Below are 54,055 nucleotides of genomic sequence, written 5' to 3'. Positions count from 1 at the left end.
CACTCAACTGGCTGCCGAACTGGGGCGCCGCTTGCAGGTGCTCAGTGCCCACGTCACCACTGCCGAGTCCTGTACCGGCGGCGGTATTGCCGAAGCCATCACGAGGATTCCGGGCAGTTCGGCCTGGTTCGAGGCGGGTTATGTCACCTATTCCAACCGGCAGAAGACCCGACAGTTGAATGTGCCGGAAAAACTGTTCGCCAAAGTCGGGGCCGTCAGCCAGGAAGTGGTGGAAGCGATGGCCCGCGGCGCCCAGGAAAAAAGCCTGGCCCGATTCGCCGTGGCAGTCAGCGGCGTGGCCGGGCCCGACGGCGGTTCGCCAGATAAACCGGTGGGTACAGTGTGGTTGGCCTTCGGCGTGGGCGACGAGGTCACGGCCGAGCTTGAGCACTTCCCCGGCAACCGCGATGAGGTCCGCCGACAAACGGTAAAGGCTGCGCTAGAGGGCTTGTTGCGACGAGCTGCAGCAGAAATAGAAAATCAGGGGTAGGCGATCTACGATCTTTGTGGAACAATACTGTCTACTTATACAGGTGTTGGCCGCCCCGGCCTTATTGATTACGTGAGGACTTTAATGGACGACAACAAGAAGAAAGCCTTGGCTGCGGCCCTGGGTCAGATCGAACGTCAATTCGGCAAGGGTGCCGTAATGCGTATGGGCGATCACGACCGTCAGGCGATCCCGGCTATTTCCACTGGCTCTCTGGGTCTGGACATCGCACTCGGCATTGGCGGCCTGCCAAAAGGCCGTATCGTTGAAATCTATGGTCCTGAATCTTCCGGTAAAACCACTCTGACGCTGTCGGTGATTGCCCAGGCGCAAAAAATGGGCGCCACCTGCGCGTTCGTCGATGCCGAGCACGCCCTGGACCCTGAATACGCCGGCAAGCTGGGCGTCAACGTTGACGACCTGCTGGTTTCCCAGCCGGACACCGGTGAGCAAGCCCTGGAAATCACCGACATGCTGGTGCGCTCCAACGCCATCGACGTGATCGTGGTCGACTCCGTGGCAGCCCTGGTACCCAAGGCTGAAATCGAAGGCGAAATGGGTGACATGCACGTGGGTCTGCAAGCCCGTCTGATGTCTCAGGCACTGCGTAAAATCACCGGTAACATCAAGAACGCCAACTGCCTGGTGATCTTCATCAACCAGATCCGTATGAAGATCGGCGTGATGTTCGGTAGCCCGGAAACCACCACCGGTGGTAACGCGCTGAAGTTCTACGCTTCGGTCCGTCTGGATATCCGCCGTACTGGCGCGGTGAAGGAAGGTGACGAGGTTGTTGGTAGCGAAACCCGCGTCAAGGTTGTGAAGAACAAAGTGGCGCCGCCATTCCGTCAGGCTGAGTTCCAGATTCTCTACGGTAAAGGTATTTACCTGAACGGCGAGATGATCGACCTGGGCGTGCTGCACGGGTTCGTCGAGAAGTCCGGTGCCTGGTATGCCTACAACGGCAGCAAGATCGGTCAGGGTAAGGCCAACTCGGCCAAGTTCCTGGCGGATAACCCGGATATCGCTGCCACGCTTGAGAAGCAGATCCGTGACAAGCTGCTGACTGCCGCCCCTGACGTGAAAGCTGCTGCCAACCGCGAGCCGGTTGCAGAAGTGGAAGAAGCCGATACTGACGTCTGAAGCAAAAGATGACTGTTGTACTGGATACACTCGTCGCCGTTAGGCGCACTGCGATGGACCTGCTCGCTCGCCGCGAGCATGGGCGAGTCGAGCTGACACGTAAGTTGCGTCAGCGTGGTGCAGAGCCTGAGATGATCGAAACAGCCCTCGACCGGTTGACGGAAGAAGGGCTGTTGTCGGAAGCCCGTTACCTTGAAAGTTTTGTGTCCTACCGCGCACGTTCCGGTTATGGCCCTGCGCGGATTCGCGAAGAGTTGAGCCAGCGTGGACTGCAACGTGCCGATATTGACCTCGCGCTACGTGAGTGCGGTATCAGTTGGCAGTCGCAGTTGGAGGAAACCTGGCGTCGCAAGTTTGCGGGCCACCTTCCGATTGATGCCAGGGAACGTGCGAAGCAAGGTCGCTTCTTGAGTTATCGCGGGTTTTCGATGGACATGATCAGCCGCTTGTTAAGTGGTCGGGATATGGACGACTGAACGCCAAAAAACAAAAGGCCCACTATGAAAATAGTGGGCCTTTTTTTTCGCCTGTAAAAAGTCACGCTGTCTCTGGCGTCATCCGTTGCTGCGCCTTGCCCTGAGCTTGCACCCAGTTCTCCGGCAAATTGATGTAATCCACCAATTCCCGCAAGCGCCCCTGGTCGCGACCATTAAAGTTAAACACCAGCCGCGTCAGATGGCTGAACCGTGCCTCATCATGCTCCTCACCGGTATAAGCGAGTTGCCGAAACTCACCGTTCAACCGCAGGCTGGCGAACTCACTCTGCAAATGGGCCAGCGCCCGATCGCTGAGCGGATGATTCATGCGCACCACAAACTCACGCTTCAACCAGCGAGTGGAGTGGAAGTTTGCATAAAACTGATTGATTTCTTCCACGGCCTCTTCAGCGCTATACACCAGTCGCACCAGCTTGAGGTCAGTTGGCAAGATATAGCGATTGGCTTCCAGCTGGCTGCGGATAAAGTCCAGCGCGCCTTGCCAGAACCCGCCACCCGGCGCATCCAGTAACACCACCGGTACCAGCGGGCTCTTGCCGGTCTGGATCAGCGTCAGCACTTCCAGCGCTTCATCCAGCGTGCCGAACCCGCCAGGGCATAACACCAGTCCATTGGCTTCCTTGACGAAGAACAGCTTGCGGGTAAAGAAGAAGTGAAAGGACAGCAGGTTGTCGGTGCCATCAATCGTCGGGTTGGCATGCTGTTCAAATGGCAGGGTGATATTAAACCCCAGGCTGTGCTCCAGGCCTGCGCCTTCGTGCGCCGCGGCCATGATGCCGCCACCACCACCGGTAATCACCATCAGGTCCGAGCGCGCCAGTGCTGCGCCCACTTCTCGGGCCAGCGCGTACAGCGGGCTTTCCACCGGCGTGCGGGCCGAGCCGAATACGGTGACTTTGCGCCGGTCCTTGAACTGTTCGAGCACACGGAAGGCGTTGTCCAGTTCACGGATGGCTTGCAGGGTGATCTTGGCATTCCAGCGGTTGCGGTCGTCCTGTGCCATGCGCAGCACGGTGAGGATCATGTCGCGGTACAGAGGGATATTCGGGCTATCGGGGGCGATCAGTTGGAGTTGGGCTTCGACCTGCTGCGTGAGGTCGGCCCCGTTTTTTTCAAAATGCTGGAGCAGGCTGTCATTCGGTTCGTAAGGCATTCAACTTCTCCTTCTTGCAGGGCCGGGTAGCCGACGAGAAGTTCGCCGGAGGCTACGACACTACATGTGTCGCTGCTTGCCGCAGGGGGCAACCTTCTTTTGCCCTGAAAATGTTACAGAACAGCATGAAAAGTGCTGTAAGTGAGCGGTTGGGATGGCTTGATCATGGGCCGAAAAACCGTTGGCTGGCAACCGCTTATTGGTTGCTCAATACGGAGTCTAGCTGTTTGAGGGGCGTTGGAGCGGGGGGGGGGCGCGCCACTGAGAGCAGCGCGCGAACGTCAGACAGAATCACTTTTTCTTTTTTGCCGGTGCCGGGCAATCCGCTTCCACGAACTTCACCGATGCCACAGGACGGTTAGTCTTGTTCTCGGTGATTTCGTAGCGCATCACGGCGCCTTTGGCCATCAGCTCGCGGTAGCCTTTGTTCAGGCAAACGCTTTGCCCCAGTTGGAAATACACAGCCTTGGGGTTGGCGCGCATTTGCTCGGCGCGGTCGGACATCACACTCAAGTGATCGATCAACTGCATGCCTTCAACGGTGTAGGCCACTTCCAGGGTTTTTTCGTCGATTTCCCGGGGCAGATCTTTGTTGCTCTCAGCCGCGACGCTTTGCAGTTTCCTGTTCATCTGGGCCTCCAGCAGCGAGGCCGCATGTGCGCCCACAGGCAACACCAGCGCAAGGGCGATGGATGGGGCGACAAAGCGCAGCATGGAACGCAGCATGAAACTCTCCTGATTCGGTTACTGGTGCATAGACCAGCCACTGCGCTGTGCGTTCAGTGGCGCGCGATTATAGGTGAGCCCTTGCCACTACAGCCAGGCGTATCGCTGGTAAACTGCGCCCACTTCAGCCTTTCACGAGTTCTATCCGTGTCGATTTACCCGTTCCAGCGGTGCATCCGATGAGTCACGCCGTTTCACGTCTGCGCACCCAGCGCCTGGCGCGTGCCATCAAGCCCTTCGTCAACCGCGGCTCCCGCGCCGAACGCTGCCCCGGCTGCCGGGTTATTCCAGAGTACTGCCTGTGCGCCTGGCGACCCAAGGTCGAGGCCCGGTCTGCGATGTGCTTGCTGATGCATGATGTTGAACCGATGAAACCCAGCAACACCGGCTGGCTGATCGCCGACGTCATCGCCGATACCACCGCGTTCCCCTGGGCGCGCACCGAAGTCGAGCCGGATTTGCTCACCTTGCTCGCAGACCCGCAATGGCAGCCTTATATCGTATTCCCTGGCGAATTCGTGGCGCCTGAACGGGTGGTCAGCGAAGTCATCGTGAAGGAGGGCAAGCGCCCGTTATTCATCCTGCTCGACGGCACCTGGAGTGAAGCGCGCAAGATGTTCCGCAAAAGCCCGTATCTGGAGCACTTGCCAGTCCTGAGCCTGGCACCTGAGCAACTCTCGCGCTACAAACTGCGCCGCTCCAAGCGTGATGATCATTTCTGCACCGCCGAAGTCGCGGCGCTGTGCCTGGAGTTGGCCGGGGATGAAGTTGCCAGCGAAGTGCTGGACGCCTACCTCGATGTGTTCAGCACCCATTATCTGGCCGCCAAGTTCCAGATGCCTTTGGACGCCTGCGATGTCGTCCATACGCGACTTGCGCCCTATATACCGGCGGTATAGCCAGACGACGTTTGCATGATGGCACTGTAAACCCGCAACCCGCTAAAATGCCCACGGGCGTAGTGCTTGACCCCCCAGGCTACGCTGGGCATGCTGGGCGCCGATTGGGGCGCAACCGTGAGTTTTCGACGTCGTTTTACGTGCATTTGACGTTGAATGTGCCCTATGGCGATGGCTGCCTGGCCATTGCCGTGTGTACTGGCGAACCTTGAACCCATCAAGGCTGCCATAAAAAACAGGATCATTTAATCAATGGCCACATACGAAATCCTGATAGCCGATGACCACCCGTTGTTTCGCAGTGCGCTGCACCAGGCTGTAACGCTGGGCCTCGGCCCGGATGTGCGTCTGGTTGAAGTGGCCAGCATTGCCGAGCTGGAAACCCGCCTCACCGAAAAATCCGACTGGGACCTGGTGCTGCTCGACCTGAACATGCCTGGCGCCTACGGTTTCTCGGGGTTGGTGCTGCTGCGTGGGCAATACCCGCAGATTCCCGTGGTGATGGTTTCGGCCCAGGAAGACGCTGACGTGGTGGTGCGCTCCAAGGAGTTTGGTGCCAGCGGTTTCATCCCCAAGTCCAGCGCCATGGAAGACATCCAGAACGCCGTACGCAAGGTGCTGGACGGTGATGTCTCATGGCCGCCGCAAGCGTTTGAAGAAATCAACGTCTCCGACGAAGCCAAGGCCGCCCGCGATGGCTTGGCCAGTCTGACGCCGCAGCAGTTCCGGGTGTTGACCATGGTCTGTGAAGGCCTGCTGAACAAGCAGATCGCCTATGAGCTGAACGTGTCCGAAGCGACCATCAAGGCCCACGTTACGGCGATTTTCCGTAAGCTGGGCGTGCGTACGCGCACCCAGGCGGCGCTGCTCTTGCAACAACTTGAGTCAATTTCGCAGCATTAAGCTGTTGCCGATTCACGCTTTTTTGACTTTGCGTGATCTAGTTTTCCCACTTCTTTGGTTCAGTTGCCTACGTCTATGTCGCCTTTCAAGGGTCAAACCGGTATCAAACGTATCTTCAATGCTGGGGGTTATTCCCTGGATGGCCTGCGTGCGGCGTTCACCGGCGAGGCTGCTTTCCGTCAGTTGGTGTTGCTCAACGTCATCTTGGTCCCGCTGAGCTTTTTCCTGAACGTCAGCCGGGTCGAACGGGCGTTACTGATTGCAGTGTGCCTGCTGGCCTTGATCGTCGAATTGCTCAATTCGGCCGTGGAAGCGGCCATTGACCGCATTTCCCTGGACCGTCACCCCCTGTCGAAAAATGCCAAGGACATGGGCAGCGCCGCGCAATTTGTGGCACTGACCATGATTACCCTGGTGTGGGCCGTGATCCTGATCTGACGATCAGGCGATGTTCGGCAGCACGATCTCGTCGCTGCGCTGAACCCCGGCGGTGAAGGCGCGGCACAGCTCCAGAAACTCGCGCATCGCCGAGGTCTGGTACTTCTGTTTATGCCAGATGAAGTAAAACTGACGCGCCAGGTCCAGGTCCGGGGTTTCCACCGGCACCAGGCTGCCTCGGCGGAACGCGTCGCGCAGCGCCAGGCGCGAGATGCAGCCAATCCCCAATCCCGATTCCACGGCGCGCTTGATTGCCTCGGTATGCTCAAGCTCCAGGCGGATGTTCAGCGTGCTGCGGTGGTGACGCATGGCCTGGTCGAAGGTCAGGCGCGTGCCTGAGCCTTGCTCGCGCAGGATCCACGCCTCATGGGTCAGCTCTTCCATGGTGGCCACGCCGCGCTTGGCCAGGTGATGCTGAGGCGCGCAGAACACCACCAGCTCATCCTCGACCCAGGTTTGCACCTCGATATCGGGGTGGCTGCAGTCGCCTTCGATTAGACCCAGGTCAATTTCGTAGTGCGCAACCTGGTGCACGATATTGGCAGTGTTCTGCACATGCAGTTTTACCTGGCTCTCGGGATGCTGCTGCATGAAGCTGCCGATCAGCAGGGTGGCCAGGTAATTGCCGATGGTCAGGGTGGCGCCGACGGCCAGGGAGCCGAAGCCCGACTTGCCGTTGAGCAGGTCCTCGATCTCCTTGGCCTGGTCCAGCAACGCTACCGCCTGAGGCAGCAGTTGATGGCCGAGGGCGTTCAGGCTCAGGCGTTTACCGGCGCGGTCGAATAATTGGCAGCTGGATTGACGCTCCAGCTCGGTGATCGAAGTGCTGGCGGCGGATTGAGATAAGGCCAGAAGGCCAGCAGCGCGCGAGACGCTTTCCTGCTGGGCGACGGCGACGAAGACTTGCAGTTGACGGAGAGTAAATCGCATATCGATATAACCGATAACCCTTATCTTAATAATCCAGTTAACAGATATTGTCGCCGCCATTAGAATGCTGTGCAATTGCGCACTTCATCTTTGGCGCAGACCCATTTCCAGGAGTCCCCCGTACATGAGCAACATGAACCACGAGCGTGTCCTCAGTGTTCATCACTGGAACGACACTCTGTTCAGCTTCAAGTGCACCCGTGACCCGGGCCTGCGCTTCGAGAACGGTCAGTTCGTGATGATCGGCCTGCAACAGCCCAACGGCCGCCCGCTCATGCGCGCTTACTCCATCGCCAGCCCAAACTGGGAAGAGCATCTGGAGTTCTTCAGCATCAAGGTGCCGGATGGTCCGCTGACTTCCCAATTGCAGCACTTGAAGGAAGGCGACGAGATCATCATCAGCAAAAAACCGACAGGCACCCTGGTGCTTGACGATTTGAAACCGGGCAAACACCTGTACCTGCTCAGCACCGGTACTGGCCTTGCTCCGTTCATGAGCGTGATCCAGGACCCGGAAACCTACGAGCGTTTCGAAAAAGTGATCCTGTGCCACGGCGTGCGTTACGTCAACGAAGTCGCCTACCGCGAGTTCATCACCGAGCACCTGCCGCAGAACGAATTCTTCGGCGAGGCCCTGCGTGACAAGTTGATCTACTACCCGACCGTGACCCGCGAGCCGTTCGAAAACGAAGGTCGCCTGACCGATCTGATGCGCAGCGGCAAGCTGTTCACGGACATCGGCCTGCCACCGATCAACCCCGAGGACGACCGCGCCATGCTGTGCGGCAGCCCAAGCATGTTGGACGAGACCAGCGAAGTGTTGAACAGCTTCGGCTTGAAGGTTTCGCCACGGATGCGTGAGCCGGGTGACTACCTGATCGAACGTGCGTTCGTCGAAAAGTAATACAGAGTCAGTAACACCAGCGATCCAAAAAATGTGGGAGCTGGCTTGCCTGCGATGCAGACACCTCAGTGGTTCAGTTGAACCGAGGTGATGCTATCGCAGGCAAGCCAGCTCCCACATTTGGTTTTCGTCCTATTTAGCCGGAACCACTTCCAGCACACAGATCATTCCCGGCTCCGGGTAGTGCCAGCGCACATCTACATCCCAGAACCGCACACCGTATTCACGCTCAGGGCCGGGCGTTTGGTAGGCCGGTCGCGGATCTTGCGCCAGGCACTGATCAATCAACTCTACCAACGGTTCACCAAGGCGCTGGGCATGGCCTTGCGCCTGGTGCAGTGCAGCCTTGAGCCATTGCACGCCGATCAGTTCGGGCGCATCGCTGGCGATGTGGTTGGTGGCCGCACCAACGCTATCGGCATACGGCACATACGGCTTGATATCCAACACCGGCGTGCCATCGAGCAAATCGATCCCGGAAATCCACAGCCGCCCCGGCTCCACCTTGTCCAGCTTCACTACCGACTGGCCGATGCCATTAGGTCGATGAGTCGCGCGGGTCGCAAATACGCCCATGGACGTATTGCCCCCCAGACGCGGCGGCCGCACTTTCAGGCGCGGCTTGTCTTCCAGGGCCTGGTGGAACAGGAATAACAGCCACACATGGCTGACCTGCTCCAAACCCTGCACCGCCTCACCCTGGTCGAACGGCGCCACCAACTCCAACACGCCCCGGGCGGCGGGCGCCAGTTGCGGTTGGCGAGGGATGGCGAACTTCTCCTTGAAGCAGGAGCGGACGAAGCCGACGGGCGAGACCTGGTAACTCATGGCTTATGCACGAACCCGCAGGGTCAGACCCTTGAGGAAGTTGCGCAGCAACTGGTCGCCACAGGTGCGGTAGTTGGTGTGGCCGAACTTGCGGAACAGCGCGCTCAGCTCCGGCTTGGAGACCGGGAACTCGGCAGCCTTGAGGATGGCGTGCATGTCGTCTTCTTTCAGCTCGAAGGCCACGCGCAGCTTTTTGAGGATGATGTTGTTGGTCACCGGGGTTTCGATCGGCTGCGGCGGACGGCTTTCGTCCTTGCCGCGCTTGAAGATCACCAGGCCGTCGAGGAAGTAAGCCATGACCTCGTCCGGGCAGAAGACGAAGCCTTCTTCCTCATCTTTCTTGAGGTAGGTCAGCAGGTCGTCCTTGGTGACGTCCATGCCGCCGAGCTTGATGATCTCGACCATCTTGTTGTCGCTGATGTCGAGCATGTAGCGCACGCTGCGCAGTACGTCGTTGTGAATCATGGTGGGCAATCCTGGTATTCAACTGAGGACACCGCCCATCAGGCGGTGTCGAGAAAAGGGGAGCGGCTTAGAACTTCTCTTTGCCGGACAGGTAACGCCATTGACCGACCGGCACCTTGCCGATCGATACACCGCCGATACGGATGCGACGGATCGCCACGACTTTCAGGCCAACGGCTTCGCAGAACAGCGCGATCACGCCTGGCTGCGGGTTTTTCATCGCGAAACGCAGGCGGTTTTCGTTCTGCCAGCTGGCTTTGACCGCCGGCAGTTCCTTGCCCTTGTAGGTCAGGCCGTGGTTCAGGCGGTTGAGGCCGTGGGCAACCATGTCGCCCTCGACTTCCACCACGTACTCCTGCTCGATCTTGGCGGCATCGGCGGTCAACTTGCGCAGAATCTTCCAATCCTGGGTAAACACCAACAGGCCGCTGGCCTTGGCTTGCAGGTCGGCGCTGGCGGTCAGGCGCAGGAAGTGACCTTTGAGCGGGCGCTTGCTGAAGCGGTGTTCTTCGGACAGGGTTTCGGCGCTGATCGAGGCCATGGCGGTCTCGGCATCCACGCCGGCGGGAGCGTGCAGCAGGATGGTCACCGGTTCCGGCACCGTCGCCTTGGCGTCGGGGTCAAGTTCGACTTTCTGCGTCGTGACCTTGAACTGCGGCTCGTCGATCACTTCACCGTCCACCGAGACCCAGCCGCCTTCGATAAACAGCTCAGCCTCCCGACGGGAGCAACCGACCAGTTCGATAAGGCGTTTGGAGAGGCGTATGGGGTCAGTCATGACAAGGGCCGTAACAAAAGGGGGCGGGTATTGTACCTGTGCGGGCGCGGTTAATCCCGGACCCATTTCATTTAGCCTTGGCGCTCCTGCTGATGCGCCTGGCGCAGACGCATATGCAGCAACGGATAAGGCTGGCCCAGGCCATCATGCTCCGTGCGTCCGATCACCTCGAACCCGAGCTTCAAATAAAACCCCAATGCCTGGGGATTCTGTTCGTTGACATCCAGCGCTTCGGCATTCAGGTGCTCGATCGCGTACCACAGCAGTTGTCGGCCAAGGCCCCGGCCACGGTGTTGCGGGTCGATAAACAGCATCTCCACCTTGCCCGCCGCGACCCCGGCAAACCCGGTGATGCGCTGGCGCGAGTCCTTGGTGCAGATCAGCATCACTGCGTCCAGGTAGCGGGTCAGCACCAGGTTTTTGAGCAGCACGATGTAACTGTCGGGTAAAAAGTCATGGGTGGCTCGCACAGAGGCTTCCCAGATCTGCGCCAACTGCGCGTAGTCGCTGGTATTGGGTGTATGGATAACCGAATGCTGACGCATGCCCGCTGCCCCTTGCTGAGATCCGTGCCGATGGGCAAAACGATAGACGTAAAAAAGCCCCGCATCTTGTCCAGAGGCAGGGCTTTTTCATGTTTTTACGCCATCAGTCGCGCTTTTCGGCCCACAGGTCGTACTCGTCGGCGTCGGTCACGGTGCACCAGACCTTGTCGCCCGGCTTCAAACCGCTGGCATCGTCGATAAAAACGTTACCGTCGATTTCCGGCGCGTCGAAGAAGCAGCGGCCTACCGCGCCTTGCTCGTCGACTTCGTCGATCAGCACTTCGATTTCCTTTCCGATGCGCAGTTGCAGGCGCGCCGAGCTGATCGCCTGCTGGTGCGCCATGAAACGCTCCCAGCGGTCTTGCTTGACGTCGTCCGGCACCACGGCCAGGTCCAGCAGGTTGGCCGGAGCACCTTCCACCGGCGAGTACTGGAAGCAGCCGACACGGTCCAGTTGGGCTTCGGTCAGCCAGTCCAGCAGGTACTGGAAGTCTTCTTCGGTTTCGCCAGGGAAGCCGACGATGAAGGTCGAACGGATGATCAGCTCCGGGCAGATCTCGCGCCAGTTCTTGATGCGCGCCAGGGTCTTGTCTTCGAAAGCCGGGCGTTTCATCGCCTTGAGCACTTTCGGGCTGGCGTGCTGGAACGGGATGTCCAGGTACGGCAGGATCTTGCCGGCGGCCATCAGCGGGATCAGTTCGTCCACGTGCGGGTACGGATAAACGTAGTGCAGGCGCACCCACACGCCGAGGCTGCTCAAGGCTTCGCAGAGTTCGGTCATGCGGGTTTTCACCGGCGCGCCGTTCCAGAAACCGGTTCGGTATTTCACGTCGACGCCATAGGCGCTGGTGTCCTGGGAGATCACCAACAGCTCTTTCACGCCGGATTTGACCAGGCGCTGGGCTTCGTCGAGCACATCACCGACCGGGCGGCTGACCAACTTGCCGCGCATCGACGGGATGATGCAGAAGCTGCAGCTGTGGTTGCAGCCTTCGGAAATCTTCAGGTACGCATAGTGGCGCGGGGTCAGCTTGATGCCTTGCGGCGGCACCAGGTCGATCAGCGGGTTGTGATCCTGACGCGGCGGCACCACTTGGTGCACGGCATTGACCACCTGCTCGTACTGCTGCGGACCGGTCACGGCCAGCACGCTTGGGTGCACGTTGCGGATATTGCCTTCTTCCACGCCCATGCAACCGGTCACGATGACCTTGCCGTTTTCCTTGATGGCTTCGCCGATCACTTCCAGGGACTCCGCCTTGGCCGAGTCGATAAAGCCACAGGTGTTGACCACCACCACGTCGGCGTCCTGGTACGTGGACACAACGTCATAGCCTTCCATACGCAGTTGCGTGAGGATGCGCTCGGAGTCGACCAGAGCCTTTGGGCACCCCAGCGATATAAACCCTACACGTGGATTATTACTCATATACTCACAGCCTGCAGGGTATACCCTGGTCAAAATTCGTGGCGCGCGATTCTAAACGCTGGTCAAAAAATGCGCAAAAACAATTGTCGCTATTGATTTTCATTATTGTTTGTGGGGAGGGGGAATGAACAGCAACTATGAGGTGAAGAGGGATAAAAGTGGAAAAATTACAGCTGTCCTACCAAGGACTAACGGTTCTAATGGTGCTATTTCGGCTCTGGGTATAGTTGTCACTTACCTTTCAGTATTGGCTTTTACTTACGGGATATTATCGTTTAATCGGCCAGATATTATAGAGAAGGCGTTCGCAAATAAAGATGCATTGATCGCTCTGCTATTTGGTGCGGGTGCGGTCTTGATTTCATTTACGGTTCAATTAGCGAGGCTGGGAAGTGCGACTTTTTCACGAGTGAGTAACCCAGAAAGCCGTATTATGACAGGGTCGGCTTTATTAGCGACTAGCAAGTGGTTTTGGGGGGCAGGAACTACCGATCCTGAATCCCTTAAGAGAGAAGGAGGCGGCGAGAAGGAAAGCGTTGTTGAGTCAAAAGAGGATTTTTTTAGTTACGGGGCCGTATCTAACAGCGAATCGTTTGAGTCGTACTGTTCAAGTATCCTCAAGTCATTATCTGCTTACGCCACTGCATCTGAGAATACGGCCAATAAGCTATTAGATAAAGGTGTAGCTTTCATGGCGGGTGGACTTATTTTCTATGTTCTCGTTATTGTGATTTGGCAGATCTTTGCAAATTTCACGCATCCTGATTCAAGTGTTATGTATGTAGGTATGGCCGCGTGCTCTACAACTTTTATCGTGGTTGAGTTTCTTGCTGCATGGTTCTTTAAGCAGTACCGTTACTATGTTGAAGTCTCAATGGCCTGTCTTCGTGTAAGGTCTGGGTATGATCGTTATTTGCTAGGCTATTATGCCTTGCGAGAATTCAAAGGGGAGAGTGACGAAAAGATTCGTGAGCAAATTACAGCTATTTTGAAAGAAGATGTGAAGTGGCCAACTTATAAGTCTGGTGCGGCTAACGACTTTAATTACATGGTTGAGTCGATGAGCACGGCCCACACGACTCTGGAGAAAATGAAAGATCTATTCCAGCCAAAAAAAGCTAAGCCTGAATCCAAAGAAGTATGAAGCTCGATAACGCGAAGGTATTCAGCTATCTCCGTTTCTCCGACCCCCGCCAGGCAACTGGCAGTAGCGCTGATCGCCAACTTGCTTACGCTGCCTCTTGGGCTCTCAAACGAGGCATGGCGCTTGATGCCACTCTGACTTTGAAAGACGAGGGCCTGTCTGCCTATCACCAGCGACATGTCACTCAGGGAGCATTGGGGGTTTTTCTTCGTGCGATCGAGGACGGCCGTATCGCTAGTGGGTCTGTTCTTGTTGTAGAAGGTTTGGATCGCTTAAGCCGAGCAGAGCCTATACAGGCCCAGGCTCAGTTAGCGCAGATCATCAATGCGGGCATTACTGTAGTTACCGCGAGTGATGGTCGTGAATACAACCGGGCGGGTTTGAAGGCTCAGCCTATGGACTTGGTTTATTCGCTCCTGGTGATGATAAGGGCGCACGAAGAGTCTGATACCAAAAGCAAGCGCGTTAAAGCCGCAATCCGTCGCCAGTGCGAAGGCTGGGTGGCTGGTTCATTCCGTGGGTTGATCCGCAATGGTAAAGATCCCCAGTGGGTGCGCCTGACCAATGACGGATGGGAATTAATCCCGGAGCGCGTCGCGGCAGTAAAACGGGCGCTTGAGCTTTATCGCCAAGGGCTAGGCGCCGGGCGTGCTGCAGCAGTCATGCATGAAGAAGGTTTCCAGTTAACCGACGGGGGAATTTCCGGGCTGCAAATATACCGAACGATCAAGCTACCCGCGCTACGAGGCGTTAAAAGGTTGAGCCTTGATGGTGAGGACTACGAGCTTGAGGAGTATTACCCGCGGATCCTGTCCGATGCGGAGTGGAGTGATTTACAGCACCTTGCAGGCCAGCGGTTGCGTCGGAGAGGGGCCGGCGAGATACCAGGCATCATCACCGGTGTGGGACTGGCTTACTGCGGCTACTGCGGCACGGCATTGGTCGCGCAAAACATCATGAAACGCCGGCGCTCTGATGGGAGCATCGCAGATGGTAATCGTCGTCTGCAGTGTACTTCTTACAGCAAGAACGGGGGTTGTTCCGCCGGTGGCAGCTGCAGTGTCGTACCCATTGAGCGCGCTTTGTTGAGCTTTTGTTCTGACCAGCTCAATTTGCAACGTCTCTTGCAAGTAGGCGACGACGGTAAAGGTGTTCGTCAAAAGCTGCTTGTTGCCCGTGCCGCATTAGACAAGATCACTACACAGCTAGGGAAGGTAACTGACGCCTTACTTGCGGACGAAAGTGGTGCCTCGCCAATTGCCTTCATTCGTAAGGCCAGAGAGCTGGAGGAGCAGCAAGGAGTGGCTGAACAAAATGTAAAAAGACTTGAGTTTGAGTTGGTCGCGATGTCTCGCGCAGTTCGGCCAGCGCAGGCCGATCGCTGGGAGGAACTGGCGGCCCAGGTGTTTGCAGGCGACTACGGAGCGCGCGAGAAGGTCCGGCAGCTGATCATGGATACGTTTGAGCGGATCGTGATCTATATGAGAGGCATGAGTGCCCAGGACCGTAAGGGGCAAGCGATCGACGTCCAGTTGCTCTCGCGAACTGGGCAGCACCGTTTGATTCAAATTGATCGTCGTACGGGTGAGTGGGTAGCGAGCGAGGACTGGGGGTAACCTTGTGGGGCAGCAAGTGGCTACCATATACTGTTCATATATACAGTGATGGCAAGGAGCATTTATGTTGCAAAGCGCCTGCATTCCGCAGAAGCCCCCTTCACCCTATGAGCTTCTCAGCTATCGCATTCACCGCCAAGTGAACAGTCCAGCAGCTCAGTACCGAAGGAGGACAGTGATCACACGGCAGTCGGGAGAGTTGGAAGCCGATTGGGACTGTCTGCTGGAGCAGTTGGTTGTGGAGGATAGCGTGCGTGTGCTGCCGTTGGAGGATGGGGGAGTTCAACTGAGCTGGACCAACCAGCATCCTAGTTGAGCCATGTAAATTTACCGGTGGTTAATTTAATTTACCGGCGGTATTGATTATTTTGGTTACCTGCGGTTAACCTATTCCGAATGTCCATTCCAGCGCATGGCGCTGTTCTGTCTATATCGGAGGTTCACCGCATGCATGCCCTTTACTTACCACCCTCTGCCCGGTGGAGGCTTTCACAACAGATCACCCAGAGCGGTGTTTTTCTTCATAACGTCTACGATGACAACGGCGTGAGTTGTGCGACGGCTACGATAGCCATTGAGCAGTGCGAGCGTGCCGTATCGATGCGCGTTGAGCTGGGTGACAGTATCAACAGCATCACGCTTGCCAAGCGTAACGACACAGGAGTCCGGGCTGTCAGGTTTCTTGAGGATTTGTTGAGTGGAGTAACCGTCAGTACGGTACCTGAAGTTGATGAATACCTACTGGTGAGCGATTTGGAGGTGACACTACGGGAGGCGTTGCGACTGCAGCGGGGCACATATGAGTTGCCTGTCGAGGGCATTGAAAGTCTATGGCTAATGCTCCGATCAAGTGCCAGTGAGTCAGCACGTACCGTCTTTCACTTTGAGTTGGATAGTGTCGGCATCACCTTGCCACTTAGGCTTCCAGCTGACCGAGTTCAAGCCTATGAACTTCTGTCTGCTTGTGTTCAAGAGTTTGTTGCTACCTATCGTCGAAAGGGGTGAAGAATGCTCACGGATAACGAAGGTATGACCATTGCTATTTCAGCATTGGACAAGCGTTTGCTTGCAAAAGGAATTGCTGGATGGAGATCCGCCAATGTTGAAATCGACATGGCTATCTCATCTGAAAACTGGGGTGCAATTAACGGCGCCCAACATGATCGGTTTCTGCACGCAAACACGATCGCGCTTATTTTTCACAAATACACCGACACCACGCTAGAGCAAGGAGTGTACCCATGATTGGTATTCCCAAAACGGGCACCTTGGAAAATGGCTGCATCAGCGCAAATGTCACTAGCGGTTATCAATTCACCACCGCCGATGGTCGTCCTGCCCGATTAGCGATTATTGATGACCAAGGAAATGTCGTAGAGTCTGGCGATACAGTGGCCCGCGAGGCGTGGAACGTGTGCATCGCCGTAATCAAAAATTTCAAAATTGGCCAGGGTCATATCATCGTGCACGCGGCTCCACCTGGCCTAGCGCCTGCAGTGAAGGCGCCTGCTACTCGCAGTAGGTTGGTCGTGGGGCAGGGCCAGTGACGGTGCTTAAATGACTACCCCAGCAGAATGCGTTGCCAATGATCTTCAGCGATGATTGCGATAGGTGTGCCATTATCACGCAGCTCTACTGCACGAAGAATTTTCGTGCCATAGCTGCTGTGAAGCCATTGCTCGTTACCAATGCTACCAATGACTAAATAGTCGACTTTTTTGCTGACTCCGGGACCAATTGCCCCGCCACGCTCTCGTACCAATCGTTCACACTCTTTACGCGGGCCAAATGCCATGGTGCCGGTGAAGACAAACACATTGCCGTCGCACTCCACGTGTGGTGCTGGCTGGCAAAGAGGCAGGGGGGTTGGAGCGGTGTGGATGCTTGGAGCTGATCCAGGGGAACTTACGCCTGCGAAGCCTCTGAGTGTTTCCAGCAGTTCGGTTGATTCATCCTCATCAAGGACACCATCCTGAAGCATCGAGCTAACGCGCTGGTACAGAATGTTTACAACCGGATCATCCAGGTGTGACATCTGACTTTCGATCCACTGACGCAGGAACTGAGCCTCTTCAAGGGTGATAACGCCGTCGGCAGTGACTCCCGCAGCAAGACCCGCAAGCATGTTCACATTGCGGCGGTCCATGCGTGCAGTATTGAAGTGGCGACTTTTTTCGAACTCATTATGCAGGTCTGACACTGTTCACGTTCCTTGTTGAGACACTTACATGCCTGTGATTTTTGCGTCGATCGCCCTGCCAATTATTTCCCAGGCTCCATCAAGACAGATGGTTTGATAGTCGGGATTCAGCGGAACCAAGTAGCCGAGGCCAGCATCTTGGTCGTACTTCTTGAACGTGGTTTCGCCGGTAGAGTTGTTGCGAGCGATGTAGAACTTTCCACTGATCAGGTCGAAACCTTCAGGCTGTATCAGTATCGGGGTGCCTTCAGGGAAGGTTGGCGGGTTGTCCGAGGTCATTGATTTACCTTTGACCCTCAGCCAATAGCCACGTGGTCCCGCGTTTTCAGTCGATGACAACCACTCATCAGCGATGCCTGACGGGTAGCAAACAGACGATTCGACGGCAGCACCAGCAGCCACCCAGGTGATCAAAGGGTACTCCCGTGCCTCTCTATGTGGCTGGAGCATTGGGCGCACGTTGGCGTGGTCTGCTGTCAGAGCTGCTATCTCAGAGGCTAGCCGTGGACTGAAGCTCTCCACCGGCTCATCTATCAGTCGTGCGAGAGCTGATGCGAACTTAGCATTTAGCGCATTTGTTCCATTCAGATAGTGAGCCACTGCTGCTGGAGTGATACCGACCTCATCGGCAATTTTCCTCTGATTCAGCTTGAGAGCATTTTTCTTCGAGAGGAAAAGCTTTTGTGCGGCTTCGCATTCAGAAAACAGTTCGGGAGGTAGGGGCTTCTTCTTGGTCATGGGGAGACTATAAACCGTTGGTTAATGAAATTAAGTTACCTGCGGTGTTGTTATGATGGTTACCTGCGGTTAATATTCTCTGGTCTAGCCAGAGATCCCCGTCATGAATCAGATCCAATTGCCTGAACTGGTTGCGAAAATTGGTCAGGCTGCAGTCGCCGAGGCATTTGGCATCAGCCCCGCAGCAATTCATAAAGCGATCAGATCCGGTCGCCAAATCATTGTCTCCATAGAGCCCGATGGCACTTACTCGGCTCATGAGCTACGCCCATTTCCTGCTCACAAAGCGCCGACTTCTGGCGCGTTGGAGAGTTATGGCTGCGGAGTAGTTGGAAGTGTGGAGCAGGCTATGGGTTGCCAGTCAGAGTGACTATGTCCACTCCAGGACAACTGTCCGTATCCCGTGACCAGGTGCTGGTGGCCCACGCCGCTGAAATGATCGCCCGCACGGGGTTCAGCCAGGATGACTTCGCCCAGGCATTGAGCGCGAACTTGCACCGTCAGATTTCTTCCAAGGCTGTCAGCAAGGACGTGCCCGATTTTCTAACCCTTGCCCAGGGCAACGACACCACTACCTTCCTGAGAGCATCTGGCGCCTGGCTGCGCCGCGTTGGACGTTGGCTTAGTGGTGAGGTGGATCTTCCGACTTGGGTCGAGGAGTCGTGGGTAGAGGCGCTGGAAGGCGACTTCAAAGACTGCTGTATCAACGAGCTGGCCAGCCGTCATGGCCTGACTGGTGCGCGGGAGCTGGATGGCGAAGGAAATCCCCTGGGCGCGTTCGGGCTACTGGTGACCAGGCTCGGCAATACCGTCGCTTTGGGCAGCGAGATCCTTGCTGATGGCCGTATCGATTGCGAAGACCTGGACAAGTTGCCAGAGTTTGTCGATCGGCTGCGTTCGGCGGAGGCTCGGTGCAGCGAACTGCGCTCGCGGGCAGAGGCTGTGCTGCTTGAGCAGTCTCAGAAGCCTTACGTGTCCCGGGCGAACTAGTTTCTGTGACTACTCTGGACAAGGACATCCAGCCGCGATCCGCCAGCGGCCGTAAGGGCAGCCCCAGTAAGGGGCGACCTGTTGCTGTGCATCGAGACAAGAAAAGTCCCCACGCCGCTCTAAATGCCCCCATTAGGCCACCTCGGTATTCAGCCCCACGCCGGTTAACTGGTCAACAACTGAAAAACCCGCTGCTGCGCAGGGCGTTCTCCCGACTCAGCCAAATAGGCGACCTACGCGGTAAGTATCTGCGAGACCTGGACACCATCCACGGCGGTCGCCGTACGCGCTCTGAAAAGTTTGTAGCCTTGGCCAGGGCGTCCGAGCAAATGTTACTGCGTCTGGACTTGGCCACCGGCGTGCTGGGATGGCTTGATGTCGAGCGCGGGCAGTATTTCCTAAACACACAGTGCGGCATCGCGGAAGACTGCGGTATGTCCCCTGCGTCCCTTAACCGCCTTATGCAAAGCCTGGATGTGGCCGGGTACGTTTACCGGCGAATCGAGAAAGTGCGGCTGGATGAGAAGGACGAGGCTGGACTTAACCTGGTGCGCACTCGCGTCCTGGTGCGGTTCACCGAAAAGTTCTTTGCAGACCTGGGCGTACGCTACCTTTGGTATCGGGCAAAAAAGGCCGCGATCAAGCGCAGGAGCAAGGAGCTTCGTGAGGTCAGCGGCCTACGTGCAGCACGTCAAGAAAAGGCGTCATTGGAAGAGTTCCGGCGACAACAGTCCCGGAGCAACTGGGAAAAGAGCGAGGCGCGCAAGGCGGCTCATGCTTACAGTCAGTACGAAACACTGATCCCCACAGACAGTTCACATGGTGGGGTAAAGCCTCCCATGGAGCCCGACAGAGGCTCTGGCGGCGTGGATGAATCCATGGCGCGCTTACTGCGCAACGTCCAGGTCAAGAAAGACACCCCCCCGAACTAATCGCATCCCCTGCGAGGCCAGGTTACGCCTGGCGGTTGAAAAAATACCCTACCGTTGTACTCGTTCCGCCGGCATCCGTCGACATGGGGCTGGGTGTGCCCATCTATGCCTCATTTTTACCGTTTTTTCCCGGCGATGCCGGAATGCCTCCGAGCGATCCAGAAGGGCTTTTAATTAAATGGAATTTTAAACCCCAGTCAGCAACCCCAAAGGGTATAAAAAAGAGATTTTCGAGGTGTCCACAGGTTCAGTGTGTTGGGTACATGATGATGCCTTCGCCTAAAGGCTCAGTTCGCTACGCTCAGCTTTTTATGACAGAGCGCGGGCTGCGCGCCCGCCCAGCGGCAGGGCAGTGCCCTGCACCCATGCTAGATACCCAGCACTACGTGCCGGGGATCCAGCGGGCACAAAGCGGTAATCGGGCGCGCCGAGGCGAGTTGTAAATTTCACTGAAGGCGATCGCGGGCGTACTCAGGCGGTGCTTCTGAGATTTTTGGGTGTGGTTTTGTCGGGTAATCGGCCGCTACGCGGGTACCGCCGCGCCACAATTGAGGGAGTCAATTGAGATTGTGTTGGCGGCTTATATGCCTGCGTTGCAGGCATTCTGATGTCGGAGCCGAGAACGGTGCTGGACAGTGCCTTATGGTGGCACTGCATCGGTGGGGATTGAATGAAGCGAGGAGCGGGCGAGCCGGGGGCAGTCAGACGTGTTGCGAGGCACCAACTTGAAGGAATAGCTCTTGCTGCTGTTCCGCTGGCAAGTTCCTGATGCGTTCGAACAGGAGCGTTTCCAGGCGTTGTGTCGGTGGCCGCAAAGAGTGCTTGAACGTCAGCTCGGACACCCACGTGTGTCCGCACTGCGCGTCCAAGCATTGGCAGTACAGTTTCACATAGCCCCGGGTGATCTCTTCTCGTGAGCTGATTCGTCCCTTGTGATCGCAGGCTGTGCAGTAGATTCGCATGGTTCCCTCCCCAGGGTTTAATGGCCATCATTATGCCTTTCTCATCGATGGTAATCACTAAATACTGTGTATCTATTCAGTGGTTTGTTGTGGCGTTTCCAGACTTTTCCAGTTGATTCTCCTGTCTCTGCGTAGGGTGTCATTCACCTGATTGAACAGCTGGCAGATAGGCCTGATCTCGTTGCTGGTGTACACGCGATCGATCTTCTCGATATCCCCAAAACCCCCGCTGTTTTCCGGGATGATCCCGGCCAGGGCAGGGTTCATTCGCCAGGCAGCGATCACGTCGTTGCGCGTGATGTTCTTAACCTTCTCCAGCTCGTCCTTGGCCTGAAAGTCCCCTACCGGGATGATCTGGATCGCGTTTTCTTTGCCGTTGGGGATGTTGACGAACATCGAGCGGAAGTTGCCCACGCCCTTGCTGGCGCTGATCTGGGCGCGCAGGTTGTCTTCGTCTTCCTCGGTCAGGTCCGGGTCGTTGGTGTAGAAGATGTAGCCCGCGTGTGCGCCGTTGCTGTAGTAGCGACGGCGGAACAGGGTGGCGGCTTCGTTGAGCAATAGCGCCTGCAGGCCGCCCAGGTAGTCGGGTACGCCGTAGATGTTCTGTTCTACGTCGTAGTCCAGGACGTGTTCGATTTCGTCCTGGTTGAAGTCCATGAACTTGCTGTCGGGCAGCAGCATTCGAAACCCGCCGTCGACCTTCACGCGCATGTTGATGGCCGGCAGGTGCTGCATCTCCAGCACTTCACCGAAGGCATTGGTATCGCGGTAGAAATACGCTTCGCCAAACACCATGTAGTCGAGGCTGGCCCGGCCCATGGTCTGAGTGCTGCAGCCATCGGACGGGATGAATTCACGCAGCAGCAGGTTGCGTTTGAACTTGGGAATGGCGCCGTGGTGCGCGTTGGCGCGCAGCAGTTTGGCCAGGCCCGCCCGCGACACCGGCGGCTTGTATATTTCGCCGTCGTCGCTGAGAAACACCCCCAGGTACTCGCCGATGTTGCCGGACAGCACCTGTTCGGGTTCCCCGAAGGTGAACGCCCGCATGGGCTGCGGCTGTCGCGCTTGTTGGCTGGCTTGGGGCTTTTTGTGTCGAGGCTTGGGCATTGGTTCCGCTCGTGACGTAGCGGCTACGGCGCCGCTTGTTGGTGTTGAGGGGTTCATTGAACAGGGCGTGCATGATTGACCAGGCGATGTCGGCGTGGCCGGTGGCGTCGGTGCGCGAGGCGCTGTAGGTGACCTGGCCACTGTTGGTAGTGCCGCGCTTGATGGTCAGGAACGCCTGGGCGATGTCCGTCCAGCCGGCGTCCCACTCGATGCGACTGCCCTGGATCGTGTCCTGGGCCTTGAGAACCAGCAGGTTCTTGGTCTCAAGGCTGTAATGGATCGGCGTGGCTTTCGGGTAGAAGTCGCGCACCAGGTCGAACACGCCATAGCCCACGCCGGTGATGTCGATACCGATGTGCTGGACGTTGAAACGCTCGGTGAGCTTCTTGACCTGGGCGGCCTGATAGTTGAACGAATGCCCCCGCCAGCTGTGCTTTTCCAGGATGCGGAACTTCGCCCCGGGCTCCAGTGGCGGGGCGACCACCACGCACGTGGCGTCGTCGCGGGTGCGGCTCGGATCGTAGCCAAGCCACACCGGGCTGTTGCCGAAAGGTCGATCCAACTCCGGGTTGTAGTCTTCCCACAACGATAGGTCGGAGTAGCAGCGCTCCAGATCCTTGAGCCCGAACGCGCTTTGGCTGCTGTCGATGAACTTGCAGTAGAACAGCTGCTGGAATTTGTCTTCGTCGTACTCCAGCTGCAGCTGCTCCAGGTCGAACAGATCGCAGCCGCCATCGATCGCATCCTGGATGGTGATGGTCTTGCGCCACTGGCCATCGGGGCAGAGGGCGCCCTGTGTGTAGGACGCATCGGTGGGCCAGGTACCGCCGGCTTTCTTGCCGCGTTTGCTGTTGCGGAATTCCTCGCCCGACCAGAACGGGTACGCCTGGTGCGACACCGCGCTGGGTGTCGAGAAGTAGGTTTTGCGCCACTTCTTATGGGTGCCCATGGCGCTGGCCACGGTGCTGAGTTTTTCGAAGTCGCGGATCCAGAAGTACTCATCCACGTACACATGGCCATGGTAGCCCTGGGCGGTGCTGCTGTTGGTCGACAGGAAGCGCAGTTCGGCGCCGTTGCTGAGCGTGATCGGGTTGCCGGTCAGCTCAATGTCGAACCACTGTTTGGCAAACTGGATGATGTAGCTGCGGAAAATCTCCGACTGCGAGCGGCTGGCCGACAGGAACACTTGGTTATCGCCAGTCAGGACCGCATCCATGAACGCTTCGCCAGCGAAGTAGTAGGTCAGACCGACCTGGCGGCTTTTGAGGATGTTGCGGATCCGGTTCGTCAGCGGGTTTTGCTTGGCCGAGAACAGTTCCTGCTGATAGCGGTACATCTTGCTGATGAACTTATCCAGGAAGTCGACTTCGGTCAGACCGCTGATGTCATTCTTGGCCTTCTTTTCCTTCTTCCTGTCACCGCCTTCGCCACGGCTGGAGCGTTCGCCACGCGAGCGTTTGCGAGGGTCATGGGGCTCGCCCAGGTCGTCGCCGTTCGAAGGCGCCACCGGTGCGGGCTTGGCCGCTTGTTTCAACAGTCGTTCGCGAACAAGGGTCAGTCGGTCCAGCTCGTTCAGATCGTCTTTGGACAGGCTGCCGACTTTGTCCAGGAGCAGGGTGATTCGCCGGCCGACGGCAGTCAGCGGTTCTTCGTCCGACAGCATGTCTTCCCACCCGCCCTGGCGGATCCAGTAGTAGACGATCCGGATGTTGGGCAGGTTGAGCTGCGCCTGAATTTCCTTGGCCTTACAACGGCGCAGAAACAGGCGTTTGGCGGCTTCTTTAACTTCAGTCGAGTAGTACATGGGCCGCAGTCTATGCGGCGAAAACGCTGGAAACGCGGGGTTAAATTCCGTGATCCGCCTATATCGCGAATATAGGAGAAACGCGCATTTGAACCGTTTGTTTGAGGGCTGAGGGCTCCCTATCTTGGCGGCTCATTCAGTGATTGAGCGCAGTCAAATCCATGCCCCGTTCCCTTGTATCGTTCTGGAAACGTGTCGCCACCAGCGGAGCCACCGTTGATGGGCGCGTGATCCTTCCCCAGGAACTGCGCGATATCGCTGAAACCTACAAGCCGTCGTTCTACACGGCGGTGATCTGGTGCGACCACGAACGCTGGCCAGGCTCCCACGGCACCGTCTATGCGGTGCGTCTGGTGGAAGAAGCCGAAGACCTAGAGCCCGGCGAAGTGGCGTTGGAAGCGCAATTGAAGCCCAACGACCGCCTGCTGTACCTGAATGATCAGGGCCAGAAGCTGTTCACCAGCATTGAGATCACCCCGGACTTCCGTGGCAAAGGTAAAGCCTACCTGACAGGCATGGGCGTCACTGACCAACCGGCCAGCGTCGGCACCCAGGAACTGTATTTCTCGCATCAGAACACCCGCGCCTCCTATTACGCCGCCTCGGTCGAACTCGGTCGCCTGCAGGACGACAGCCAACCCTCCGCCGAAACCGGACTGATCAACGCCCTGACGAGCTTCTTCAAGCGTTTCGCCGCTGACGCGCTGCCCACCGAAACCACTCCACCCAACACAGAGAGCAAACCCCCAATGGATGAAGCTACAGCAACGGCTTTGACAGCCCTGGTGGCGCAGCTGCTGGTTGTCGCTGCCGGCCTTCAAGCTGTCATTGAGCCTGCCGCCGCCGATGCACCTGAGCCCGATCAAGACCTGATCGATGACGTCAGCACAGCCGTGGATGACATCGTGGCCACCGCCGAGCAAGAGCGCGAATTCCGACGTAAAGGCGGCGCGTCGAACAAGGCTGTCCTCGCCGCATTGACGGATTTGCAGGCGAAATTCTCCGCGCTGCAGAACACCTCCGCCGGTCGCCAGTTGCCGCGCAACCCTGGCCCTGTAACCACCACCAAGAAAAAGGTGCTCTGACATGGCCCAGCCATTAAGCGCCCGGGGCGCCAAGCAGTACGCCGAGCTGCAGGAAGCGATCGCCGAAGCGTACGGCATCGAAAACTCCACCCGCATGTTCAGTGTGGACCCGACGATTGCCCAGGAGCTGAACGACGCGATCACCGCGAAGGCTGACTTTCTGGAGCGTATCAACGTCACCCCAGTCAGCGAGATCAAGGGTGAAAAGGTCTTCATCGGTGTAAATGGTCCGGTTACCGGCCGCACCAACACCAAGACCACCGACCGCGAAGCCAAAGACGCATCGGCGTTGGACAATAGCACCTACGAGTTGGCTGATACCCAGTCAGACGTGGGCCTGCCGTACGCCAAGATCGACGCCTGGGCGAAGTTTCCCGACTTCAAAGAGCGCTATTCCGCTGCAGTGCAAAAGCGTATCGCCCAGGACCGCATTGTTATCGGCTTCCATGGCACCCGCGCTGCAACGCAGACCGACCTGGCAGCGAATCCCAAGCTTCAGGACGTGAATAAGGGCTGGCTGCAGCAACTGCGCGAGCAGGCCCCGCAGCAGGTGCTGAAAGAGGGCGCCACCGCTGGCAAGGTCAGCTTGGGTGCCGGCGGCGACTACGCCAACCTGGACGCCCTGGTGCATGACACCAAGCAGATGGTTGACGAGATCCTGCGCGAGGACGGCGATCTGGTTGCGATCATCGGCACCGACTTGCTCGCCTCTGACAAGGCCAAGCTGTACACCAAGCAGGGCGATACGCCGACCGAAAAAGAGCGCATCGAAAACGCCCAGGTCATTGCGACCTACGGCGGTCTGCCGGCGTTCAGCGTGCCGAACTTCCCGGTCAACGCGGTGCTGGTCACCAGTTGGGACAACCTGTCGATCTACTACCAGGACACCAGCTGGCGCAAACAGACGGTCGAGAACCCGAAGCGCTCCCGCGTCGAGGACTACAACAGCCGCAACGAAGGTTATGTGATCGAGCAGTTGGAAAAGATCGCACTGACCGAAAACGTGGAGCTGCTGGCGTGAGCCTGGCCCTGGCGCATAAGCGCCGCATCCTGGCCCTGGGCAGCACTGCAGTAGCGGCAATTGCCGCTACTGCAGGCATGGCCTACACCCCGGGCGATGCCCTGAGCAGCCCAGCCAATGCGCGCAAGCACCTGCTGCTGCAGGAAGCGGCCTTGGACCAGGACCTGGCGCGCATCAGCGCGATCAATGGCCTGGCCGGGCGCCAGGCACTCAAGCGCGAAGAATTGCTGCCCAAGTACCAGGAGTACGTCCAGCGCTATTGCGAGTCGGGTTTGGTCTTCCCAAATCGCGTTGCGGTGCAGGTGTTGGTCTGGCTGTTCGACACCGCCCAGTTCGAAGACGCCCTGGAGCTGGCCGACGTCCTGATCGAGCAGGGCCAGCAGATGCCGGAGCGCTTCAAGCGCCGCGACATCCAGACCTTTGTCGCTGACGCCGTGTGCGAGTGGGCCTACGCCGAATACAAAGCCAATCGCAGCCCGGAGCCTTACCTCTCTGACCTGTTGCCGCTGGTTGACGGTGAGTGGCAACTGACAGAGCAGATCCCGAGCAAGTACCACAAGTTGATCGGCATACGCGCCATGGAGGCCGAGCAGTGGGAAACCGCGCTCAAGCACCTGGAGCGCTCGACGGAGCTGTACGCCCAAGCCGGCAACGACACCCGTATCAAAAGGGTCCGCAAGGCCCTGGAAAAACAAGCGGCTGATACCCCGGCCACCGAATAACCGACTACCCCCCCCAGCGGGGACCTGTGGAAGTGAGCCGCCCATTTATGGACCGTCCCACTGAAAACAGGCTCCCCGCCCTATTTGAGCGGTCAGCATGAGCTTTTCAGGTAAACCCACCACCCTTGTGGAACTGGCGATCGAGAACGACGGCTTTTGGCCGAACCTCGATGTGGCCGAGTTTCAGAAGGGTTATCGCTTGCCGGCGGAGTACCTGGTGGAACTGCTGACCGCTGAGTTGGCCACGGCTATGACCGAGGTCAACAGCGACTTGGCCACGTGCAAAGCGCGTTGGCAGAACCAAGGTGTCACCACCTTGGAATCTGCTGACCCTATGGTGCTGCCGGAGCGCACATTTCAAGCAGCGACGTACAAACGCGCCGTTTACTGCAGGGCGAAAGCCAGCCTGCTGCCCCAGTTCGCGACCATCATCCGCCGCGACAGCGCCGAGAACCTGGGCAAGGAATTACCCGATCGCCCGGAAACCTTCCTGGCATTCAGCCAACAGGCTGTGCGCTCGCTGCAGGGCCGTGGCCGCATCACGGCGGCGTTGCTATGAACAAGCTCCGCGCCCTGACCACCTACCTGATCAGCCTGAACCTGGTGCTGCCCGAGCAGATCGACAGCTGGGCCGAGCAGGTCAACCTGGATCTGATCTGGAAAGACACCACCCAAGGCCTGCACATGGGCGATATGCGTTATCGCGCCGTGGTCGTGATTGAGCGATTCGCCGGCAACCCGGCGCTGTTGATGGCGCTCCTGGGCGGCTGGCTCGAATCCAACGATCCCGATCGGGACGACGACCTGCCGGCGCCGACGTTCGCCGTCGACCAGATCACCCCGGACGAAGCAGATCTAGAACTGACCCTGGAGTTTGTCGAGGCGCAGCACCTGGCAGAAGACCCCAACGGCAAGGTCGAGGCCTTCGGCAAAACGTGGGGCCTGGTCGACTTCGATCTGTGGGTTGCTGAGCAAGGCGAGGTCCGCGGCGGTGGCGCGTAGATCTTTCGAACTGGACGTGCGGGGCCACCTGGGCGTTCGCGAGCAACTGGCCCTGTTGAGTCTGCCCCCGCAGTTGCGCCGGCGTTTGCTCAACAACGTCACCAAGCGCGTGCGGACCATGAGCCGTAAACGGATCCGCGAGCAGCGCAACCTAGACGGCTCGTCTTTTGAGGCGCGCAAGGGCGACGGCAAGGGCAAAAAGAAGATGGAAGCCGGCCTGGGCAAGTTGCTCCAGGTCACCAGCGTGAGCGCGGACTCCGCAACCCTGGGATGGCGTAACGGCCTGACCGGCTGGGTCGCTGCGCAGCAACACCACGGCGCGACCGAGCGCCGTACTGCCGCGCAGATGCGCCGGTGGAACAAGGTGCCCGAGGGCCTGGCCGCGACGGACAAACAGGCAAAACGTCTGCGTCGCCTGGGCTTCAAGGTGCGCCAGAAGGGCAAAAAAAGCCTGTCCCGGCCATCCGTGGCATGGATTCAAGAACACGTGAACTACGCCAAGGCGGGGCTGCTGATACGCATCCTGTCCGACGAAAAGGCCGAGGGTAACGGCGCGCAAAGCTGGGAAATCACCCTGCCAAAACGCCAGTTCCTGGGCGTCAGTACCGATCGGGATACCTGCCTGCTGGTTAACCAGGTACTGGCACAAATCCTCAACTCCCCCAAATAACGAGGCACTGCATGGCACTTGGCAAAGTCAGCGTTAACAATCTCAACCTCGGCCAGGGTGCCGTGACCGAGATCGAGCGCCATTTCCTGTTCATTGGTCCCGGCGCTAAGAGCGTCGGTAGCCTGATCGCCCTGAACACCGACAGTGACCTGGAAGCGGTCCTGGGCCAGCCCATCAGCGACCTGAAAATCCAAATCGCGGCAGCCAAGGCCAACGGCGGCGACCGCTGGGCGTGCCTGGCGGCTCCGATTACTGCCGATGGTGACTGGCTTGTCGCCCTGGAAAAAGCCCAGCAGCAGGGCTTTTCTGTGGAAGCCGTGGTGATTACCAAACCGGTGGCCGCTGCTGCTGAACTCTCGGCCATGCATGACGCCGCGATCGCCGTCAGCAACACCTACGGCCGTCGTGTGTTCGTGATGGCCAGCACCGCCGGCATCACTGCCGAACAGACCTGGTCGGAATACCTGGCCCAGCAAAAGGCGATCACCAAAGACCTGGCGGCACCGCGTGTCCTGGTCGTGCCCCAATTGCACGGCAATGACCTGGGCGTCCTGGCTGGGCGCCTGGCCAACGCCGCCGTCAGCATTGCTGACAGCCCAATGCGCGTGGCCAGCGGCGCCGTTTTGGCCTTGGGCAGCGTTCCCAAAGACAAAGAAGGCCTGCCCCTGCCATCGGCCGTGCGATCGGAACTCGACAAGGCGCGTTTCTCGGTTTCGCAAACGTACCCCGACTACCCGGGCGTGTTCTGGGGCGACGGCAACATGCTCGATGCGCCGGCGAGCGACTTCCAGGTGGTTGAGTACCTGCGTTTGGCTGACAAGGCCGCTCGCCAGGTACGCCCGCTGCTGATCCTGCGTGTTGCTGATCGGCGCCTAAACAACACGGCTAACAGCATGGCGGCCGCAATCAGCGCGTTTATGAAGCCGCTGCGCGTGATGGCCAAGTCCACGACGTTCGCCGGCCAGGTGTTCCCCGGCGAGATCGAATCCCCGAAAGACGGCGACATCCAGCTGGTCTGGCACACCAAAACCAAGGTTGAGGCGTACATCAAGATCAAACCCCTCAATTGCCCGAAAGACCTCACGGCGAACATCGCCCTGGACTTTTCCAACGACGATTCGGAGTAATCCCGTATGTCCCGTATTGGCGGTAAAAACTTCGACATCAACCTGGGGGATCTGCAGATCCACGTTGAAAGCTGCACCTTGGACATCACCGATAACACAGCCGTGGCGCAATCCCGGGGTGTGCCCAACGGGCACGTCGACGGCGATGTGTCGTGCAGCGGTGAATTCGAATTTGACACCAGTAACTTCAACCTACTGATCGAGGCCGCCCGCAGTGCCGGCAGCTTCCGCCAGTTGGAGCCCTTCGACTCGGTGTTTTTCGCCAAGGCCGGCGATGAAGAGCTGCGCATCGAGGCCTTCGGCTGCAAGTTGAAGGTGTCCAGCCTGCTGAGCGTCGACCCCAAGGGCGGCGAGAAGTCCAAGCACAAGGTGCCTTTCGACGTCACCAGCCCCGACTTTATCCGCGTCAACGGCGTGCCGTACCTGGCCGCGGCCGAGATCGAGGGGCTGCGCTGATGGTCGATTGGCTCGACGACGCAAAGAAGATCGAGGAGTTGGAGCGCGAGCGGTCGATTCAGGCCCAGCTCGCCCGACCACGCCCTTCGGGGCCCAGCCTGATCGACTGCATGGACTGCGACTACGAAATACCTGCAGCGCGCCGAGCGTTGGAAGGCATTACCCGTTGCGTCCCGTGCCAATCCGTTTTTGAGAAAGGACAGCGCCGATGACCGCACGCGCCAAGCCCAAAGGCACCCTGGAAAGCCGCTTCGCTGTGCTTGAGCACCGCGTCAGCGACCTGGAGGAACGCCACGAAACCGTGCCGACCCGTGTCACCCGGTTGGAAGGCGAATTCGAACATATGGCGGTACAGCTCTCGGATTTGAACGATGGCCAGCGCGAGCTGACCGCCACCGTGTCCGATATCGGTACCAAGGTCACCCGCATGTTGGCGGTGCTGACGGTGCTGGGTGTGGTCGCGCAGATGGTTGGGCCGGCGCTGTTGCGGATCCTGTTCCCATGAGCCTGCGCGGCAAGATCGCCGCCGGTGGCATCACCCTCTGCAGCTCTGCATTGGTCGTGTTTTTGGGCACTTGGGAAGGTAACGGCCAGAACACCGTCTACGCGGACAAGTTGGCCCGTGGCCTGCCGACCGTGTGCAAGGGCATCACCCGTTACACCAGCCCGTATCCGTTGATTGTGGGTGACTACTGGTCGCCGGCGCGCTGCTCCGAGGTGGAGCAACTGGTGGTTGAGAAAGGCCAACTGGCACTGGCTGACTGCCTGACCAATGCAGCAGTCGGACAGAAGACTTTCGACGCCCTGAGCAGCCATGGCCACAACTTCGGTACGCCCAGCACCTGCGCCAGTCGCGCCGTGGGCTTGATCAATGCCGGCAAGATCGCCGAAGGCTGCAAGGCGCTCGCCTGGGGCCCCGACGGTAAGAGCCCGGTGTGGTCGTCGGTCACCGACGCCCAGGGCCGCAAGCGCTTTGTGCCAGGCCTGCACGCTCGCCGGCGCGCTGAAGCGGCCATGTGCGCGGAGGACTTGTGATGCTGCGCGAGATTCTGTTTCCGCTGCTGCTGTGCGCTGCCGCATTTATCGGTTTCGACATCTTGGAGGGGCAACGCGACACCGCCCGCCTGGAGCGTGACAACGCCCTGTTCGAAGTGACGGGCCTGCGCGAAGCCGCCCGCATCAGCGGCGAGATGCTGGCCGACCGTGACGCGATCGATCTTAAACGAACCCTGGAGCTTGACCATGAACGCGCTTCAAACCTTGAGCTGCGCAGGGCTGTTGACGATCGCCGTCAGCGGCTGCGCGTCAACGCCACCTGCAGCGCCGCCGGCACTGAAAAAGCCAGCGCCGGCGGCGTGGCTGATGCAGCCACCGCCGAACTCGCAACAGACGCTCGACCGGATTATTTCACCCTCAGAGATCAACTTGCCCTCAGTAAGCAAATGATCCTGGGGCTGCAGGACTACGTGCACCAGGTGTGCCTGCGCTGACCCGAAACCCTCTTTAAACCAACCACCACAACGGATACGAACAATGAGCCAGACCCAAGCCCGCGACATCACCCTGGAAATCGGCGACAAGGAATTCACCTTCACCCTGACCCCTCAGGACGTAACCAAGTACTTCAACGCCATGACCGCCAATAACAAGGTCGCGCCGTCCTTCAATCTCCTGAGCAGCACCGTGCTGCCGGCTGAAAAAGCCGGTCTGCGCGAGCTGTTGGCCAACCCGGTGATGACCATGCAGGTGGCCGGCGCGCTGCTGGAGGAATACGCGCCTGACGTCGAGATCATCGTAAAAAAGCCCTTGAGCACGCTGACCGCCTGACCGAAGACGGCCTGGGCCAGTTGCTGGCCCTGACCAACCGTTGGCTACCTGGTGCCGAGCCCAGTATCGAAAACATGGGCACGGCCAAGTGGCTGGAAGACGAACACTGGAAACGCATGGAATTTGCCGTGGCAAGCGGCATTGCCCGTGCGTTGAACGGATAGGAACCACATGGCCGATCGTAGCGCCCGCCTGGACTTCATCCTGGCCCTGACCGACAAGGTCACCGCGCCCCTGGGCAAGGTGAAGATGGGCTTTTCCGAGCTGACCGAGCAAAGCGAAAAGAACATCAAGACCATGGGCATGGGCCTGGCCGGTGTGACGGGCGCTTTTGTCGGCATCAACGAATCACTGCAGCCCGCGCTGGAGATGAACCGCGCCCTGGGCGAGGTTAAATCCCTGGGCGTGGCCGAAGATGCACTGACGGCTTTGAATCAGAAGGCCCTGGAGTTCTCGGTGAACTATGGCGAGAACGCCCGGGATTTTGTGGCGTCCGCGTACAGCATCGAGGGCGCTATCAAGGGCCTCACGGGTAGCCAGTTGGCGACCTTCACCAACACCAGCAACCTGTTGGCCAAGGCCACCAAATCCGACGCCGAGACCATGGGCGCCTACGTGGGCACCATGTACAACCTGTTCAAAGGCCAGGCTGACGCCATGGGCAAGGGCGAATGGGTTGAAAAGCTGGGTGGCCAGACTGCTTTGGCGGTGCAGCTCTTCCGCACCGACGGCGCCCAGCTCAAGGACGCCTTTAAGGAAGTGGGTTCCATCGCGACCGCTGCCGGCGTCGATATTGCCGAGCAGTTCGCGGTGATCGGCTCGCTGAGCAGTACCATGGAAGGCGGCGACGCCGGCGGGCGCTACAAGGCGTTTTTCGAGAACCTGGGCGCCGCGTCCGAAAAAATGGGCCTGAAGTTCACCGAATCCAACGGCAAGGCGCTGCCCATGCTGCAGATCATGGACAAGCTGCAGGGCAAGCTGGGCGATCTGACCAGCGCGTCGGCCAGCGCCAAGCTGATGGAGGCGTTTGGAGGGGAGGGCGCACAGGTAATCGGCTCCCTGGCCAAGGACACCGACCGTCTACGCAACGGCATGGAAAAGCTGGGCAAGGTGCGCGGCCTTGAGGACGCGCAGAACATGGCCATGGACATGGTCGACCCTTGGCAGCAGTTCGGCGCAGCGGTAGAAGCGCTGCGTATTGCCTTTGGCCAAGCGCTTATTCCGATCCTGACGCCGTTGATGGCCAAGCTTTCGGGCATCGCCGGCACTATGACCCGCTGGACGCAGATGTTCCCCAACATCACCCGGGTGATCGGCATCGTCACGCTGACGATCCTGGCGCTGATTGCCGTCATGTCCCTGCTGACCTTTGCCGTCGGAGCCGGCCGTATGGCCTGGCTGGCTATGGTGACCGTCTGGAAAGTAGTTCAGATGATCAGCCTTCGAACCACAGCCGTGTTCCTGCTGCAGAAGCTGATCATGCTGACCTACATCACCGTGGTCTCTGTGCTGACTGTGGGCCTGGGGCTGGTTCGCGGCGCGATGCTGTTGTGGCAGGGCGCGATCTGGTTGGTCAACGCCGCCATGTGGGCCAACCCCGTCTTGCTCATCGTCGGCGGCATTGTGGCGCTGATTGCCGTCGTCGCGTTGGCGATCGTCTATTGGGACGAATGGACGGCCGCTCTGATGAACAGCGAGGCGTTCAAGTGGGTCAGCGACCAGCTCACCGCGTTGTCGGATTGGTTCGCCTCGATGGGCGGCTGGGCGGGGATGGCCAAGGGCGCTTGGGACGGCATCGTCGCGATCTTTCACACGGCAATCAACGGCCTGATCGAGATGCTGAACCAGATCCCCGGCGTCGACATTGAAACCCGCTTCGGCGCCATGCCCGAGGTGCCTGGTACCGACATCGGCGTGAACACCATGGACAGCGCAGCAGCGGCGCAGCGGGCCCAACAGACCATCAACGCGGCCATTCCAAGCCTGTCGCCGGTGCGGCCCAACGCCGTGCCCCAGGGCGGGCTGCTGACCAGTATCCAGAACAACAGCAGCAGCCAGAACAAGGGCATGCACGTGGAGAAAGTCGAGATCCACAACAGCAAGCCCATGACCTCCCTGGAGATGGAAAACATGGTTGCCATGTCGGTGGGCGGATGAGCGAGTACATCGATCTTCTGATTGCCGGCAACGACCTGGTGCTGGATCCGTCGCGTCAGCCGTTGCTGATTGATGACCGGGCCAGCATCGCCCAGGACATCGCCCACATGATCCGCGACAGCGGCCTGCTGGTCACCCTGGTGGCCGAGCGCGACCGGCTCAAGCAACGCGACTGTATCCAACAACTGGAACTGCTGGTGGAGGCCGACGAGCGCCTGGTACCGGGCACGGCGCAGATCACACAGTTGCAGCCAGGCCAGTACCTGGTCACGGCGACAACCCTGAAATTTGGCACTATCGAGGTGGCTTTGTGAGTGACGTAGATTTCAAGCAGGCGCTGGCCGACGCCGGCATTCCCACGACCGAGGCGGGGCTCCTGCAGGCGTGGGAAAAAGAAGTAGCCGCCCAGGGCAGCAAACTGAGCAACACCAGCGCCTATTCGCCGTTCTGGCGAGTGGTGCGCGCCCTGGTGACCAAGCCGGTGCTGTGGATCCTGGATTTTTTCGTGGCCACGGTGCTACCCAACTTTTTCGTCAAGACCGCTGTAGATGCCTGGCTCGACATGTTGGCCTGGGCGGTCAACGTAGAGCGTAAGGGTGCGACCAAGGCCAAGGGCTTTTTGCTGTTCACCCGCGAAGCCGCCGGCGGCGCCCTGGAAGTGCCGGCCGGGACAGTAGTGCAGTCCGCGTCGATCAATGGCCATATCTACCAGGTGGTGACCATGGCGGTGGGCATCTTCGCCGATGGGCTGATGCAGCTGCAGATCCCGGTCGAGGCGGTCGACACCGGCGCAGGTTTCAACCTGGCCCCGGGTTATTACGCGATCCTCCCAGTGCCGGTACCAGGCATTGCCCAGGTGGTGAACACCGACGGCTGGTTGACCGCACCAGGTGCAGATCCTGAGCCCAATGACGAGCTGCGTTTGCGCACCCGCAACCAGTTTTCAGCGGTCAACCAGTGGCACACCGACGCGGTGTATCGCGCCATGATCTCGGCCTTTCCAGGCGTGCGCCCGGATGGCGTGTATTTCCAGCACGGCGCGCCACGTGGCCCGGGCAGTGCAAACGCCTTTGTTCTGTTCGATGCGGACGTGCCGGCGGCGACGTACCTGGCGCAGATCAACGCGCATATCCGCGACCAGGGCAACCATGGCCACGGCGATGACCTATTGGTGATGGTCATGCCTGAAACCCAGCACGCCGTAAAGTTGGAGATCTGGCCGCGCTCGACATTGACCACTGAACAGCGGGCAACCCTTAAAGACAACGCCGCGCTGTTCGTGCGTGCGGCGTTTCGCGACAGCACAACCAGCGACTACCAGCCGACGCTGACCTATCCCCAGTCGCGGTTTTCATTCAGCCGCCTGGGCGAAGAGCTTCACCAGCAGTTCGCTGGCATCGAATCATTGCGCTTTGCCACGGCCGACATCATCAGCGAGCTGAACATTCCACGGATCCAGAGCCTGGAGGTGTTGTTGCGTGATTAAGCTCAACTTGCCGTTCTGGCTCGATGGCGTCGAGCTGACCAAACTCAAGGCTGCGGCCCAGTCCTGGTGGCAAAACGTTGAAGGCTGGTTGCGCTGGCCGCTGCTGCAGATGGACGCGGATACCTGCCACATCACGGTGCTGGACCTGTTGGCCTGGCAGCGCGACATCACCCGCTTCAAGGGCGAACCCGAGGCCTTGTATCGCCTACGAGTCAAGTACGCCTTCATCAACGCCGTCGACGCCGGCAGCACCGCTGGGATGAAACGCATCCTGGAGCGCTTGGGCGTCGGTTATGTCGAGATCGAGGAGCGCCAGGCTGGGCGCGACTGGGACGTGGTGTTACTGCGTTTCTCCGACTCCCAGCTGTCGCAGAACCCCGAGCTGCTGCGCGTGTTGATCCAGCAGTACGGCCGCACCTGCCGACGCTATGACTTTTCCACCATCACACCGATCCCGGTGCAAATCGCCCTTGTCCACTTTCACGACGATCAGCAAACGCTGGTCGCCAGCCTTTAGGAGCCCTCATGGGAGCCGTTATTACCCTTGCAGGTGAAAGCCTGATCGCGCAAAAACAAGCCGCCAACGCGGTATTGAAAGTCAGCCGATTCATTTTTGCCAACGTGCCCGGGTTGAACCCAACCGCACCTGTTGACCGTGCCGCGCCGAAGCCTGTGGCGGCGCAGATCGTTTATACGCACCAGATCCCGTCCGAGCATGTCGGCTATGTGAATCCCAACCAAGTCGTGTATAGCGCCCAGATCGGCTCTGATGTTGGCGACTGGGACTTCAACTGGATCGGACTGGAGACCGCCGACGGCGGGCTGTTCGCGGTCGCTTACGTGCCGGTCCAGCAAAAACGCCGCAACATTCCGCCCCAGCAGGTCGGAAACAACCTGACGCGCAACTTCCTGGTGGTGTTCGACGGTGCCCAAGCGCTAACCGGCGTCACGATTGACGCCAAGACCTGGCAGCATGATTTCACCGTCCGCTTGGCCGGCATCGATGAGCGCGAGCGCCAGGCCAATCGCGATGTGTTTGGCCGGGCGTGCTTCTTCGGTAGCGCCCTGCAGGTGGAAAAGGTCGGGAATGTCTACCAGCTCAAGGCCGGGACCGCCTATGTCGAGGGCGTCCGCCTTGAGCGTGCAGCTGTTCAATTTAGTGCACCTGGTGCTTTTCCGACTTCGGTGTGGATTGACGTGGCGATGCAGCGCGAGCTGAGCGACATGGTTGCCAAGGCGACAATCGCCTTTGGGGCAAACCGCCTGGACTACACGGACAGCGCAGGCGTGAAGCACTACCAAGTGCTGATCGCCGAGCTGCCGAACGCGAACACCATCACAGACCGTCGTCCGGTGGAGCCGATCGGCGGGCCGCTGGTGCAGCATTTCGCTGCCCGGGTAGGGGATTATGAAAGCCTGCGAGCCCGAGCGACTACCAAGGAAGACGTAGGGCTGGGCAATATTCCCAACGCCATCAGCGACGACCAGGACACCAACAGCAGCCTCATTCTTGCCACCACTAAAGCGGTCAAGGCCGCGACTGCATTGATCTGGACCGGTATCGCCAACATCGTGTCGGGAGTAACTGTGGTGGGAAAGGCCGCAAGGTGGGCCAACGCTCGCAAGATCACGCTGAACGGTGCAGTGCTGGGTAACGTGACACTCGACGGATCTGGCGACGTAACGATAACCACCTCTGGAAGTCAGGCCACCGAGGCATTCGTTGGTAGTTCCAAAATCGCCTCACAGGTCATGACCAACACAGGTGTCGACGACCTAAGTTTCATCACTCCCAAGAAGCTGCGCTGGGGCTTCCTCCTGAGCTTGACCGCGAACGGGTATGTGGTTTTCCCGACCTGGTTGGGTGGCCTGGTCATTCAATGGGCACGCGGTGTTCATACCAATGTGGGGGACAGCGTCCACACCATCGCGCTCCCCTTAGCGTTTCCTTCGGCCAACTTGTTCTCAATCGTCGGGACACTCGCTGTCAGCACCACTGCCTCCGACTTTTGGTTCCAGACGATTTCATCGACTAAAGAGTCGGTGGTGGTTGTGGCGCAGTGGAGCGGTACGGGCAGCTCCAGTGCCGGTGGATACCCTCAACTGTTGTCCATAGGATATTAATCATGCAGCGCTTCTATAGCCCGAGCCTGGGCACGACTTACTTTCCTGCGATGCACGCCAACATCCCAGATGACGCCATCGCCATCACTGAGGCTTTGTACCTGTCGGTGATTGCCAACCCCCCAATGGGCAAGGTGCGCAGCCACGACGCCAGCGGTTTACCTATCCTTATCGATCCTCCGCGTCTGCAGCCCGAATACGACGCGCAGACAGCGATGATCAACGCGGCTTGTGAAGCGGCTATCACCGCTGGGTTTTGGTCCTCGGCCTTGGGCATGCGCCATCAGTACAGCAGCGAACTGAACGACCAACTCAATTTGACCGGTGCCGTGCTTGCTGGGCTGGACACGCTCTACGCCTGCCGTGATGAGGCTGGAGTGAGGGAGTTTCGCCCGCATACCTACGCGCAGATCCGGCAGGTCGGTGATGACTTCACTCTGATCAAGCAGCAGCTATTGCAGAAGGCATACGCACTCAAGCAACTGTTGGATGATGCGTTTAGCGCAGGTGACCTCGAAGCACTGGAGGCTGTGAAGTGGTAAGCACTCCAAGTGTTACCTGGGCTCCCGTGACCATGCGTTGGCCCGAGCAGTCCACCCAGTGGATGAGCCAGTTGGCAGCGGCGCAGGGTCTCGCCGGCGGCGAGTTGGCCGGCACGGCGAAACGCCTGGCGGGTTTGGACGGCATGACCAGCACAAACCCGGGCCCGGTGGGCAATGCAGCGAAGGGCGCGATCGAGGCCGGGCGTACAGCATTGGCCGGGCAGATGGGCGAGGCGCCGGCGTGCCTGGCCGTGACGCCGTTTCAAAGCGGGATAGGGCAGGGCCGTGGCCACCAGCGGTTTTTGTCCGCGCCGAATTTGCTGCAGCAGCTGGCCGCCAAACTGGTCGACGCCACTGACAGCGGCCGGCCGGCTGGCCCTCAGTACGCGCTGTCGCTGATGTTCCTGGGCACGCGCCTGGATCAGTTCGCCGAGACACTGGCGCGCTTTAATGCATTGCTACCGATCCCCGACCTGGTGCGCGCCGAGCGTCGGGCGCGGAACCTATCGCGCCTGGAAACTGAAAAGTGGGAGATCCCCAGCGCTGGGCCTTTGCCGCGTTGGTCTGCGCTGCCCCTGGAGCGCTGCACGCTGGTCAAAGCGGCCAAGCAATCCATGGCCGGCCAGATTGCTGTCTTGGAGAGCTACGCGGCCGACAGCTCACCCATAGGCGACTTGGCAGCGCTGGCCGGCCGTAAAGCTGCCCAGCAGCACGACCGCAACAAACAGCTGAACGACCTGAAAGCCTTGCTGGCCGGCGGGAATGCCGATCACAGCATGCGTGCGCGGATCTTGGGCCCCGGTGACAACAACGAGCTGGGCCGTGCGTTGTTGCAGGGTGATGCACCAGGTCATGAGTGGGTGCTGTGCGCCGGCGCGTTGTTGGTCGGTTCGTGGGATGGCCTGAGCTTTGTTCGGGAGCTGGTCGGCCTATGACGCTATTACTCGACGGCCAGCAGATCCTTGGCAAGCGCCTGAAAATTACGGCCAACCTGCGTATCGAAAGCGACGATCTGTCGGGGCAGACCAGCAACAGCCAGACCGCCCACAAGGGCTTCAAGCCCAAAACCTTGACGGTCGCGTTGATGATTCCGTTTGTTGACCAGGTGCAACTGCGCAACCTCATGCGCTTGGCCGAGGCCACGGCCGGCGGTGGCCAACTCAAGATGTACCGCATCGTCAACGACACCGCCGCCGCGTTCGGCATCCGGGAAGTGCAATTCTCCGACGGTGTGAGCGCCCGGGAAGACGACTCGCTGAACGCCTGGCTGGTGCAATTCACCCTCTCAGAGAAACTGTCCAACCCAGAGCGCGTGGAGAACCGTCGCGCCGGCAACAGCGTCACGTCGCAATCCGGCCCAGGCTCGGCGGTCGGCGGCGCCGCCGGTGGTGACGGCACGGGCAAACCCGAGGAACTGAGTGGTTTTGAACGGACCTTGAAAAAGGTCGATGACTGGTTGGCCCCGACACCATGAAACTGCACAAGGTACTGACGATCGGCGGCACGCCTTACCCACTGATCAAGGACGAAGTCCGACTGGACATTAAAAGCCCCGGCCGAGCGACCTTCACCATCCAGGCCGGCGCCCCGGTCAAAGGCCTGGTGATGCTCGATGTCGGCTACAACGACGGCCCGTTGCAGCGTCACTTCATTGGGTTTGTTGAGCGCTCGACGGCGATCAACAGCGTGCAGCAGATCCTGGTCTGCCGCGAACTGGCGGCGATCCTGTCGCAGCCCATGCCGCTGAACCTGCGCCACGTCGACCTACAGGGCGTGCTGGCCGAGGTCAGCGATAAGACCGGCCTGCGCTTTCGCGTGCCGGACAAGGCCTACGCCAAGGTCAAGGCGCCGTTCTTCTACAGCCTGGCCGCCGGCTACCTGGCCATGGACAGTCTGGCCAGCGTGTTCAGCATCCCCGACTTCATCTGGCAACAGCAGGGCGACGGCGAAGTTTTCGTTGGCAGTTGGGCCGACAGCTTCTTTGGCGTGCGTGCGCCGCTGCAGCTGCCGGTGGAACTGTTCGACGGCTACCAGGGTAACCAGAGCGCAATGATCGCGGCCCTTCCAGGACTGCGCCCAGGTGCAACCATCAACCAGGGCGAGAGGATCACCAGCGTGACCCTTGCCGGCAATCAAATGGCGATCAAATGGACGACGCAATCCGTCGCAGCGTAGAACGGCAATTCCCCGAACTGACCGGTGGCTACCATCTGCCACGCTTTGGCCGGGTGGTGGCCGTGCCCGATGCGCCGGCCGCACCTGGTCTGTGCGACGACTTCCGGCCGCGCTTTGGCGTCGACGTGGAAGTGCTGTTGCCCGATGGCGAGCCAGATCCGGCGCTGCCGATCCTGACCGGCCTACCGCTGCCGGCGCCGATGGGCGGGCAAGAGGCTGGCATGTTCGGCTTCCCGGAAGAGGGCACCACCGTGGTGGTCAGCTTTGCCTACGGCCTGCCGCACAAGCCCTTTATCACACAGATCCTGCCGCACGGCCTGAGCTTGCCCCGGGTGCCGAAGGGTGACCAGGTGTGGCAGCACAGCGAGGCCTGCCAGCAGCGCGTCGACGCCGACGGTAACTGGCTGCGCCAAACCGATGGCAAGATCCAGGACAAGGCGATCGAACGGGAAGTGGAGGCGATGCAGAATACTGAGAGCTTCCAGAGCCACACCAGGACGGTGGACGATCATTCAACCGAGTCTGTGGGTGGGATCAAGAAGATCGAGGCGCTGGGCGCGCTCAAGCTTCTATCGGGCGGATCCGCGAGCCTGGCGGCGGTGGATGATTTGCACCAGGCGACCGGGCGCGACTTGAACCTGGTGGTGGGGCAGAAACTCAACGCCACGGTGGGTGGGAATATGGAGGAAAGGATTCAGGGGATGCGCGAGAGTGTGGCGGCGGTCAGTCTGCGAATGATCGCCCCCAAGACCTGGTTGGGGTCCGAGGACGTGAACGTCCTGCAGGTGCTGTGTGATTTGCTTGATCTGGTGCAGCGTATGAACACTCAGCTCGCGGTGCATACGCACATACCTGGTTCAGCGCCGAACCCGACAGATACCAAGGCATTTGCGGCGCAGAGTATGCAAGCAATTGAACTAGCTACGAAGCTGAGGCCAATTACCTTCTAATGGTCATGAAGCCCGAAAAAGCCCGCGTTGCGGGCTTTTTTTTCAGATCGAACAGTCCCCAACACGCTGGAGGACATTGTTTTCATCTGTTTCGTATTTCCCACCTGGAGCGCTGAGCTTACCTCCACACTTCGGGCATGGCTGCTCATGAGTAATTTCAGGTGCGTCCAGCGTGAGCTTACCTGGTACCTCGGTGCTTGCTTCGATACCGCATTTTTCGCAGTTGAATTTGATCGTAGTCGCCATTGTTCATTCCTTTCGAAAGGATTTGGTCAAGCGTGTCGATTATGGCACAAGGCTATGCTTGCGCCGAGCCATCACTGTGCCTGATTTACCGGGGGCATCAGTACTTCAAGCGGACTACAAATCGGTGTTGGAGTTTCGCTGCCTGATAGAAAGTTAAGATAACCGCATCGCTTGAGGTGAAATATTTAATTACTTTTTTTCGGTGGACTTGAGAATAAGCTCAATTGGGCTGGTAATGTGGGGATCGCTTGCCGTAACTTGGGTGGAACTTCTAAATAAAGCATTGAGAACAAGGATTCTATCTTCTCGTGCCTCTAGTTTTCCCTCATCCATTAATGATAGGTATGTTCTAATGAAGGCTAATCTCTCTGTCGCATTTTCAGCAAGTGATGCGTTAATAGAGTATCGTCTTAGTGAGATTCGAATTAGTGCAACTAGGAAAGTTAGTAGCAAAGCGGCGCCGCCTATATTGGTGGCAAAAAATACGAGTAGTTTGGTATCGGCGCTAACACTTCCTATTGAGATTTTAGCGTCGTTGTAGGGTGTTGCAGGCAACCCAGAGTCGGGTTTATTTGGGTTGTTTGGTAGCTGGTCGACTGTGTGAGCAAAAAGCGGAGATTTAATAATTTCTGATACGCCACCTTTTGCGTAATAGCATAACATTATAAAAGTTGTGGCGAACATTATTAAAATAGCAGTAGATAACCATCCTATTTTTGCGTGCGTATTGATTTTTTTAAGAGATTTCCAGTGGGAAACTGACTGATCTATCTCAAGTTGCTCTTTCAGTCTGGCCTTTGTAGTATCCCATTCTCTCTCAGCTTTTTGCATTTTTGATGCAGTATAGCGTAAGCCTCGCTTTGTTATTTTTTGATATCTGATTAAAGTCTTTCTGGTATTTAATTCAACAGTTGTTAGCTCTGATTCTTTGTTGTCTATTTTTTCTGTGAGTGCGTTAATTTTTGTTTGTATGAAGGCTCTTGAGGAGTCAAGGTCTTTTAAGTATTTTGATGTTTGTTTTCGTTGGGTCGATTGTAATGATGCGTCCGATTGTGTATCGCTTTTACTGTCGATTTCGAGGTTTAATATTAGTTGTAGTGCTAATCCGCTTTCGTAAAATTTTTCACTTGCGAATAATCTGAAACTCTCGCCCAAATTTTCTGCAATGAGCTTTCTGTTATGCTCGTAACGGAAGGCGATAAAGAAGGCTGCAACTACTTCGCCATAAGTATCTACTATTTCTTGGATATATATGCCTGTCTCGCTATTGGCATCTATATATGGTTCTGATTTAGAGCCGATTCTGACGTCGCACGGATTTATCTCCGTGCCTTCAAGGGCTGGTTGTAGTTTGTTTTTGAATAATAATGTATGTATCTCACTCAAGATGCTATCAGTCTTGGCAAGCCAGTTCCACTCATGTAGTTGTCTTAGGATCCAACCACGAATCAAACTCTTGTCCCCTGTCAATAATAAGATCTCATTCACGTAGAGAGTGCTATCAACGGCAGGGTCATAGCCTTGATGGTTATTCATGATATTTCGAAGCTCCAAGCTAAAGATGTACTACTGAGGGAATTTAGTACAAACGTGTTGGGATGGCGACCAGGTTTCAATAAAAATTAAGGCCAAGGCATTAAAAGTTTTCTGATAAAGAAATAATCGTTGGGAAAAGCACTTATCCCCCTCCCGCCGACGGGGCTTGCGTCCTTTTTTTGTGCAAAGCTTGAGATCGTGTAAACAAAGCTGCAGCCCAGGCGGGCTATGGGGTTCTGCAGGGGAGTGGTAGTTGCACAGGGTGCAACGTTTTGCGAAGAAATGAAGCGCGGTTGCGCAGAGGTTGGCGAAGCCGTCACGAAGGGTGAGAGCTGAAAGGCCCGGAATCGTTGAGCGCGAAATCGAAAAAGCTGTGAAAAAATCAGTTTTTAAAAGCGGCAAGACTCCTTGGAACTCGTATATGGCTGTCAGCGCCGAACTTGGGGGAAAGTGAGGAAGCCTTATGCGCTGTGGCGTTCAGGCTGTTTGTTCGTATCGATGACGTTTCAAAATCTGACGCAGTATTGTCAGCTGTTCGTCGGTTGGCTTGACTCTGCCGCATCTCAACTTATGCTGCTCGCTTCTGTGGGAAGGGGCGTATTGTGCAAGGAAAGTATTGGCCGGATCACCAAGCGGCAATGCATATCGAGGTGGGCGGTGTGTGCTGGCTTCTCGACCACCTGCGTGACTCATCGTTTCAGATGGACATTCCGGCTGCTGATGGGCGACCAGGTGTGCTTCTTACCGTCAACGTGGAATACAGCTCGCACTGCATCTGCCGTGGTCCTAAGCAAGGTCAGGAGATAGATTTCTCTGCGGTCGGGTTCGAACGCATGGTGATTGATCATCGCCAGGTCCGGAGAGAGTTCGTTGAGCGGCGGCACGAGCTGTCGTTTCTGCTCCCTGGAATCATAAATAGTTTCAGAGATCGAAAGTGCTTTTTCACTGGTCGAGAAAATTTTCTGACTTTTGAGCTTGGGGAGATCCTCCCTGGATACGCAAAGGACACCAAGTATGAGGTGTATTTCAATGTCAGGAGAGGCGGCGCTAAAAACACATTAAAGCTATATGTCGAAAGCGCCTACGTGCGTGACGACGATGCTGACAACGAGCCGGTAAACTTCAAAAAAAGCGACAAAATGACTGCTTGGAAGCTTTTTTTGAAAAGGGCGAGAGGTGAGCCGGTAAAAGGGCCGACAGGCAACGGGCTGCAACGGAATAGGCGTAAGTAGCCTAGAAAAAACAAACCCCCCTATGATAGGGGGGTTTCGCGGATGCCCTTAGGGGTTAAACCCATCAACCGGCACGGCCGGAACCAATGGCGGCATCTGAACACCTGAAATCTCCAAAAAAATCAAAAGAATTCTTCTGATGCTTCTCGAGAGTCAAGCTCCGTATATATCCAGATGACTCAAGGCTACTCAAATTTGAGCAATGGGTCAACGATTACTGCTTAGCAATTGATAAGCAGGTATCACCCTGTGAAGCTTCATAAAGGTATAGATTGGAAGTCATTAGGGCAACCCAGGGAAACAAAGCCAACCTTGGGGTTGGCTTTTGCGATGGTGGTGGACATGTCTAACCTCGGTATTGAATGACGCTGCCGGTCGTGCACGACAAGACAACGGATGGGCGCTTGGTGCGCCTCTGATCAAAAAGTGCGCAATTCTAGCGGCGGGCAATCCACTTGACCAGCTTTATGCAGGGAAATGCGACGAGCGCTGTATTGGGTAATTCGCCCGGCGCTTAACGCGCGCTTGAGGCCATGCGACTTGTTATGTGCGGTGCGATACAACTTTAGACATGCCTACGCCTAATGCCTGCAGCACTTTCAGGAGGGTGGAGAGCTTTGGGTCGCCGCCGACAGCGATGGACCTGTAGAGATTAGCTCTATTGAGGCCCGTGTTCTGCGACAAGCTGAGCATTCCTCCACGGGCTTCCGCCACTCGACGGATAGCGACAAGAAAAGCGTCCTCGCCTCCCGCCACATCTATTTCCTCAAGCGCCACAGATAGATATTCGAGGGCAAACGCTTCGTCGTCTCGAAGCATTTCAAGCACGCTGTCTTCATGAGAGCGAGTACGAATGGTCATTTTTGCTGCACCTTGTAAGATTTCCAGAGAACTTTGGCCTGATTGATGTCGTTCTGCTGCCTTGCCTTTGAGCCACCGCCCAACAGGAAAACAATTCGTCGGTCCTCAATTGCGTAATACACGCGAAACCCAGGACCGAAGTCGAGTTTCATCTCAAAGACCCCGTCACCCACCGGCTCGGTAGTGCCGAAGTGGCCGAGGGACGCTCGGTCCACTCTGGTGGTGATCCTTGCCTTTGAACGTTTATCTTGAACGGTATCCAGCCAAGCTTGATAGATATCTACGCCATTGGCTGACAGTACGTGTTTCACTTCGTACATAAGAAATGTACCTTAAAAGAGACAGATCGATAATTGAGTTTTTATATCGATTGCGCGCCCCAGGCAGGCCCGCGATTAATTGATCAGGTAAGCCGGCCAAGGAATTCCTGTATACACAGCGAAGGCAGCCCCTATGCGCCGGGCGAAAAATATACGGTCGGCCGTAATGCGATCAATGGAGGCATAAAGGCTCCAAAATGCCCCGTCATCTATGGCTCACGACCTAAAACGACGCCCACATCACGTGAGCAGGGAAATGCGACGAGCGCTGCGCTATGCTTCGCGCCGTTGCACACGGGTAAAACCCCTGGGTCAATAAAACGTCTGTTACGAGAAGTAAAACAGCGCATGCTAGGGTCAGCTTAGGCGCGTTGTTTATAAGAGACCTCAGGTCAAAGGGCAGGAGTGGTTGATGGGTCAGGCGAGTAGTCAGGCGGCAGGTGCCGAGCATTCAAACACCAAGCCGATCGGCATGCTGGTGGCAGCGGTCGGGGTGGTTTACGGCGATATCGGCACCAGCCCGCTCTACACCCTCAAAGAGGTGTTCAACGGTGGTTATGGGGTGCAGGTCAACCATGACGGTGTATTGGGGATCCTGGCGCTGATCTTCTGGTCGCTGATCTGGGTCGTATCGATCAAATACATGCTGTTTGTGCTGCGCGCCGACAACCAGGGCGAAGGCGGCATCATGGCTTTGACCGCATTGGCACGCCGGGCAGCGGGAGAGCGCAAGAAATTGCGCAGTTTCCTGGTGGTCTGCGGCCTGTGCGGCGCGGCGCTGTTCTATGGTGACAGCATGATCACCCCGGCGATTTCCGTGTTGTCGGCGGTTGAAGGCCTGGAGCTGGCGTTCGACGGCCTGGAGAAATGGGTCGTGCCGATTGCACTGGTCGTACTGGTGGCGCTGTTTCTGATCCAGAAACACGGCACCGACCGCATCGGCAAGTTGTTCGGGCCGGTAATGGTGACCTGGTTCCTGGTGCTGGGCGGGCTGGGCATCTATGGCATCAGCCAGCACCCCGAAGTGCTCAAGGCACTGAACCCGATGTGGGCCGTGCGTTTCTTCGAGGCTCACCCAGGCATTGGCGTGGCCATCCTGGGCGCCGTGGTGCTGGCCCTGACCGGCGCCGAAGCGCTCTACGCCGATATGGGCCATTTCGGCCGCAAACCCATCGCCCGCGCCTGGTTTATCCTGGTGTTGCCGGCGCTGGTGCTCAACTATTTCGGCCAGGGCGCCATGCTGCTCGGCGATCCTGAAGCCGCGCGCAACCCGTTCTACCTGCTGGCGCCGAGCTGGGCGCTGATCCCCCTGGTGGTGCTGTCGACCCTGGCCACGGTGATTGCCTCCCAGGCGGTGATTTCCGGTGCGTTCTCCTTGACCCGCCAGGCGATCCAGCTGGGTTACATCCCGCGCATGCACATTCAGCATACCTCCAGCGCCGAACAGGGCCAGATCTACATCGGCGCGGTGAACTGGTCGCTGATGGTAGGCGTGATCCTGCTGGTGGTGGGCTTTGAGTCTTCCAACGCACTGGCTTCGGCCTACGGCGTGGCGGTGACCGGCACCATGCTGATGACCACCATTCTGGTCTCGGCGGTGATGTTGTTGCTGTGGAAATGGCCTCCCGTGCTGGCCGTACCGGTGCTGCTCTGCTGCCTGTTGGTGGACGGCCTGTACTTCGCCGCCAACGTGCCGAAAATCATCCAGGGTGGCGCCTTCCCGGTGATCGCGGGCATCGTGCTGTTCGTGTTGATGACCACTTGGAAGCGCGGCAAGCAATTGCTGGTGGAACGCCTCGACGAAGGCGGGCTGCCGCTGCCGATCTTTATCAGCAGCATCCGCGTACAGCCACCCCATCGCGTGCAGGGCACGGCGGTGTTCCTGACTGCGCGGCCCGACGCCGTGCCCCACGCGCTGTTGCACAACCTGCTGCATAACCAGGTGTTGCACGAGCAAGTGGTGCTGCTGACGGTGGTGTACGAAGACATCCCGCGCGTCCCGGCTTCACGGCGTTTCGAGGTGGATTCCTACGGGGAAGGGTTCTTCCGTGTGATCCTGCACTTCGGTTTCACCGACGAGCCGGATGTGCCCGAAGCGCTGAAGTTGTGCCACTTGGATGATCTGGATTTCAGCCCGATGCGCACTACCTATTTCCTCAGCCGTGAGACGGTGATCGCCTCGAAGATCGAAGGCATGGCGCGCTGGCGCGAAGGCTTGTTTGCGTTCATGTTGAAGAATGCCAACGGTAACCTGCGCTTCTTCAAACTCCCGGTAAACCGGGTGATCGAGCTGGGCACCCAGGTCGAAATGTAAGTATCTGCTGCACGGGAGCCGGCCATCGGCTCCCGCTTTGCTTCTGAACCCTGTGCAATCCATCGTTGTCGACTAGGCTCTAAGCACTGTTGAACAGTGCCCATAGAACCCAGAAGAGGTGCGCCATGAGTCAGCTGCTCGAACCCTATACCCTGCGCCAATTGACCCTCCTGAACCGCATTGCCGTCTCGCCGATGTGCCAATACTCCAGTGATGATGGCCTGGCCAATGACTGGCACCTGGTCCACCTCGGCAGCCGTGCCGTCGGTGGCGCGGGGCTGATTTTCACCGAAGCCACTGCCGTGACGGCCGATGGGCGCATCACGGCCCAGGACCTGGGCCTGTGGAACGACCAACAGATTGAACCGCTGCAGCGCATCACCCGCTTTATTGCCGCCCAGGGCGCGGTGGCCGGCATCCAGTTGGCCCACGCCGGGCGCAAGGCCAGCACCCATCGGCCATGGATCGGCAAGCACGGCAGCGTCAAACCCGAGGACGGTGGTTGGGTGCCGGTAGGCCCATCGCCGATTGCCTTTGACCCTCAACACACTCAACCCCGGCAACTGGACGAAGAGCAGATCCAGCACGTGATCGCCGACTTCGTCGCTGCCGCCAAGCGTGCGCTCACCGCCGGTTTCGAGGTGGTGGAAATCCACGCGGCCCACGGTTATCTGTTGCACCAGTTCCTGTCGCCCATCAGCAATCAACGGCAGGACCAATACGGCGGCTCCTTTGAAAATCGTATCCGCCTGGTGCTTCAAGTGACCCAGGCGGTGCGCGAGGTCTGGCCCCAGGAATTGCCGCTGTTCGTGCGCGTGTCGGCCACCGACTGGGTGGAGGACGGCTGGAACCCCGATGAAACCGTCGAGCTGGCGCTTCGCCTCAAAGGCCTGGGCGTGGACCTGATCGACGTATCCTCCGGCGGCACCGCCGCCAATGCCGAGATCCCCACCGGGCCGGGCTACCAGACGCGCTTTGCCGAACGTGTGCGCAAGGAGTCGGGCATCGCCACCGGCACCGTTGGCATGATCACCGAGCCGGCCCAGGCCGAGCACATCCTGCGCACGTGTCAGGCCGATATCATCTTCCTGGCCCGTGAACTGCTGCGCGATCCGTACTGGCCATTGCATGCCGACGATGACTTGGGCGGGCGCAAGGCAATCTGGCCAGCGCAGTACCAACGGGCGACCCATCGGGACCAGCCGATTCATGAGTCTGACTTGAAGGATTGATCCGCCACAGGCGCCATCTGAACCCACCCTGAGCCGGTGGGTTTTTTCTGTCCGTTGCTGTGGGATCTGGGTGTAGGTATTTGTTACCGAAGTATTTTTTTAAGTGAATACTCTAAAAAAATCCCACACGTAACGAGATTGTTTCTACGCTTAGGATATGACCGATTTCTGGCCCAGGGAGTCAGTCTGTTTGTCCACGCAGGCGTTGCGCCTCACGGGATTCGGTTGGTGGGCACCGGAGTATTTGATTGATATCAGGAGAAGCAGTCCATGGCCAAGTCCGATAGCGTAGCAGGTTGGGTGGCGTCTTTTTTGACCCGCAGGGTATCCATGCGTGGCCGTCGTTTAAGTCGTGATGAGGTTGAGTTGCTCGCGCAGTATCGCGCCCTGAACGAGAGCGATCAGGTGGCGATGCGTTATCTCATTGGAGCGATGAAGAGCGTGTCGCGGTTTTAGAACCCACGGGTGAGCCGCGTGGGAGGGAACAGGCCCCTCCCACATTGGATATCAGGTGTACTTGCGCTGGTCCGGTGCCGGCGGGAAGTACTGATACAGCCAGGTTTCACTCAACGTGCGGTCCTGGGTGCGGATAAACAGGCGCAGTTCCACCGGCTCCACGCTGTCGCTGGTCGGGTACCAGTCGAACAGGATGCGGTAGCCCTTGATGTTGTCGAGCACCAGCACGCTGAAGTCCTTGACCTCACCATGGGAACACGTCACCACGGGCTCGATCCCGGTGCCGGGCGGTAAACGGTCAAGGCCCCCGCCCTTGAAGTCCACGGCAAAACGCCGCGCCCATACGTCCGGGTAATGCTCGCCCGGTGCCCAACCTTCGGTAAAGCCGCCCATGCCGGAACGGGTCGCGTCGACCTGGGCCAACGGCGTGCTCACCGGTGGCAAGGCGCTCCAGTACAGCTTGTAGCCATAGTTGAGCGACTCACCCGCAGCCACGGGCTTTTTCGGAGTCCAGAAGGCCACGATGTTGTCCAGGGTCTCGCCGGTGGTGGGGATCTCCAACAGGTCGATGGAGCCTTCGCCCCAGGCGGTGGTCGGCTCGACCCACAGGCTTGGGCGCTTGCTGTACCAGTCCACGGTGTCCTGATAGCTGGCGAACTCATGGTCGGTCTGCACCAGCCCAAAGCCTTTCGGGTCTTTGTCGGCGAATGCGTTGAATTGCAGCTTGGCCGGGTTGTTCAGCGGGCGGCAGATCCACTCGCCGTTGCCGCGCCACATCGCCAGGCGGTCCGAATCGTGGATTTGCGGGTGGATGGTGTCGCACATCCGGCGTTCGTGGGTGCCGCAGCTGAACATGCTGGTCATCGGTGCAATGCCCAGTTGCTCAATGGCGGTGCGCGCATTGATGTGCGCGTCGATCGCCATCACCACCTGGTTGGCCTGGCAGTCGATATCGAAGCGATAGGCGCCGGTGGCACTTGGCGAGTCGAGCAGGGCGTAGACCACAAAACGCGTGGCGTCCTTGTCCGGGGTTTCGAACCAGAACTGCGTGAAGTCAGGGAATTCCTCGCGTTTTTTCGCGTAGGTGTCGATGGCCAGGCCACGGGCAGACAGGCCGTATTGGCCGGTGGAATCCACGGCGCGGAAGTAGCTGGCACCGAGAAACGACAGCACGTCATGGCGATCCAGTTCCGGGGCCTTGAACAGTTTGAAACCGGAGAAGCCCAAGTCGCCGGTCAGCTGTTTGGTGTCGACGGTGGTTTTTTCATAGTTGAACAGCGATGGGCGAAAGTGCACCTCGCGGGCTTCACGGGTTTTCGGATCAACGCTGTGCATGCGCACCGGCGTCTTGAAACCCATGCCGACGTGGAAAAACTGCACGTCCAACTGGCCGTTCAACTCTTTCCACAGCGAATGCTTGCCGTCGTAGCCGATGGCGTTGAAATTCTGCGGGGTCATGGTCGCCAGGGTCGGCGGCAGCACCTGTTTGGTGTCTTTATAAGCGGTCCCGGCGAGTTGCTTGGCCTGGGCCTTGAGTGCGTCGAAGTCGAACGCCACGGCCTTGCCGTCGGCGGCACGGTTCCCGGCCCAGGCCTGCGCGGCCAGCAGGCCGCTGGCCGACAAACCGGTGTAAGCCGCAATGGCCATGGACGCTTTGAGCAAATTCCTGCGGTGCATAGAGACAACCTGTCGTGAGCAAATCCCGCGCCGTTCCTGGCACGTAGCGGATCAGAAATTACGGTTCGGACATGCCTTCGGCCAAACGCAACGGACATTAAACAGACGCCGGATAGCTTAAGCGGTTCGATGACGTAGGAAAATTGATTGATGGCGGGTTGATGGCATTGCAAGTGCGACAAGACATTTCCGCGCCTAATGTGGGAGGGGCAAGCCCCTCCCACATTGACTATTGCAGTGCTTGTCAGAGCGTCTTTCAGGCGACTTCACCAACTGCCCGGTAAGCCTCATCGATCGCCGCATGGGCATACGCGCTCCACGCCGCATCCGAATTGGCGATGCTCACATGTCCTACAGGCTTGCGCGCCAAATTCATCAACGCTTCGTTCTCATCGGCGTCATCAAACAAGCTGTTGGAGAAGCTCGCATAACCATGTGACCAACGGTTGACCGTGATCGCCAGAATATCCGTCTCATGCTTGAACCCACCCGGCCCGAGCATGCGTTGCAACTGGTCACGCAATTGCGCCTCCAACTGCTCGAACGTCTGCCCATACAGCTTGCCCCGTCCGGCGCGGGCTTGGTCGCGGGCGTTCATGCCGCTGTCGGGGCTGGTAGGCACGTAGACCAGGTGCAGCCCAATCGGCTGCGTCGGGTCGCGTGGATGATTGTAGCCGCCCATGCTCACCGGGTAGTCCAGTTTGATGCGGCTGTACGGTTGGGTCGCCGCGTAGATCTCATGCACTCCCAGTTGCTGGAACGACTGCCAATTGCGGATCACTACCTTGGTGTACACCAGCGGGTATTTCACGTTCTGGCTGAGCGCACGGGCCTGAGGCGCCGGCAGGTCTTTGAGCAGGTACGGAATCATCATGTTGTAGCACGCCAGGATGCAGCGCTTGCCGCGCACCTGGGCGAGCTGGCCGCCGCGGCTGTAGCCGATATGCACGCCACCGTCGACGTTGCGCACGCTGACGGCCGTGCTGTTCAAGCGCAGCCGTACCGCCGCCTTGGGCTGGTCGAGCCTGGCGTAATCAAAGGTGGCCAGCACGATATCGTCCATGGTGTGCCCCGGCGCCACGCCGGGTATCAGGCTGCGCACCAGCAACCGCGCCACCGAGGCATTGCCATCCGGGAAGTGGTAGATGTAGGGCTCTTCCATTTCCGCTGCGGCTTCTTCGCTGATTGGCGCCAGGTTCATCCCCGCAAAGCCTGGGAAACCCACGCTATAGGCATCGGCCGCTGCCACGGCATCAATGCTCAGCGCCATGAAGTCATTGGTTCGGCTCTGGAAGTACTTCACCGCGCCTTCCGATAACCCTACGTCCTTGAGCAGGAAATTGCGGTAGCTGGTGGCCGACAGGTAGTCGGCCTTTTCTTCGGCTGTTTTACCCGGCAGGTAATCCTTGGGCGCCGTGTGCAGGTCGATCAACGCCTGGCGGTCTGCTGCCGGCAGAGGAAAGTCATTGATGAACTCGTGGATGGGCCGCGCATGCAGTTGGTCTGGCGCAATGTCATCAGCCACCATGGGCGTCGGGTCACCGGTCACCAGTTTGTCTTCGCCGAAGTTTTCCTTGTCGAAAAACACCCCGCGCGACAGCCCCAGGTTGGGGTAGAACTGGCGGTCGAAGGCGGTTTCGAAGCGCTTGATAGTGACGCCGAGCTTCTTCAACAGCCCGTTCACTTCCTTGCTGTACAGATGGTTCGGCGATTGCAACGCCTCGCTGCCGCCGTAACCGATGATCATGCGGCCACCGGCCTGGAATTCATTGCGCTTGGCGTGGCCGCCGAAGTCGTCGTGGTTTTCCAGGATCAGGATCTTCGCCTTCGGGTGCTTCTCCCGGTAGAACCACGCCGCCGACAAACCACTCAAGCCTCCGCCGACCACCACCAGGTCGTAATCCTCGGTAATCGGCAGTTTTTCGGTGTCGAACACCTTCTTTTCCCAGCCCATCTGGTGCGCCACTTCGAACGAGCCGACATGGCTGCCGCGCAGGCCGGTGAGGGCAGGGGGGTAGTAGCGGCCATCGGGTGCAGCCTGGAGCAGTTGCAGCGGAGTCATGCCTGCGGCAACAGTAATGGCGACGCCGTTGAGGAAGTCGCGGCGGGTGATGTCCATGGGGGGCAACCTGAGATTTTATTGTTGTAGGACCGGCACCCAAGGCAGGTGCCGGGAGGCGCTCGATCAGTGCTTGAACATCACGTGGCGAACCGTGGTGTAGTCCTCCAGCCCGTACATGGACATGTCCTTGCCGTAACCCGACAGTTTCTGACCGCCATGGGGCATTTCGCTGACCAGCATGAAGTGGGTATTCACCCACGTGCAGCCATACTGCAAGCGCGCAGCCAAACGATGGGCGCGGCCTACATCGGCGGTCCATACGGAGGACGCCAAGCCGTAGTCCGAATCATTGGCCCAGCCCAATACCTGCGCTTCGTCGGTGAACCTGGTCACCGACACCACCGGTCCGAACACCTCGCGGCGCACGATTTCATCGTCCTGTTGCGCATCGGCCAGTACCGTCGGTTCAAAGAAGAACCCGTTGCCTTCCACCGCCTTGCCACCCGTCACCAGGCGGATATGCGGCTGCGCCACGGCACGCTCGACAAACCCGGCGACACGGTCGCGATGCTGTGCGGTGATCAACGGGCCCAGTTCGGTGGCCGGGTCATCCTGCAAGCCATATTTGATAGTGGCGACGGCCGCACCGAGCTTCTCGACAAATGCGTCGTAGATATCCGCCTGGGCGTAAATGCGGCACGCGGCCGTGCAGTCCTGGCCAGCGTTATAGAAGCCGAACGTGCGGATACCTTCCACGGCGGCCTCGATGTCCGCGTCGTTGAAGATGATCACCGGCGCCTTGCCGCCCAGCTCCATGTGCATGCGCTTCACGCTGTCGGCCGTGCTGGAAATGATATTCGCGCCGGTGGCGATGGAGCCGGTCAGCGACACCATGCGCACCTTCGGGTGGTTCACCAGCGGGCTGCCTACGGTTGGCCCACGACCGAAGACCAGGTTGAGTACACCGGCCGGGAAAATCTCCGATGCCAGTTCAACCATGCGCAACGCGGTCAGCGGGGTTTGCTCCGACGGCTTGAGCACCACGGTATTACCGGCGGCGAGGGCTGGGGCGATTTTCCAGGCGACCATCATCAGCGGGTAGTTCCACGGTGCGATAGAGGCGATCACGCCCACCGGGTCGCGGCGGATCATCG

Annotated in this window: 64 protein-coding genes (2 of these 64 only partly in view); 44 read left to right on the top strand and 20 right to left on the bottom strand. The window is 58.5% G+C overall.

From position 1 onward, the window contains the following. The 3 genes from AOA60_RS05105 to recX all read left to right on the top strand — a co-directional run. A protein-coding gene (locus AOA60_RS05105; protein ID WP_099583461.1) for a CinA family protein crosses the window boundary here: on the top strand, positions 1-490 show its 3' portion. Its footprint begins 11 nt before the window's first position; the window shows 490 of its 501 coding nt (coding positions 12-501); its start codon lies off the left edge, out of view; it ends in the stop codon at positions 488-490. A gap of 84 nt (positions 491-574) precedes the next feature. After that, positions 575-1,633 (top strand): recombinase RecA, encoded by a 1,059-nt coding sequence (recA, locus tag AOA60_RS05100; RefSeq protein WP_032891767.1) that lies wholly within the window; start codon positions 575-577, stop codon positions 1,631-1,633. An 8-nt stretch (positions 1,634-1,641) separates the two neighbouring features. Then, complete coding sequence (recX, locus tag AOA60_RS05095; protein WP_003189043.1) at positions 1,642-2,109, top strand: recombination regulator RecX; 468 nt, start codon at positions 1,642-1,644, stop codon at positions 2,107-2,109. Between the two features lie 61 nt (positions 2,110-2,170). Here the strand turns inward: recX and AOA60_RS05090 are convergent, their stop codons facing one another. Then, positions 2,171-3,283, bottom strand: coding sequence for a TIGR00730 family Rossman fold protein (locus AOA60_RS05090; RefSeq protein WP_099583460.1), 1,113 nt, complete (start codon positions 3,281-3,283; stop codon positions 2,171-2,173). Between the two features lie 291 nt (positions 3,284-3,574). Next, the gene (locus AOA60_RS05085; protein WP_099583459.1) at positions 3,575-4,009 is read right to left on the bottom strand and encodes a PA3611 family quorum-sensing-regulated virulence factor; all 435 of its coding nucleotides are present in this window, start codon (positions 4,007-4,009) and stop codon (positions 3,575-3,577) included. A 179-nt stretch (positions 4,010-4,188) separates the two neighbouring features. On the opposite strand from AOA60_RS05085, the gene AOA60_RS05080 reads away from it, so the two are divergent. From AOA60_RS05080 to AOA60_RS05065, 3 genes are all read left to right on the top strand, one after another. Further along, entirely contained in the window at positions 4,189-4,908 is a 720-nt protein-coding gene (locus tag AOA60_RS05080) for a tRNA-uridine aminocarboxypropyltransferase (RefSeq protein ID WP_099583458.1), read from the top strand. Between the two features lie 252 nt (positions 4,909-5,160). Then, positions 5,161-5,811, top strand: a complete 651-nt coding sequence (gene erdR / locus AOA60_RS05070) for a response regulator transcription factor ErdR (protein ID WP_099583456.1) — start codon at positions 5,161-5,163, stop codon at positions 5,809-5,811. Between the two features lie 75 nt (positions 5,812-5,886). Beyond that, complete coding sequence (locus AOA60_RS05065; RefSeq protein WP_032891758.1) at positions 5,887-6,249, top strand: diacylglycerol kinase; 363 nt, start codon at positions 5,887-5,889, stop codon at positions 6,247-6,249. A gap of 3 nt (positions 6,250-6,252) precedes the next feature. Here the strand turns inward: AOA60_RS05065 and AOA60_RS05060 are convergent, their stop codons facing one another. Next, positions 6,253-7,179, bottom strand: coding sequence for a LysR family transcriptional regulator (locus tag AOA60_RS05060; protein ID WP_162633371.1), 927 nt, complete (start codon positions 7,177-7,179; stop codon positions 6,253-6,255). 124 nt (positions 7,180-7,303) lie between these two features. On the opposite strand from AOA60_RS05060, the gene fpr reads away from it, so the two are divergent. After that, complete coding sequence (gene fpr, locus AOA60_RS05055; RefSeq protein ID WP_003231344.1) at positions 7,304-8,083, top strand: ferredoxin-NADP reductase; 780 nt, start codon at positions 7,304-7,306, stop codon at positions 8,081-8,083. Between the two features lie 132 nt (positions 8,084-8,215). On the opposite strand, the gene tsaA is transcribed toward fpr, so the two are convergent. The 5 genes from tsaA to rimO form a co-directional block, all read right to left on the bottom strand. After that, positions 8,216-8,911, bottom strand: a complete 696-nt coding sequence (gene tsaA / locus AOA60_RS05050; RefSeq protein WP_099583454.1) for a tRNA (N6-threonylcarbamoyladenosine(37)-N6)-methyltransferase TrmO — start codon at positions 8,909-8,911, stop codon at positions 8,216-8,218. Between the two features lie 3 nt (positions 8,912-8,914). Beyond that, positions 8,915-9,376, bottom strand: a complete 462-nt coding sequence (locus AOA60_RS05045; RefSeq protein ID WP_099583453.1) for a DUF1456 family protein — start codon at positions 9,374-9,376, stop codon at positions 8,915-8,917. Positions 9,377-9,443: 67 nt separating this feature from the next. After that, complete coding sequence (locus tag AOA60_RS05040; protein ID WP_099583452.1) at positions 9,444-10,154, bottom strand: rRNA pseudouridine synthase; 711 nt, start codon at positions 10,152-10,154, stop codon at positions 9,444-9,446. 71 nt (positions 10,155-10,225) lie between these two features. Beyond that, positions 10,226-10,699 carry a GNAT family N-acetyltransferase gene (locus tag AOA60_RS05035; protein ID WP_099583451.1) on the bottom strand — a complete coding sequence of 158 codons (474 nt, stop codon included), beginning with the start codon at positions 10,697-10,699 and terminating at the stop codon, positions 10,226-10,228. A gap of 103 nt (positions 10,700-10,802) precedes the next feature. Continuing rightward, on the bottom strand, positions 10,803-12,128 hold the full coding sequence (gene rimO / locus AOA60_RS05030; RefSeq protein WP_099583450.1) for a 30S ribosomal protein S12 methylthiotransferase RimO: 1,326 nt from the start codon (positions 12,126-12,128) through the stop codon (positions 10,803-10,805). A 124-nt stretch (positions 12,129-12,252) separates the two neighbouring features. Here rimO and AOA60_RS32170 point away from each other — a divergent pair, with 124 nt between their 5' ends. The 6 genes from AOA60_RS32170 to AOA60_RS05000 all read left to right on the top strand — a co-directional run bounded on the left by AOA60_RS32170 (position 12,253) and on the right by AOA60_RS05000 (position 16,435). Next, the gene (locus AOA60_RS32170) at positions 12,253-13,272 is read left to right on the top strand and encodes a hypothetical protein (RefSeq protein WP_143522386.1); all 1,020 of its coding nucleotides are present in this window, start codon (positions 12,253-12,255) and stop codon (positions 13,270-13,272) included. After that, positions 13,269-14,888 carry a recombinase family protein gene (locus tag AOA60_RS05020; RefSeq protein ID WP_099583448.1) on the top strand — a complete coding sequence of 540 codons (1,620 nt, stop codon included), beginning with the start codon at positions 13,269-13,271 and terminating at the stop codon, positions 14,886-14,888. Before AOA60_RS32170 ends, AOA60_RS05020 begins: the two co-directional genes overlap by 4 nt. 64 nt (positions 14,889-14,952) lie before the next feature. Beyond that, positions 14,953-15,204, top strand: coding sequence for a DUF1654 domain-containing protein (locus AOA60_RS05015; protein WP_099583447.1), 252 nt, complete (start codon positions 14,953-14,955; stop codon positions 15,202-15,204). Between the two features lie 131 nt (positions 15,205-15,335). Further along, a complete protein-coding gene (locus AOA60_RS05010) occupies positions 15,336-15,893 on the top strand; it encodes a hypothetical protein (RefSeq protein WP_099583446.1) in 558 nt (185 codons plus the stop codon). A gap of 3 nt (positions 15,894-15,896) precedes the next feature. After that, the gene (locus tag AOA60_RS05005; protein ID WP_256592801.1) at positions 15,897-16,133 is read left to right on the top strand and encodes a hypothetical protein; all 237 of its coding nucleotides are present in this window, start codon (positions 15,897-15,899) and stop codon (positions 16,131-16,133) included. Continuing rightward, complete coding sequence (locus AOA60_RS05000; RefSeq protein WP_032858367.1) at positions 16,130-16,435, top strand: hypothetical protein; 306 nt, start codon at positions 16,130-16,132, stop codon at positions 16,433-16,435. The genes AOA60_RS05005 and AOA60_RS05000 overlap by 4 nt, the downstream gene beginning before the upstream one ends. Positions 16,436-16,449: 14 nt before the next feature. On the opposite strand, the gene AOA60_RS04995 is transcribed toward AOA60_RS05000, so the two are convergent. Next, on the bottom strand, positions 16,450-17,088 hold the full coding sequence (locus AOA60_RS04995; RefSeq protein ID WP_178075321.1) for a BRCT domain-containing protein: 639 nt from the start codon (positions 17,086-17,088) through the stop codon (positions 16,450-16,452). A gap of 24 nt (positions 17,089-17,112) precedes the next feature. After that, positions 17,113-17,826 (bottom strand): LexA family transcriptional regulator, encoded by a 714-nt coding sequence (locus tag AOA60_RS04990; RefSeq protein ID WP_099583444.1) that lies wholly within the window; start codon positions 17,824-17,826, stop codon positions 17,113-17,115. A gap of 103 nt (positions 17,827-17,929) precedes the next feature. Here AOA60_RS04990 and AOA60_RS04985 point away from each other — a divergent pair, with 103 nt between their 5' ends. The 3 genes from AOA60_RS04985 to AOA60_RS04975 all read left to right on the top strand — a co-directional run bounded on the left by AOA60_RS04985 (position 17,930) and on the right by AOA60_RS04975 (position 19,748). Then, entirely contained in the window at positions 17,930-18,196 is a 267-nt protein-coding gene (locus AOA60_RS04985; RefSeq protein ID WP_099583443.1) for a Cro/CI family transcriptional regulator, read from the top strand. Positions 18,197-18,198: 2 nt separating this feature from the next. After that, complete coding sequence (locus AOA60_RS04980; protein WP_178075320.1) at positions 18,199-18,816, top strand: hypothetical protein; 618 nt, start codon at positions 18,199-18,201, stop codon at positions 18,814-18,816. Positions 18,817-19,145: 329 nt separating this feature from the next. Further along, the gene (locus AOA60_RS04975; RefSeq protein WP_256592800.1) at positions 19,146-19,748 is read left to right on the top strand and encodes a hypothetical protein; all 603 of its coding nucleotides are present in this window, start codon (positions 19,146-19,148) and stop codon (positions 19,746-19,748) included. A gap of 701 nt (positions 19,749-20,449) precedes the next feature. Here AOA60_RS04975 and AOA60_RS04970 read toward each other — a convergent pair. The 3 genes from AOA60_RS04970 to AOA60_RS04960 all read right to left on the bottom strand — a co-directional run bounded on the left by AOA60_RS04970 (position 20,450) and on the right by AOA60_RS04960 (position 23,621). Next, positions 20,450-20,710, bottom strand: coding sequence for an ogr/Delta-like zinc finger family protein (locus AOA60_RS04970; protein ID WP_099583441.1), 261 nt, complete (start codon positions 20,708-20,710; stop codon positions 20,450-20,452). A 72-nt stretch (positions 20,711-20,782) separates the two neighbouring features. Then, entirely contained in the window at positions 20,783-21,652 is an 870-nt protein-coding gene (locus AOA60_RS04965) for a phage portal protein (protein WP_178075324.1), read from the bottom strand. After that, a complete protein-coding gene (locus AOA60_RS04960) occupies positions 21,564-23,621 on the bottom strand; it encodes a terminase family protein (RefSeq protein ID WP_099583439.1) in 2,058 nt (685 codons plus the stop codon). Before AOA60_RS04960 ends, AOA60_RS04965 begins: the two co-directional genes overlap by 89 nt. A 161-nt stretch (positions 23,622-23,782) precedes the next feature. On the opposite strand from AOA60_RS04960, the gene AOA60_RS04955 reads away from it, so the two are divergent. The 24 genes from AOA60_RS04955 (at position 23,783) to AOA60_RS04845 (ending at position 40,965) form a co-directional block, all read left to right on the top strand. Continuing rightward, positions 23,783-24,706, top strand: a complete 924-nt coding sequence (locus tag AOA60_RS04955) for a GPO family capsid scaffolding protein (protein ID WP_099583438.1) — start codon at positions 23,783-23,785, stop codon at positions 24,704-24,706. A 1-nt stretch (position 24,707) separates the two neighbouring features. After that, entirely contained in the window at positions 24,708-25,727 is a 1,020-nt protein-coding gene (locus AOA60_RS04950) for a phage major capsid protein, P2 family (RefSeq protein ID WP_099583437.1), read from the top strand. Next, on the top strand, positions 25,724-26,449 hold the full coding sequence (gene gpM, locus AOA60_RS04945) for a phage terminase small subunit (protein ID WP_099583436.1): 726 nt from the start codon (positions 25,724-25,726) through the stop codon (positions 26,447-26,449). Before AOA60_RS04950 ends, gpM begins: the two co-directional genes overlap by 4 nt. Before the next feature lie 97 nt (positions 26,450-26,546). Next, entirely contained in the window at positions 26,547-27,008 is a 462-nt protein-coding gene (locus AOA60_RS04940) for a head completion/stabilization protein (protein WP_099583435.1), read from the top strand. After that, positions 27,005-27,451 (top strand): phage tail protein, encoded by a 447-nt coding sequence (locus tag AOA60_RS04935; RefSeq protein WP_099583434.1) that lies wholly within the window; start codon positions 27,005-27,007, stop codon positions 27,449-27,451. Before AOA60_RS04940 ends, AOA60_RS04935 begins: the two co-directional genes overlap by 4 nt. After that, a complete protein-coding gene (locus AOA60_RS04930) occupies positions 27,441-28,121 on the top strand; it encodes a virion morphogenesis protein (protein WP_099583433.1) in 681 nt (226 codons plus the stop codon). The genes AOA60_RS04935 and AOA60_RS04930 overlap by 11 nt, the downstream gene beginning before the upstream one ends. An 11-nt stretch (positions 28,122-28,132) precedes the next feature. Then, the gene (locus AOA60_RS04925) at positions 28,133-29,248 is read left to right on the top strand and encodes a DUF2586 domain-containing protein (protein ID WP_099583432.1); all 1,116 of its coding nucleotides are present in this window, start codon (positions 28,133-28,135) and stop codon (positions 29,246-29,248) included. 6 nt (positions 29,249-29,254) lie between these two features. Continuing rightward, on the top strand, positions 29,255-29,704 hold the full coding sequence (locus AOA60_RS04920; protein ID WP_068932245.1) for a phage protein: 450 nt from the start codon (positions 29,255-29,257) through the stop codon (positions 29,702-29,704). Then, positions 29,704-29,916, top strand: a complete 213-nt coding sequence (locus AOA60_RS04915) for a TraR/DksA C4-type zinc finger protein (RefSeq protein ID WP_099583431.1) — start codon at positions 29,704-29,706, stop codon at positions 29,914-29,916. Before AOA60_RS04920 ends, AOA60_RS04915 begins: the two co-directional genes overlap by 1 nt. After that, complete coding sequence (locus AOA60_RS04910; RefSeq protein WP_065909425.1) at positions 29,913-30,209, top strand: hypothetical protein; 297 nt, start codon at positions 29,913-29,915, stop codon at positions 30,207-30,209. Before AOA60_RS04915 ends, AOA60_RS04910 begins: the two co-directional genes overlap by 4 nt. Further along, entirely contained in the window at positions 30,206-30,739 is a 534-nt protein-coding gene (locus AOA60_RS04905) for a lysozyme (RefSeq protein ID WP_099583430.1), read from the top strand. The genes AOA60_RS04910 and AOA60_RS04905 overlap by 4 nt, the downstream gene beginning before the upstream one ends. Further along, positions 30,739-31,194 carry a lysis system i-spanin subunit Rz gene (locus tag AOA60_RS04900; protein WP_099583429.1) on the top strand — a complete coding sequence of 152 codons (456 nt, stop codon included), beginning with the start codon at positions 30,739-30,741 and terminating at the stop codon, positions 31,192-31,194. The genes AOA60_RS04905 and AOA60_RS04900 overlap by 1 nt, the downstream gene beginning before the upstream one ends. Before the next feature lie 43 nt (positions 31,195-31,237). Continuing rightward, complete coding sequence (locus tag AOA60_RS04895) at positions 31,238-31,531, top strand: putative phage tail assembly chaperone (RefSeq protein ID WP_099583428.1); 294 nt, start codon at positions 31,238-31,240, stop codon at positions 31,529-31,531. A 20-nt stretch (positions 31,532-31,551) separates the two neighbouring features. Continuing rightward, a complete protein-coding gene (locus AOA60_RS32610; protein ID WP_021491337.1) occupies positions 31,552-31,695 on the top strand; it encodes a hypothetical protein in 144 nt (47 codons plus the stop codon). Between the two features lie 7 nt (positions 31,696-31,702). Beyond that, positions 31,703-33,688 carry a phage tail tape measure protein gene (locus AOA60_RS04890; protein ID WP_099583427.1) on the top strand — a complete coding sequence of 662 codons (1,986 nt, stop codon included), beginning with the start codon at positions 31,703-31,705 and terminating at the stop codon, positions 33,686-33,688. Then, complete coding sequence (locus AOA60_RS04885; RefSeq protein WP_099583426.1) at positions 33,685-34,002, top strand: DUF2590 family protein; 318 nt, start codon at positions 33,685-33,687, stop codon at positions 34,000-34,002. Before AOA60_RS04890 ends, AOA60_RS04885 begins: the two co-directional genes overlap by 4 nt. Next, entirely contained in the window at positions 33,999-35,174 is a 1,176-nt protein-coding gene (locus AOA60_RS04880; RefSeq protein WP_099583425.1) for a baseplate J/gp47 family protein, read from the top strand. The genes AOA60_RS04885 and AOA60_RS04880 overlap by 4 nt, the downstream gene beginning before the upstream one ends. After that, the gene (locus tag AOA60_RS04875; RefSeq protein ID WP_099583424.1) at positions 35,167-35,691 is read left to right on the top strand and encodes a phage tail protein; all 525 of its coding nucleotides are present in this window, start codon (positions 35,167-35,169) and stop codon (positions 35,689-35,691) included. The genes AOA60_RS04880 and AOA60_RS04875 overlap by 8 nt, the downstream gene beginning before the upstream one ends. 8 nt (positions 35,692-35,699) lie before the next feature. After that, positions 35,700-37,298, top strand: coding sequence for a phage tail protein (locus AOA60_RS04870; protein WP_099583423.1), 1,599 nt, complete (start codon positions 35,700-35,702; stop codon positions 37,296-37,298). 2 nt (positions 37,299-37,300) lie between these two features. Then, a complete protein-coding gene (locus AOA60_RS04865; protein WP_099583422.1) occupies positions 37,301-37,840 on the top strand; it encodes a hypothetical protein in 540 nt (179 codons plus the stop codon). A gap of 32 nt (positions 37,841-37,872) precedes the next feature. Then, complete coding sequence (locus AOA60_RS04860) at positions 37,873-38,775, top strand: hypothetical protein (RefSeq protein ID WP_099583421.1); 903 nt, start codon at positions 37,873-37,875, stop codon at positions 38,773-38,775. After that, positions 38,772-39,314 carry a DNA-binding protein gene (locus AOA60_RS04855; protein ID WP_099583420.1) on the top strand — a complete coding sequence of 181 codons (543 nt, stop codon included), beginning with the start codon at positions 38,772-38,774 and terminating at the stop codon, positions 39,312-39,314. The genes AOA60_RS04860 and AOA60_RS04855 overlap by 4 nt, the downstream gene beginning before the upstream one ends. Continuing rightward, a complete protein-coding gene (locus AOA60_RS04850) occupies positions 39,311-40,015 on the top strand; it encodes a hypothetical protein (RefSeq protein ID WP_099583419.1) in 705 nt (234 codons plus the stop codon). Before AOA60_RS04855 ends, AOA60_RS04850 begins: the two co-directional genes overlap by 4 nt. After that, entirely contained in the window at positions 39,988-40,965 is a 978-nt protein-coding gene (locus tag AOA60_RS04845; RefSeq protein WP_099583418.1) for a hypothetical protein, read from the top strand. The genes AOA60_RS04850 and AOA60_RS04845 overlap by 28 nt, the downstream gene beginning before the upstream one ends. Positions 40,966-41,007: 42 nt before the next feature. On the opposite strand, the gene AOA60_RS32165 is transcribed toward AOA60_RS04845, so the two are convergent. Together AOA60_RS32165 and AOA60_RS32160 are read right to left on the bottom strand one after the other, a co-directional pair. Beyond that, on the bottom strand, positions 41,008-41,211 hold the full coding sequence (locus AOA60_RS32165) for a hypothetical protein (protein WP_143522385.1): 204 nt from the start codon (positions 41,209-41,211) through the stop codon (positions 41,008-41,010). Between the two features lie 189 nt (positions 41,212-41,400). Further along, positions 41,401-42,747, bottom strand: coding sequence for a hypothetical protein (locus AOA60_RS32160; RefSeq protein ID WP_143522384.1), 1,347 nt, complete (start codon positions 42,745-42,747; stop codon positions 41,401-41,403). Between the two features lie 602 nt (positions 42,748-43,349). Here AOA60_RS32160 and AOA60_RS04840 point away from each other — a divergent pair. Beyond that, positions 43,350-43,979 (top strand): hypothetical protein, encoded by a 630-nt coding sequence (locus AOA60_RS04840; protein WP_143522383.1) that lies wholly within the window; start codon positions 43,350-43,352, stop codon positions 43,977-43,979. A gap of 543 nt (positions 43,980-44,522) precedes the next feature. Here AOA60_RS04840 and AOA60_RS04835 read toward each other — a convergent pair. Together AOA60_RS04835 and AOA60_RS04830 are read right to left on the bottom strand one after the other, a co-directional pair. Next, positions 44,523-44,840, bottom strand: a complete 318-nt coding sequence (locus AOA60_RS04835) for an addiction module antidote protein (RefSeq protein ID WP_099583416.1) — start codon at positions 44,838-44,840, stop codon at positions 44,523-44,525. Beyond that, positions 44,837-45,160 carry a type II toxin-antitoxin system RelE/ParE family toxin gene (locus AOA60_RS04830; RefSeq protein WP_099583415.1) on the bottom strand — a complete coding sequence of 108 codons (324 nt, stop codon included), beginning with the start codon at positions 45,158-45,160 and terminating at the stop codon, positions 44,837-44,839. Before AOA60_RS04830 ends, AOA60_RS04835 begins: the two co-directional genes overlap by 4 nt. A 412-nt stretch (positions 45,161-45,572) precedes the next feature. On the opposite strand from AOA60_RS04830, the gene AOA60_RS04825 reads away from it, so the two are divergent. The 3 genes from AOA60_RS04825 to AOA60_RS04815 all read left to right on the top strand — a co-directional run bounded on the left by AOA60_RS04825 (position 45,573) and on the right by AOA60_RS04815 (position 49,162). Beyond that, positions 45,573-47,474, top strand: a complete 1,902-nt coding sequence (locus AOA60_RS04825; RefSeq protein ID WP_099583414.1) for a potassium transporter Kup — start codon at positions 45,573-45,575, stop codon at positions 47,472-47,474. 125 nt (positions 47,475-47,599) lie between these two features. After that, entirely contained in the window at positions 47,600-48,706 is a 1,107-nt protein-coding gene (locus tag AOA60_RS04820) for an NADH:flavin oxidoreductase/NADH oxidase (protein ID WP_099583413.1), read from the top strand. 270 nt (positions 48,707-48,976) lie between these two features. Further along, the gene (locus tag AOA60_RS04815) at positions 48,977-49,162 is read left to right on the top strand and encodes a hypothetical protein (protein WP_099583412.1); all 186 of its coding nucleotides are present in this window, start codon (positions 48,977-48,979) and stop codon (positions 49,160-49,162) included. Positions 49,163-49,213: 51 nt separating this feature from the next. Here the strand turns inward: AOA60_RS04815 and AOA60_RS04810 are convergent, their stop codons facing one another. The 3 genes from AOA60_RS04810 to AOA60_RS04800 all read right to left on the bottom strand — a co-directional run. After that, positions 49,214-50,839: a glucan biosynthesis protein D gene (locus tag AOA60_RS04810; RefSeq protein ID WP_032891741.1), complete on the bottom strand. Its 1,626-nt coding sequence runs from the start codon at positions 50,837-50,839 to the stop codon at positions 49,214-49,216. A gap of 256 nt (positions 50,840-51,095) precedes the next feature. Continuing rightward, the gene (locus tag AOA60_RS04805) at positions 51,096-52,958 is read right to left on the bottom strand and encodes an FAD/NAD(P)-binding protein (RefSeq protein WP_099583411.1); all 1,863 of its coding nucleotides are present in this window, start codon (positions 52,956-52,958) and stop codon (positions 51,096-51,098) included. Positions 52,959-53,024: 66 nt separating this feature from the next. Next, positions 53,025-54,055, bottom strand: the 3' portion of a protein-coding gene (locus AOA60_RS04800) for a gamma-aminobutyraldehyde dehydrogenase (RefSeq protein WP_099583410.1). Its footprint extends 394 nt past the window's final position; only the last 1,031 of its 1,425 coding nucleotides appear in the window; the start codon falls outside the window, past its right edge; it ends in the stop codon at positions 53,025-53,027.

The organism is Pseudomonas sp. 2822-17, assembly GCF_002742485.1.
GTDB classification, from domain to species: domain Bacteria; phylum Pseudomonadota; class Gammaproteobacteria; order Pseudomonadales; family Pseudomonadaceae; genus Aquipseudomonas; species Aquipseudomonas cyclaminis.
The sequence above is the reverse complement of the archived record's forward strand: the minus strand, read 5'-3'. Positions and strand labels throughout refer to the sequence as shown.

Bases quoted from the DNA above. Each gene is read 5' to 3' on its own strand.
- recA (WP_032891767.1), top strand. From the start codon at position 575: ATGGACGACAACAAGAAGAAAGCCTTGGCTGCGGCCCTGGGTCAGATC.
- recX (WP_003189043.1), top strand. From the start codon at position 1,642: ATGACTGTTGTACTGGATACACTCGTCGCCGTTAGGCGCACTGCGATG.
- AOA60_RS05090 (WP_099583460.1), bottom strand. From the start codon at position 3,283: ATGCCTTACGAACCGAATGACAGCCTGCTCCAGCATTTTGAAAAAAAC.
- AOA60_RS05085 (WP_099583459.1), bottom strand. From the start codon at position 4,009: ATGCTGCGTTCCATGCTGCGCTTTGTCGCCCCATCCATCGCCCTTGCG.
- AOA60_RS05080 (WP_099583458.1), top strand. From the start codon at position 4,189: ATGAGTCACGCCGTTTCACGTCTGCGCACCCAGCGCCTGGCGCGTGCC.
- erdR (WP_099583456.1), top strand. From the start codon at position 5,161: ATGGCCACATACGAAATCCTGATAGCCGATGACCACCCGTTGTTTCGC.
- AOA60_RS05065 (WP_032891758.1), top strand. From the start codon at position 5,887: ATGTCGCCTTTCAAGGGTCAAACCGGTATCAAACGTATCTTCAATGCT.
- AOA60_RS05060 (WP_162633371.1), bottom strand. From the start codon at position 7,179: ATGCGATTTACTCTCCGTCAACTGCAAGTCTTCGTCGCCGTCGCCCAG.
- fpr (WP_003231344.1), top strand. From the start codon at position 7,304: ATGAGCAACATGAACCACGAGCGTGTCCTCAGTGTTCATCACTGGAAC.
- tsaA (WP_099583454.1), bottom strand. From the start codon at position 8,911: ATGAGTTACCAGGTCTCGCCCGTCGGCTTCGTCCGCTCCTGCTTCAAG.
- AOA60_RS05045 (WP_099583453.1), bottom strand. From the start codon at position 9,376: ATGATTCACAACGACGTACTGCGCAGCGTGCGCTACATGCTCGACATC.
- AOA60_RS05040 (WP_099583452.1), bottom strand. From the start codon at position 10,154: ATGACTGACCCCATACGCCTCTCCAAACGCCTTATCGAACTGGTCGGT.
- AOA60_RS05035 (WP_099583451.1), bottom strand. From the start codon at position 10,699: ATGCGTCAGCATTCGGTTATCCATACACCCAATACCAGCGACTACGCG.
- rimO (WP_099583450.1), bottom strand. From the start codon at position 12,128: ATGAGTAATAATCCACGTGTAGGGTTTATATCGCTGGGGTGCCCAAAG.
- AOA60_RS32170 (WP_143522386.1), top strand. From the start codon at position 12,253: ATGAACAGCAACTATGAGGTGAAGAGGGATAAAAGTGGAAAAATTACA.
- AOA60_RS05020 (WP_099583448.1), top strand. From the start codon at position 13,269: ATGAAGCTCGATAACGCGAAGGTATTCAGCTATCTCCGTTTCTCCGAC.
- AOA60_RS05015 (WP_099583447.1), top strand. From the start codon at position 14,953: ATGTTGCAAAGCGCCTGCATTCCGCAGAAGCCCCCTTCACCCTATGAG.
- AOA60_RS05010 (WP_099583446.1), top strand. From the start codon at position 15,336: ATGCATGCCCTTTACTTACCACCCTCTGCCCGGTGGAGGCTTTCACAA.
- AOA60_RS05005 (WP_256592801.1), top strand. From the start codon at position 15,897: ATGCTCACGGATAACGAAGGTATGACCATTGCTATTTCAGCATTGGAC.
- AOA60_RS05000 (WP_032858367.1), top strand. From the start codon at position 16,130: ATGATTGGTATTCCCAAAACGGGCACCTTGGAAAATGGCTGCATCAGC.
- AOA60_RS04990 (WP_099583444.1), bottom strand. From the start codon at position 17,826: ATGACCAAGAAGAAGCCCCTACCTCCCGAACTGTTTTCTGAATGCGAA.
- AOA60_RS04985 (WP_099583443.1), top strand. From the start codon at position 17,930: ATGAATCAGATCCAATTGCCTGAACTGGTTGCGAAAATTGGTCAGGCT.
- AOA60_RS04980 (WP_178075320.1), top strand. From the start codon at position 18,199: ATGTCCACTCCAGGACAACTGTCCGTATCCCGTGACCAGGTGCTGGTG.
- AOA60_RS04975 (WP_256592800.1), top strand. From the start codon at position 19,146: ATGTTACTGCGTCTGGACTTGGCCACCGGCGTGCTGGGATGGCTTGAT.
- AOA60_RS04970 (WP_099583441.1), bottom strand. From the start codon at position 20,710: ATGCGAATCTACTGCACAGCCTGCGATCACAAGGGACGAATCAGCTCA.
- AOA60_RS04960 (WP_099583439.1), bottom strand. From the start codon at position 23,621: ATGTACTACTCGACTGAAGTTAAAGAAGCCGCCAAACGCCTGTTTCTG.
- AOA60_RS04955 (WP_099583438.1), top strand. From the start codon at position 23,783: ATGCCCCGTTCCCTTGTATCGTTCTGGAAACGTGTCGCCACCAGCGGA.
- AOA60_RS04950 (WP_099583437.1), top strand. From the start codon at position 24,708: ATGGCCCAGCCATTAAGCGCCCGGGGCGCCAAGCAGTACGCCGAGCTG.
- AOA60_RS04940 (WP_099583435.1), top strand. From the start codon at position 26,547: ATGAGCTTTTCAGGTAAACCCACCACCCTTGTGGAACTGGCGATCGAG.
- AOA60_RS04935 (WP_099583434.1), top strand. From the start codon at position 27,005: ATGAACAAGCTCCGCGCCCTGACCACCTACCTGATCAGCCTGAACCTG.
- AOA60_RS04925 (WP_099583432.1), top strand. From the start codon at position 28,133: ATGGCACTTGGCAAAGTCAGCGTTAACAATCTCAACCTCGGCCAGGGT.
- AOA60_RS04920 (WP_068932245.1), top strand. From the start codon at position 29,255: ATGTCCCGTATTGGCGGTAAAAACTTCGACATCAACCTGGGGGATCTG.
- AOA60_RS04915 (WP_099583431.1), top strand. From the start codon at position 29,704: ATGGTCGATTGGCTCGACGACGCAAAGAAGATCGAGGAGTTGGAGCGC.
- AOA60_RS04910 (WP_065909425.1), top strand. From the start codon at position 29,913: ATGACCGCACGCGCCAAGCCCAAAGGCACCCTGGAAAGCCGCTTCGCT.
- AOA60_RS04905 (WP_099583430.1), top strand. From the start codon at position 30,206: ATGAGCCTGCGCGGCAAGATCGCCGCCGGTGGCATCACCCTCTGCAGC.
- AOA60_RS04900 (WP_099583429.1), top strand. From the start codon at position 30,739: ATGCTGCGCGAGATTCTGTTTCCGCTGCTGCTGTGCGCTGCCGCATTT.
- AOA60_RS04895 (WP_099583428.1), top strand. From the start codon at position 31,238: ATGAGCCAGACCCAAGCCCGCGACATCACCCTGGAAATCGGCGACAAG.
- AOA60_RS04890 (WP_099583427.1), top strand. From the start codon at position 31,703: ATGGCCGATCGTAGCGCCCGCCTGGACTTCATCCTGGCCCTGACCGAC.
- AOA60_RS04885 (WP_099583426.1), top strand. From the start codon at position 33,685: ATGAGCGAGTACATCGATCTTCTGATTGCCGGCAACGACCTGGTGCTG.
- AOA60_RS04870 (WP_099583423.1), top strand. From the start codon at position 35,700: ATGGGAGCCGTTATTACCCTTGCAGGTGAAAGCCTGATCGCGCAAAAA.
- AOA60_RS04865 (WP_099583422.1), top strand. From the start codon at position 37,301: ATGCAGCGCTTCTATAGCCCGAGCCTGGGCACGACTTACTTTCCTGCG.
- AOA60_RS04860 (WP_099583421.1), top strand. From the start codon at position 37,873: ATGCGTTGGCCCGAGCAGTCCACCCAGTGGATGAGCCAGTTGGCAGCG.
- AOA60_RS04855 (WP_099583420.1), top strand. From the start codon at position 38,772: ATGACGCTATTACTCGACGGCCAGCAGATCCTTGGCAAGCGCCTGAAA.
- AOA60_RS04850 (WP_099583419.1), top strand. From the start codon at position 39,311: ATGAAACTGCACAAGGTACTGACGATCGGCGGCACGCCTTACCCACTG.
- AOA60_RS04845 (WP_099583418.1), top strand. From the start codon at position 39,988: ATGGACGACGCAATCCGTCGCAGCGTAGAACGGCAATTCCCCGAACTG.
- AOA60_RS32165 (WP_143522385.1), bottom strand. From the start codon at position 41,211: ATGGCGACTACGATCAAATTCAACTGCGAAAAATGCGGTATCGAAGCA.
- AOA60_RS32160 (WP_143522384.1), bottom strand. From the start codon at position 42,747: ATGAATAACCATCAAGGCTATGACCCTGCCGTTGATAGCACTCTCTAC.
- AOA60_RS04835 (WP_099583416.1), bottom strand. From the start codon at position 44,840: ATGACCATTCGTACTCGCTCTCATGAAGACAGCGTGCTTGAAATGCTT.
- AOA60_RS04830 (WP_099583415.1), bottom strand. From the start codon at position 45,160: ATGTACGAAGTGAAACACGTACTGTCAGCCAATGGCGTAGATATCTAT.
- AOA60_RS04825 (WP_099583414.1), top strand. From the start codon at position 45,573: ATGGGTCAGGCGAGTAGTCAGGCGGCAGGTGCCGAGCATTCAAACACC.
- AOA60_RS04820 (WP_099583413.1), top strand. From the start codon at position 47,600: ATGAGTCAGCTGCTCGAACCCTATACCCTGCGCCAATTGACCCTCCTG.
- AOA60_RS04815 (WP_099583412.1), top strand. From the start codon at position 48,977: ATGGCCAAGTCCGATAGCGTAGCAGGTTGGGTGGCGTCTTTTTTGACC.
- AOA60_RS04810 (WP_032891741.1), bottom strand. From the start codon at position 50,839: ATGCACCGCAGGAATTTGCTCAAAGCGTCCATGGCCATTGCGGCTTAC.
- AOA60_RS04805 (WP_099583411.1), bottom strand. From the start codon at position 52,958: ATGGACATCACCCGCCGCGACTTCCTCAACGGCGTCGCCATTACTGTT.